Genomic DNA, 40,403 nt, shown 5'->3' on the forward strand with positions numbered 1-40,403 from the left:
CGGCGAGGCGCTCGGCGATCCGATCTGCGTCGGTGTCGAGATTCAGCGCGGGCATGGCATTCCTTGGGTTGCGTCGGCGGCCGGGCCGCCCCTATGCCGGGGAATGTAGCACGCCCCGCGCGGACGGGGTGGGCGCCGGGTCAAGCCGCGTGAAGCGTCCGCCGGCGACGCTCGCGACGCGGCCGGCCAGTTCCAGCGCGAGCAGCGCACCGTGCAGCACGTCGTCGGACAGGCCGCTGTGCTCGGCGAGCCATTCGTACGTCACGGGGCCGTATCCCAGCGCGGCGAGCACGACCTGTTCCGACGGGTTGCCCGGTGGCGGGGCTTCGATGCGGGGCGGCGCGGCGGACGCGGCGGCGCGATCCGGTTGCGCGACGCCGTCAGCTTCGGGCTCGCGAATTTCGCCCACGGTCGGGCCCGGGTTGCCGGCCCGCGCCGCGCCGCCCGTCGCGCGCGCGGCCGGCTCGCCGAGCCCGTATTCCTCTAGCACGTCGAGCGGCGCCGCGGTGAGTTTTGCGCCGTCGCGGATCAGCGCGTGGCAGCCCTGCGCGAGCGGGGCGTGGATCGAACCGGGCATCGCGAACACATCGCGCCCCAGTTCGTTCGCGAGCCGCGCGGTGATCAGCGAGCCCGAGCGCGGGGCGGCCTCGACGACGAGCACGCCGATCGCGAGCGCGGCGATCAGCCGGTTGCGCTGCGGGAAATGCGCGGCGCGGGCCGGCGTGCCGAGCGGCCATTCCGACACGATCGCGCCGTGCGCGGCGATCTTGTGGGCGAGCGCGCGGTGCCGCGCCGGATAGACGAGATCGGCGCCCGTCGCGATCACCGCGACGGTGCCCGAGCGGCCGTCGAGCCCGCCACGATGCGCGGCGCCGTCGATCCCGAGCGCCAGGCCCGAGACGATCGTGAGGCCCGCGTCGGACAACGCGTGGGCGAAATGCGTGGCGTCGGCGAGCCCCTGCGGCGTCGCATGGCGGCTGCCGACGATGGCGAGGCCGCGTGCGTGCAGCAGGTCGAGCCGCCCCTTTACATATAGCAGCGGCGGCGGATCGTGCAGGTCGCGCAGCCGCGGCGGGTAGGCCGGGTCGCTCAGCGTGACGAGCACGTTGCCCGGGCCGTCGAGCCATGCGAGCGCGGCGCGCGTGCGCGTATCGAGATCGGCGCGCCCGCTCGCGCGCACGGCCTGCGCGGCGGCGGGGCTGCTCACGGCGGCGATGGCTTCGTCGGACGCGCACAGTAACGCCTCCGGCGAGCCGAATACCTCGAGCAGCACCTGCAGCACGGCGGGCGGGAGACCGGGCACATGCGCGAGCTGCAGCCAGGCGCGCAGCGCGGCGGGCGTCAGCGCTTGCGGGGACATGAGGCTGCCCTCCAATGCGGCAGCCAGCGGAGCGCGTGGCGCCATGATAAAATTTTCATCATCCGAAATACTCGACAGGGCCGTGCGCGCAGGCGCCCGGCCGATTGCAGGAGGCGCGATCCGCGGCATTGATATGCCACGCATCCGCCTCATCTTCATTGCATCCCGGCGGCGGCGCCAGCCGGCCGGATGGCCGATGCGGCGCGCCGCTCCACCGAATACCGAACACCATGGCTTTGCTCAATATTCTTCATTACCCCGACAAGCGGCTGCACAAGGTCGCGAAGCCCGTCGACAAGGTCGACGACCGGATCCGCAAGCTCGTCGCCGACATGGCCGAGACCATGTACGCCGCGCCCGGCATCGGCCTGGCGGCCACGCAGGTCGACGTGCACGAGCGCGTGATCGTGATCGACGTCTCCGAGGAGAAGAACGAGCTGCGCGCGTTCATCAACCCGGAAATCGTGTGGTCGAGCGACGCGAAGCAGACCTATGAAGAAGGCTGCCTGTCGGTGCCCGGCATCTACGACGAAGTCGAGCGCCCCGACCGCGTGCGCGTGCGCGCGCTCAACGAGCAGGGCGAGACGTTCGAGCTCGACTGCGAAGGGCTGCTCGCGGTGTGCGTGCAGCACGAGATGGATCACCTGATGGGCCGCGTGTTCGTCGAATACCTGTCGCCGCTCAAGCAGACGCGTATCAAGACGAAGATGAAGAAACTCGAACGCGCGATGTGATGCGCGTGCGCCCAGCCCGACCCCGAACGCTGTCATGACCCATACGTTGCGCGTGATTTTTGCCGGCACGCCGGAATTCGCCGCGGCTGCCCTTGCCGCGATCCACGAGGCCGGTTTCCCGGTGCCGCTCGTGCTCACCCAGCCCGATCGCCCGGCCGGGCGCGGGATGAAACTCCAGGCGAGCGCCGTGAAGCGCTACGCCGTCGAGCACGGGATGACCGTCGCGCAGCCGCCGTCGCTGCGCCGCGCGGGCAAGTACCCGGCGGAGGCGGCCGACGCGATCGAGCTGCTGCGCACGACGCCGCACGACGTGATGGTGGTGGCCGCGTACGGCCTGCTGCTGCCGCAGGAAGTGCTCGACATCCCGCGCGCCGGCTGCATCAACATCCATGCGTCGCTGCTGCCGCGCTGGCGCGGCGCCGCGCCGATCCATCGTGCGATCGAGGCCGGCGACGCCGAGACGGGCGTCACGCTGATGCAGATGGATGCCGGCCTCGACACCGGCGCGATGATCGAGGAGGCGCGCCTCGCGATCGCGCCCGACGATACGACCGCGACGCTGCACGATCGCCTCGCCGCCGACGGCGCGCGGCTGATCGTCGACGCGCTCGTGCGGCTCGAGCGCGACGGCACGCTGCCGGCGACGCCCCAGCCGGCCGACGGCGTGACCTACGCGGAAAAGATCGGCAAGCACGAAGCGGCGCTCGACTGGCGCAAGCCGGCCGACGTGCTCGCGCGCCAGGTGCGTGCGTTCGATCCGTTCCCGGGCGGCGTCGCGACGCTCGATGGCGCGGCCATCAAGCTGTGGGCGGCGGAGCCCGTGGCGGCGCGCGGCCCGAGTGCCGACGCGGCGCCCGGCACGATCGTCGAAGCCGCGCCGGAAGGCGTGGTGGTCGCGTGCGGCAGCGGTGCGCTGCGCGTGACCCAGTTGCAGAAGCCGGGCGGCAAGCGGCTGCCCGCTCGGGAATTTCTCGCCGGTTCGCCGCTCGTCGCCGGCCAGCGTTTCGCGCTGCCAGACGCCGACTGACAGGACCTAAGCGCCATTCGACCCGATCCGCCGGCCCGGCGCAACTAGCCGGACGGCCGAGTCGCGTGGGGCGGCAGGCGCGCGTAGAATTTCCCTGCGCTCTCCGGTTTCGAGGTTTTCATGTTCGGCATCACCCATTTCGGCTTCTTCGTGTTCGCGGTTTTCCTGCTGAACATCACGCCTGGTCCCGATACGGCCTACATCGTCGGCCGCAGCGTCGCGCAGGGGCGCGGCGCGGGGCTGATGTCGGCGTTCGGCATTTCGGCCGGCTGCTGCGTGCACGCGCTCGCCTGCGCGTTCGGCCTGACCGCGCTGCTGGCCGCGTCGGCAACCGCGTTCACGGTGATCAAGCTGGTCGGCGCCGCGTACCTGATCTATCTCGGCGTGCGGATGATCGTCGCGAAGCAGGCCGCCGCGCCGTCGGGCGCCGAAGCCGCGCGGGTAGCGGCCGCCAAGCCGCTGCGCCAGTTGTTCATGCAGGGTTTCTGGACCAACGTGCTGAATCCGAAGGTCGTGCTGTTCTTCGTGTCGTTCTTTCCGCAGTTCGTGTCGGCCGACAGTCCGCACAAGGCCTGGGCGTTTCTGACCCTCGGGGCGGTGTTCGTCGCGATGAGCACGGTCTGGACGAGCGGGGTCGCGTGGGTGGCGGGCAGCGTCACGCAGCGCTTTTCCGGCAAGCCGGGCGTCAGGAAGTGGCTCGACCGCACGGTCGGCAGCGCTTTCGTCGGCCTCGGCCTTCGTCTTGCAGCTTCGCAACGCTGAGATTGAATTTTTCCGGCAAGACCTTATCTAACAAATCGCTTACAATTTTCCGCCGTGCGCTGTGAGGCACGGCGGGTCCCCTGACGGATAAGGAGTGGGTATGTTCAATTGGGTCAAAACGGCGATGCTGATGGCCGCGATCACGGCCCTGTTCATCGTGATCGGCGGGATGATCGGCGGCTCGCGCGGCATGACGATCGCGCTGCTGTTCGCGCTCGGCATGAATTTCTTCTCGTACTGGTTCTCGGACAAGATGGTGCTGCGCATGTACAACGCGCAGGAAGTCGACGAGAACACGGCGCCGCAGTTCTACCGGATGGTGCGCGAGCTGGCCACGCGCGCGAACCTGCCGATGCCGCGCGTCTATCTGATCAACGAGGACGCACCGAACGCGTTCGCGACGGGCCGCAACCCCGAGCACGCGGCAGTCGCCGCGACGACGGGCATCCTGCGCGTGCTGTCGGAGCGCGAGATGCGCGGCGTGATGGCGCACGAGCTCGCGCACGTGAAGCACCGCGACATCCTGATCTCGACGATCACCGCGACGATGGCGGGCGCGATCTCGGCGCTCGCGAACTTCGCGATGTTCTTTGGCGGGCGCGACGAGAACGGCCGGCCGGCCAACCCGATCGCGGGGATCGCGGTCGCGCTGCTCGCGCCGATCGCCGGCGCCTTGATCCAGATGGCCATTTCACGGGCGCGCGAGTTCGAGGCCGACCGCGGCGGCGCGCAGATTTCCGGCGATCCGCAGTCGCTCGCCACCGCGCTCGACAAGATCCACCGCTATGCGGCGGGCATCCCGTTCCAGGCGGCCGAGGCGCATCCGGCCACCGCGCAGATGATGATCATGAACCCGCTGCACGGCGGCGGTCTGCAGAACCTGTTCTCGACACACCCGGCCACCGAGGAGCGCATCGCGCGCCTGATGGAGATGGCGCGCACCGGCCGCTTCGAGTGACCCGTCGGCGGACCCGTGCGGCAACGGCCGCGCGGGATCGCCCCGCCACCCCGCATGCTTCGCGCTGCGGGGTGTTTCATTTGTGCGCGCCGTAAACGGGCCAAAGGGGCGGCATGGCCGCGCGCTACAATGCGCGGTTTGGGATCGCGGGCCGTCTGGCGGTTGCGATCCCGCCGTTTGCCGCATGTGTTTGCCGCACCGATTGCCGCGCCTGTTTGCCGATTCCGCACCGATGACACGACCTCGTTCTTCCGCTCCGACTACTTCCGGCCGCCCGGCGCGCCTGGCTGCGCTGCACCTGGCACCCGATTCGCTCGGCTTCGCGCTCGACGCTGCCGCGCAGGCGGTCGATGCGGTGCGACGCGGCACCGCGTTGCCGGCGGCGCTGTCGGCGGTATTCGCGCAGATGCCGTCCGGTGCGCAGGCGCTCGCGCGCGGCGCGACGCAGGACGTCGCCTACCGGACGATGCGCCGCCTCGGCAGCGCGGACTGGCTGATCGGCAAGTTCGTCAGCAAGGCGCCGCCCGCGCACGTGCACGCGGTGCTCGCCGGCGCGTTCGCGCTGCTGCTCGATCCGGCGGACGAGGCCGCGTACCCGGCGTTCACGGTGGTCGACCAGGCCGTCACCGTCATCGGGGCGCGGCGCGAATTCGCGTTCGCGAAAGGAATGGTCAACGCGGTGCTGCGCCGGTTCCTGCGCGAGCGCGACGCGCTCGTCGCGGCGATGCAGGACGACCCGGTCGCCCGCTGGAACTACCGCGCATGGTGGGTCGATGCGGTGAAGCGCGCATGGCCCGACGCGTGGCAGGCGATCCTCGCGGCCGGCGAGCATCAGGGGCCGCTGACGCTGCGCGTGAATGCGCGCCGCGCGAGTGTCGATGGGTATCTCGACACGCTGCGCGCAAACGGAATCGACGCGACCGCGATCGGCCGGCACGCGGTGCGGCTCGCGTCGGCGCTGCCGGTGGATCGCATTCCGGGATTCGCCGACGGCGTGGTGTCGGTGCAGGACGCGGGCGCGCAGCTCGCGGCCGAATGGCTCGGCGCGCGCGACGGCATGCGCGTGCTCGACGCGTGCGCGGCGCCCGGCGGCAAGACGGGCCATATTCTCGAACTCGCCGATGCGGAGGTCGTGGCGCTCGAAAGCGACGCGACGCGTGCCGCGCGGATCGGCGAGAACCTCGTGCGCCTGTCGCTCGCCGCGAACGTGTGCGTCGGCGACGCCGGCGCGCCGGAAGCGTGGTACGACGGGCGTCCGTTCGATCGCATCCTGGCCGACGTGCCGTGCTCGGCGTCCGGCATCGTGCGGCGCCACCCCGACATCCGCTGGCTGCGCCGCGAGGCCGACATTCCGGCGCTGGTCGCGGAGCAGCGGCGCATCCTGTCGGCGCTGTGGCCGCTCGTGAAACCGGGCGGCGAACTGCTTTACGTGACCTGCTCGATCTTCCCCGAGGAAGGCGAAGGGCAGGCCCGCTGGTTTGAAGCGGCCTGTGAAGATGCGGTACGATTGGACGCCCCCGGCCAACTGCTGCCGGGCGGCGTGCAGGGACGGGCGGCCGCCGGCGCACTCGACCAGAACACCGATCACGACGGATTTTTCTACGCGCGGTTTCAGAAACGGTGACGATCAAACACCTTTTTCCCTTTCGGCTCGCGGCCGTCTTGCTGGTCGCGTTGACGCTGTGTCTGGCCGTCGTCCGGCCGGCGCATGCCGAATCGATCGCCGTGCAGCGCGCATCGCTCCAGTCCGACGGAAGCGGCTGGAGCCTCGACGCACGGTTCGACTTCGAGCTGAATCCGAACCTCGAGGATGCCGTCAACAAGGGCATCCCGCTTTACTTCACGACCGACTTCGAGCTGAGCCGCGCGCGCTGGTACTGGTTCGACGAGCAGCCGGTGTCCGTCACGCAGACGATCCGCCTGTCGTTCCAGCCGCTCACGCGCGAGTACCGCGTGTCGACGGGCGGCCTGCAGCTCGGCTTCCCGTCGCTGAAGGATGCGCTCGCGGTGGTCCGGCACATCACGTCGTGGCACGTGATCGACCGCAACCAGGTGCGCGTCGGCGAAACCTACACGGCGTCGGTGCGGATGCAGCTCGACACGGCGCTGATGCCGAAGCCGTTCCAGGTCGATGCCGTGAACAACCGCGACTGGACGCTCGGGTCGGACTGGAAGCGCTTCAACTTCACGGTGACCGAACGTGCTAAATAAAGTGCGCCGCGCGGCCAGCGGGAAGAGCCTCCTCATTCGCGTGATCGTGTCGACGGTCGCGCTGACCGCGCTGCTGCTGCTCGTGCTGCTCGCGGCCGCGAGCGCGAACACCGAATTCTTCGACCGCTACTACTCGTGGCTGTACGCGACGAACATCGTCGTCGCGCTCGTGTTCCTGCTCGTGGTGCTCGGGCTGATCGGGATGATCGTCGCGCGCCTGCGGAAGGGCAAGTTCGGCACGCGGCTGCTCGCGAAGCTCGCGGTGTTCTTCGCGCTCGTCGGCGTGGTGCCGGGCGGGATCATCTACATCGTGTCGTACCAGTTCGTGTCGCGCAGTATCGAGTCGTGGTTCGACGTGAACGTCGAGACGGCGCTGACGGCCGGCCTGAATCTCGGGCGCGGGATGCTCGATGCATCGCTGTCCGATCTGCAGACGAAGGCGCGGCTGATGTCCGACCAGCTCGCGAGCGTCGATGCGAACACGAACGGCACGACGCTCACGCTGCTGCGGCTGCGCGACCAGTTCGGCGTGCAGGACGCGACGATCGTCGAGCCGAGCCGCGGCGGCTCGGGCGCGGCGCCCGACCTGCACATCGTCGCGCAGGCGTCGGGCAATTTCGCGGCGCTGATTCCGGACGACCTGCCGACGCCGCTGATGCTGAGCCAGGCGCGCGAACACGGCGCGTACGCGGCGATCGAGGGCGAGGTCGACGGCGACCCGCGCGCGCACGGCGCGAAGGGCGCGCTGCGGCTGCGCGTCGTGCGGCCGATTCCCGATGCGACCACGTCGCTGCTGCAGCCGGCGGAGCGGTTCCTGCAGCTCACGCAGCCGGTGCCGCCCGGGCTCGCGCACAACGCGGACGCCGTGCAGCGTGCGTATCGCGAATACCAGGAAAAGTCGCTCGGCCGCACGGGCCTGCGCAAGATGTACATCGGCACGCTGACGCTCGCGCTGTTCCTCGCGACCTTCATCGCGATGATGCTCGCGCTCGCGCTCGGCCAGCAGCTCGCGCGGCCGCTGTTCCTGCTCGCGCAGGGCACGAAGGAGATCACGGAAGGCGACTACACGCCGAAGCGCGAGATCAAGACGCGCGACGAGCTCGGCTTCCTCACGCAGTCGTTCAACGCGATGACGCGCCAGTTGTCCGAGGCGCGGCTCGCGGTCGAGAAGAACCGCATCGCGCTCGAGCATTCGAAGACGTATCTCGAGAGCATCCTCGCGAACCTGACGGCCGGCGTGTTCGTGCTCGATCGCCAGTTCCGGCTGACGACGGCCAATCGCGGCGCCGAGCGAATCTTCCGGCAGCCGTTCAATTCGCTGATCGGCACGACGCTCGACCGGATCGGCGTGGCCGCCGGGTTCGGCGCGATGGTCCGCAAGGCGTTCGCCGATCGCGAGGCGGCGTCCGACGGCGGCAGCGGCGATCGCGGCCACTGGCAGCAGCAGTTCGCGATCGAGGTGCCGGGCGAAACCGATCCGCTGACGCTGCTCGTGCGCGGCACGCGGCTCGTGTCGACGGTCGAGGGACAGGCCGACGACCCGCAGACGTCCGGCTACGTCGTCGTGTTCGACGACATCTCCGACGTGATTTCCGCGCAGCGTTCGGTCGCGTGGGGCGAGGTCGCGCGGCGGCTCGCGCACGAGATCAAGAATCCGCTGACGCCGATCCAGCTGTCGGCCGAGCGGCTGCAGATGAAGCTGTCCGACAAGCTCGCGCCGCCCGACGCGGACGTGCTCAAGCGCGGCGCGACGATGATCGTGAACCAGGTGGCCGCGATGAAGCGGATGGTCGACGATTTCCGCGAATACGCGCGCACGCCGCCGGCGGTGCTCGCGAACCTGCAGTTGAACGAACTGGCGAGCGAGGTGCTCGGGCTGTACGGCGTCGGCGAAGGCAAGAGCCCGATCGTCGCCGAACTCGCGCCGTCGCTGCCGGTGATTCGCGGCGACGCGACGCAATTGCGCCAGGTGATTCACAACCTGCTGCAGAATGCGCAGGATTCGGTTGCGGAGTCCGCGCATCCGCGTGTGTTGATCGAAACCAAGACAGTAGAATATGGCGACCCCGACGCCGAGGGCAAAACGCGCGTCGCGGTGCGTCTGACGGTGTCCGACAACGGGCCCGGTTTTCCGGCACGCATCCTGACCCGCGCGTTCGAGCCTTACGTGACGACGAAGGCGAAGGGCACGGGGCTCGGGCTGGCCACGGTCAAGAAAATCGTTGACGAGCACGGCGCGCGGATCGATCTGCGCAATCGCATGCACGGCGAGACCGTCGAGGGTGCGCAGGTGTCGATCCTGTTCCTGCAGATGGCGAGCGATACGCCAGGCGCCGTACCGGGTGCGCAGGACGGGGCGACTCCCGCCAAGACAAAAGCAAGTGAGCAGACAAAGGCAGCGTAAATGGCAACCATCCTGGTGGTAGATGATGAAATGGGCATCCGGGAATTGCTCTCGGAGATCCTCAGCGATGAAGGACATGTCGTCGAGGCGGCGGAGAACGCGCAGGCCGCGCGGGAATACCGGCTGAATCAGGCGCCCGATCTCGTGCTGCTCGATATCTGGATGCCCGATACCGACGGCGTCACGCTGCTCAAGGAATGGGCGGCGCAGGGGCTGCTGACGATGCCCGTGATCATGATGTCCGGGCACGCGACGATCGATACGGCCGTCGAGGCGACCAAGATCGGCGCGCTCGATTTTCTCGAGAAACCGATCGCGCTGCAGAAGCTGCTGAAGTCGGTCGAGCACGGGCTTGCGCGCGGCGCGGCGCCGGTGTCCGCGAACGCGGCGGCGAAGGCGGGTGGCGCGCAGGCCGCGGGGCCGGCGGCGGTGGCGTCCGCGGCGGCGCTGCCGACGCTCGGCGACGACATGGCGTCGGCGCTCGGCGTCGCGGGCCAGACGGCCGCGATTCCGTTCGACATCCCGTTGCGCGAGGCGCGCGATGCGTTCGAGCGCGCGTACTTCGAATATCACCTCGCGCGCGAGAACGGCAGCATGACGCGCGTCGCGGAGAAGACGGGCCTCGAGCGCACGCACCTGTATCGCAAGCTCAAGCAGCTCGGCGTCGAGCTCGGCAAGAAGCCGTCGGAAGGCGCGCTGTAAAATATTTCGCGAAAGCACTTGCTCAGGGGCGGATAGCTCGATATACTTTCATTCTTCGTTGGCCCGGTAGCTCAGTTGGTAGAGCAGCGGATTGAAAATCCGCGTGTCGATGGTTCGATTCCGTCCCAGGCCACCAGCATTTAAAACCCCAAGAATCGGAAGGTTCTTGGGGTTTTTCGTTTGTGGTGGATATTGCGGGTCGTGGGCGGCAGGCCCGGCAGCATTCGTCGGGGCATGATAAAATCCGTGCCCGCTCAATGACTTAGCGCATCGCTTCATGCGCATGGCAGGCTGCCCGCGGCTCGCCTGCCGTGGCGCGCGGCAACGATGCCGCGATGAGCGGTATAAGCGCGCCGCCGCATTCGCGGCCCACCGCGCTGCCTATACTGGTCGGGCCGGCGCAGGCCGGCCGCGTCGGCCGCCCGGCGGCAGCCGGCCTCGGGCGCAGTGCGACGCGAGCCTATACATTCACGGAGTATCACGGTGATTCGGACAGACGCTAAAGACGGCGCGCTCGTGTTGTTTTCCGGCGGGCAGGATTCCGCCACGTGCGTGGCATGGGCCCTCGAACGCTACCAGACGGTCGAGACGCTCGGCTTTGATTACGGCCAGCGTCATCGCGTCGAACTCGAGTGCCGGGAAGGCGTGCGCGAAGCGCTGAAGCGCAAGTTTCCGGCATGGTCGGACCGGCTCGGCGACGATCACATGATCGACTTGTCGGTGCTCGGCGCGATCAGCGATACCGCGATGACGCGCACGATCGAGATCGAGACGACGGCCAACGGCCTGCCGAACACGTTCGTGCCGGGCCGCAACCTGATGTTCATGACGATCGCCGCGGCGATCGCCTATCGCCGCGGGCTGCGCGTGCTGGTCGGCGGGATGTGCGAAACCGATTTCTCGGGCTATCCGGACTGCCGCGACGACACGATGAAGGCGCTGCAGGTCGCGCTGAATCTCGGGATGGATACGCGCATGGTGCTCGAGACGCCGCTGATGTGGCTCGACAAGGCGCAGACCTGGCAGCTCGCCGAACAGCTCGGCGGCGACGCGCTCGTCGAACTGATCCGCGTCGAGACGCACACGTGCTACGTGGGCGAGCGCGCGGAGCTGCACGACTGGGGCTTCGGCTGCGGCGAATGCCCGGCCTGCAAGCTGCGCAAGCGCGGCTACGAGGCCTACCTGAAGGGCGAGCGAGTGACCGAAGCGCCGCTGTAACGCGGCTGCGCGGGCAGCGCTTGGTGGACAACGGATTCTGATCGACAACGAGCGGCGCGAGCCGGACGAAGCACGATGACTTACGCGGTCAAGGAAATTTTCTACACGTTGCAGGGCGAGGGCGCGAATGCGGGCCGGCCGGCCGTGTTCTGCCGGTTCGCCGGCTGCAACCTGTGGTCGGGCCGCGAAGAGGATCGTGCGGAGGCCGTGTGCCGCTTCTGCGATACGGATTTCGTCGGCACCGACGGCGAGAACGGCGGCAAGTTCAAGGACGCCGCCGCGCTCGTCGCGACGATCGCCGGCCTGTGGCCGGACGGCGAAGCGCACCGCTTCGTCGTCTGCACGGGCGGCGAGCCGATGCTGCAGCTCGACCAGCCGCTCGTCGACGCGCTGCATGCGGCCGGCTTCGAGATCGCGATCGAGACCAACGGGTCGCTGCCGGTGCTCGAATCGATCGACTGGATCTGCGTGAGCCCGAAGGCCGATGCGCCCCTCGTCGTCACGAAGGGCAACGAACTGAAGGTCGTCGTGCCGCAGGACAACCAGCGGCTGGCCGACTACGCGAAGCTCGATTTCGAGTATTTTCTCGTGCAGCCGATGGACGGCCCGTCGCGCGACCTCAACACGAAGCTCGCGATCGACTGGTGCAAGCGTCATCCGCAGTGGCGGCTGTCGATGCAGACCCACAAATATCTGAACATTCCCTGAGCCACGGCTTTTGACATCGTGCTGATTACCCGAAAACTCGAATTCGACGCGGGCCACCGCATCCCCGATCACCGCAGCCAGTGCAGGAACCTGCACGGCCATCGCTACGTGCTCGAAATCACGCTGCGCGGCGATCTCGTCGATACCGAGGGCGCGCCCGACCGCGGCATGGTGATGGATTTCGCCGACGTGAAGGCGCTCGCGATGGAGCACCTCGTCAGCAAGTGGGACCACGCGTTCCTGGTCTATGCGCGCGACGAGGTCGTGCGCTCGTTCCTCGAGCAGATGGCCGACCACAAGACCGTCGTGATCGACCGGATCCCGACCGTCGAGAATCTCGCGGCGATCGCGTTCGACCTTCTCGCGAACGTGTACGACGCGCATTACGGCGTGAACCTGCGCCTCGAGCGCGTGCGTCTGTACGAAACGCCGAACTGCTGGGCCGACGTCGAGCGCCAGCCCGGCCGCTGAGCCTGCCTGCCCCGGCAGCCCCGCCGTCCGTCGCGGGCTGCCCGTCGCCGCGCCTGGCGGTCGCCCCTTCCGTCCCGCGCCGGGACGGCTTCCCCCGTCTGCTCCCGCATCGAGCACCCGCCGCGCTATGATCGTCGTGCGGCACCGAAAAACGCTCGCATGAGCCATCGCGCGGCCCGCGCTGTCAGATCGGCGGCCCCGGCCCGACTCACGTTCTCCGGCGCGCGATCTGTCGCCGCCGCCATGCTTCGATTGCGTGGCGGTGCGCGTTTCGCTTCGCCTGTTGCTTGTCCCGTTCGATTGCCGTTCCGTTCCGGAGGCCGTATCGATGAGCACCCTCACCAATTCCCTCAAACACCGCCTGCGCGACGGTGACGAGCCGCTGTACGGCCTGTGGCTGTCGCTCGGCAGCGACTCGGCCGCGGAAGCGCTCGCGCATGCCGGTTACGACTGGCTCTGCATCGACATGGAGCATGCGCCGAACGACAGTCGCGACGTGGCGTCGCAACTGCGCGCGATCGCCGCGGCGCACCTGCCGAGCGAGCCGGTCGTGCGCGTGCCGGCGCGCGAGCCGTGGCTGGTGAAGCGCGCGCTCGACGCCGGCGCGCGCACGCTGATGTTCCCGTGTATCGAGACGCCCGACGACGCCGCGCACGCGGTGCGGCTCACGCGCTTCCCGTCGCCGGAATCGCCCGACGGGCTGCGCGGCGTGGCGGGCATGGTGCGCGCGGCGGCGTTCGGCATGCGCCGCGACTACCTGCAGACGGCGAATGCGCAAGTCGCGGTGATCGTGCAGGTCGAATCGGCGCGCGGCATCGACGAGGTCGAGCGGATCGCGGTGACGCCCGGCGTCGATTGCCTGTTCGTCGGCCCGGCCGATCTCGCGGCGAGCCTCGGGCATCTCGGCGATATCCGCCACCCGGACGTCGAAACCGCGATGGCGCGCGTGCTCGCGGCCGGCAGGCAGGCGGGCGTCGCGGTCGGCATCTTCGCCGGCGATACGGCGGCCGCGCGCCAGTATCGCGACGCCGGTTACCGGATGATCACGGTGTCGGCCGACGTGAGCTGGCTGTTGCGGGCGACGCGGCAGGCGTTGCAGGAGGTACGGTCATGAACGACGCAGGTGCAGTGTGCCGCAGGCGCGCGCGGATCGCGGTGATGGTCGGCCTATGGGCCGTGTGTGTGGCCGCCGCCGCGCAGGGCGCGCCGCAAGTGAAGCCCGATCCGTCGCACGAGACGCAATCGGCGGTCGCCGACTACAACGCCGGCGACTATCGCGCGGCGCTCGTGCAATTCCACGATGCGGCCGAGCGCGGCGATCGCCTCGCGCAGTTCAACTACGCGATGATGTTGCTGACGGGCGAAGGCGTGACGGCGAACGTCGACGAAGGGGTGCGCTGGCTGAAGCGCGCGGCGGAAGCGAACATGTCGCACGCGCAGTACGTGTACGGCCGGATGTTCGACGACGGCGAGTTCGTCGCGCGCAATCCGGCTGAAGCGCATCGCTGGTTCCTGCGGGCCGCGAAACAGGGACACGTGCAGGCCGCGCTGTCGCTCGCGAACCAGTTCCTCGACGGGCGCGGCACGCCGCGCGACAACCGGCAGGCGTTCGTATGGTACAAGCAGGCCGCCGACGCGGGCGAGCCCACCGCGCAGTACGTGACCGCGTCGTTCTACGAGCGCGGCGGCGACGGCGTCGCGCAGAACCTGAACATCGCGCGCGCGTATTACGCGGCGGCGGCCGCGCAAGGCGACGAAACGGCCGGGCTGAAATTCAAGGAGCTGAGCGCGCGGCTGAAGGCGCCGATGCCGGCCTCGGGCGCCGGTGCGGAGCCAGGCAAGCCGCACGCGCCGCCGCAGTAAGCGGCCCTCGCCCAATGAAAAACGGCGCCGGGGCGCCGTTTTCGTGCGTCGCGGTGCAGATCGCGCGGTCAGCTCTTCATCAGCCGCCGCTGCCGCCCGACGCTCATGATCATCCCGATCGCGATGCCGAGCGTCGTGAGCGCGGTGCCGCCGTAGCTCATGAACGGCAGCGGCACGCCGACGACCGGCAGCACGCCGCTCACCATCCCGATGTTGACGAACGCGTAGACGAAGAACGCGAGCGTGAGCGAGCCCGCGAGCAGCCGGCCGAACTGCGTCGCGCCTTGCGCGGCGATGTAGAGGCCGCGCGCGATCAGCGCCATGTACAGCGTCAGTAGCACGAGCCCGCCGGCGAGCCCCCATTCCTCCGAGAACACCGCGAAGATGAAGTCGGTGTGTTTTTCCGGAATGAATTCGAGGTGCGCCTGCGTGCCTTTCAGATAGCCCTTGCCGAGCACGCCGCCCGAGCCGATCGCGATCACGGCCTGGATCGTGTGGAAGCCCTTGCCGAGCGGGTCGGACGTCGGGTCGAGCAGCGTGCATACGCGGTGCTTCTGGTAGTCGTGCATCAGCGGCCACTGCACGTCGGGCTGGCAGATGCGTTCCTCGAACACGGCGATCGAGCCGACCGCGATCACGCCCGCGACGAGCACGGGCACGATCAGCTTGAACGACAGGCCGGCGAGGTAGATCACGAAGAAGCCGGCCGCGAACACGAGCAGGCCTGTGCCGAGGTCGGGCTGCTTCGCGATCAGCCCGACCGGCACCATCAGGATCCCGAACGCGGCGACGAAGTCGTACCAGCGCAGCCCGCCTTCGCGGCGCTGGTAGTACCACGCGAGCATCAGCGGCGTCGCGATCTTGAGGATTTCCGACGGCTGGATCACGACGCCGACGTTCAGCCAGCGCTTCGCGCCCTTCTTGGTCATCCCGAACAGCGCGACGGCAATCAGCAGCGCGACCCCGAACGTGTAGAGCGGGACCGCGAAGCGCATCAGCGTGGTCGGCGGGATGTTGGCGATCACCCACATCAGCACGAACGTCAGCAGGATGTTGCGCAACTGGTCCTCGACGCGGCCCGGCATGTCGATCGACGCGCTGTACAGCGTGACGATGCCGACGCACAGCAGCAGGAACACGATGAGGGCGAGCGGGCGGTCGAAGCCCGCGAACATTTGCTTGATCTTGTCGAGCCAGGCGCGCTTGTCGAATTGCATGCCTTTCTCCGTTAATGAGCGGTGCCGGCGTCCGCCGCTTTCGCGGGGGCCATCGCACGGTGGTTGTCGTCCCGCGGCGTGCCGACGACCGGTTGCGCGTCGCTGGCGGGCCGGCGCGGCCGGTGCGGGCGCCGGATCGGCGGCAGACTCGCGGCCGTCGGCGCCGCGGCGCTCGCGTCGGTCGGCGCGGCGGCACTGGCGCTCGCCGCCCCCGAGGCGCCGGACGCGGCCGATGCCGCGTCGGCCGCGCTGGCCGCCGACGGCACGACCGGCTGCGGCAGCGCGGTGAAGCCGGCCGCGATCGTGGCCGGCTTCGACGTGTCGCCGACCACCGGCGTGCTCACCGGCTCGGTGGCCGACGCCGCGGCGGCCACGGCCGCGGCCTCGTTCTTCGGGTTCTGGCGCTCGACCAGGTAATAGTCGAGCACGCGGCGTGCGATCGGGCCGGCGGCCTGCGCGCCCCAGCCGCCATTCTCGACGACCAGCGCGATGGCGATCTGCGGATGGTCGACCGGCGCGTACGCGATGAACAGCGCGTGGTCGCGCAGGTGCTCGGCGAGCAGGTGGCCCTTGTAGTTCGAGCCCTGCAGCGAGAACACCTGCGCGGTACCGGTCTTGCCGGCCGCGAGGTACGGTGCGCCGCGGAACACCTTGTACGCGGTACCGGACGGGTTCTCGATCACGTTCTCCATCCCGCGCTTCACGACGTCGATGTCGGCCTGCTTGAGCGGGATCACGTCGCTTTCCTTCGGCACGGTCAGGTGGCGCGCGCGCGTGATCGGATCCTCGACTTCCTTCACGAGGTGCGGCTTCATCACGACGCCGTTGTTCGCGAGCGTCGCCGTGGCGTGCGCGAGCTGCAGGATCGTGAACGAGTTGTAGCCCTGGCCGATTCCGAGGCTGATCGTCTCGCCGTCGAACCATTTCTGCTGCGCGGCCTTCTTGAACGCCTTCTTCTTCCAGTCGGTCGATGGCAGGATCCCGCGTGCCTCGCCCTGGATGTCGATCCCGGTGATCTGGCCGAAGCCGAACGGCTTCATGAAGTTGGCGATCGCGTTCACGCCGAGGTCGCGCGCGAGCATGTAGAAGTAGGTGTCGTTCGACACCATGATCGCCTTGTTCATGTCGACCCAGCCCTGGCCCGAGCGCACGTCGTTGCGGAACGTGTGGCCGCCGAACGTGAAGTAACCGGGATCCTGGAAGCCCCAGCCCGGCGTGCGCTTGCCGAGCGTCAGGCCCGCGAGCGCCATGAACGGCTTGTACGTCGAGCCGGGCGGGTAGGTGCCGTGCAGCGGGCGATTCAGGAGCGGCTTGTCGGGCGAGTTGTTCAGCTCGTCCCAGGTCTGCTGGTCGATGCCATCGACGAACGAGTTCGGGTCGAAGCTCGGCGACGACACGAACGCGAGCACGTCGCCCGTCTTCGGCTCGATCGCGACGAGCGCGCCGCGCTTGCCGGCGAACGCCTGCTCGGCGACCTGCTGCAGCCCGATGTCGAGCGACAGCACGAGGTTGTTGCCGGGCGTCGCCTGCGTGCGCGACAGCGTGCGCACCGGGCGGCCGCCGGCCGTCACCTCGACTTCCTCGAAGCCCGTCAGCCCGTGCAGCTCGGTCTCGTAGCTCTGCTCGACGCCGATCTTGCCGATGTAGTCGGTGCCCTTGTAGTTGTTCGCGTCGCGGCGCGGATCGTAGTGCTCCTGGTCGCTGTCGTTGTCGTCGCTCATCGCGTCGATGCGATCCTGATCGCGCTTCGAGATCCGGCCGATATAGCCGATCACGTGCGCGGCCGTCATGCCGAGCGGGTACTGACGGAACAGCCGCGCGCGCACCTCGACGCCGGGGAAGCGGAAACGCTGCGCGGTGAAGCGCGCGACTTCGGCGTCGGTGAGCCGCGTGCGAATCGGCAGGCTCTCGAAGTTCTTCGAATCTTCCTGCAGCTTCTTGAAGCGGCGGCGGTCGCGTGCGTCGATCGGGATGATCTCGGACAGCTTGTCGATCGTGTTGTCGAGCGTGTCGTCGAGCTTCGACGGCGTGATCTCGAGCGTGTACGCCGAGTAGTTCTTCGCGAGGATCACGCCGTTGCGGTCGGTGATGATCCCGCGGTTCGGCACGATCGGCGCGACGGAGATGCGGTTTTCCTCGGCCTGCAGCGCGTATTTGCCGTGCTGCATCAATTGCAGGTAGAAGAAGCGGCTCGCGAGCAGCCCGAAGCAGACGAACACGAACACGCCCGCCGCCGCGACGCGCAGGCGGAACCTCGAGAGCTGCTGTTGGGTGTCGTTGAATTCGGTCATTTAAGGGCAATCTGCCCCGCGCGCGGGCGCGGGCGAGGTGCCGCCCCGGAGCGCGGCGCGCGGCGGGCGTGGGGGCGGCGGGTATTCAAGGTCGGTCCGGCTCAGATCGGGCGCGTATCGTCCGGGTCGACCGGGCGGCGTTGCGGCATCAGCAGCAGGTGGCTCGCGATCGGCCACAGCGCGGCTTCGACGAAACCGTCGACCAGATAGCGCCAGCCGGGGAACGCGGCGCCCATCAGCAGGCGGATCACGAACGGTACGAGCTGCGCGGCGACGAGCAGCGGCGTGACGTACAGCACCTGCACGCCGATCGGCATCCACAGCACGCGGCGGTGGATCGTGATCGCGCCGTACGACAGCAGCGTATAGGCGAGCGCGTGCTCGCCGAGCAGCCCCGCGTCATGCACGTCCATCAGGATGCCGAGCGCGAACGCGACACCCATCCCGACCTTGCGCGGCTGATGGATGTTCCAGAACAGCAGCACGAGCGCGACGAAATCGGGCACGCCGGGGAGGCGCCCCCACGGCATCAGGTTCAGCAGGAACGCGGCGGCGAGGCTGAAGACGATGAAGTACGGATTGACCGGCTGCAGGATGTATTGCGGGCGGTTCATCGCTGGGCTCCTGATTGCCCGGCGGCAGGCCTCGCGGGCGCGGCGGCGGGCTTGGCCGGCGCGGCGGGGGCCGCCGGCGCCGGTTGCGCGCCGGGCTGGGCCGCGGCGGCCGGCTTCGCGTTCGCGTCGGCCTTGTCGGCTTTCTCCGCTTTCTCGCCCTTCGCGGCGGCTTTCGCGCCCTTCTTGCCCTTCGCGATCTTCTCGGCCGCCGGATCGGGCTCGGCCGGGCGCGGCGGGATGTCGTTGCGGTAATGCAGCACGAGCATCTGGCGCGCGCCGCGCACGGCCGCGACCGGTGCGCAGGTCACGCGGGCGAACGCGGTGTCGGCGAGCTTGTCGACGCGCGCGACCTTCGCGACCGGCAGGCCGGGCGGATAGACGCCGTCGAGGCCGCTCGTGACGAGTTCGTCGCCGGCGACGAGATCCGCGCTCGTCGGCACGAAACGCAGGTCGAGCGAATCGCCCTTCGGCGTGCCGTAGATCACGCTGCGCAGGCCGGTGCGCAGCACCTGCACGGGAATCGCGAGATCGCGGTCGGTGACCAGCGTGACTTCGGATTGCAGCGGGAACACGCGCGTGACCTGACCGATCACGCCGTCCTCGCTGACGACGGGCGAACCGTCCTGGATGCCTTGCTGCGAGCCTTGCCCGATCACGATCTTCTGCGTGAACGGATCGCTCGTGTCGTACTGGATCTCGACCGGCGTCGATTGCGTCGCGATGTGCTGGCGCAGCTCGAGCACCGCGCGCAGATGGATGTTCTCCTGCGCAAGCACCGCGGCCTGGTTGGCCTGCGTGGACAGCTGCAGGTTGCGTTTGCGGAGGTCGTCGTTCTCGTGGCGCAGCGATGCGCCGGTGACGGCGATGTCGGCCGCGCCCATGAACAGGTCGCGCGGCACGAGCGCCGCGCGTTGCAGCGGATAAAGCACGGTGCCGAGCACGCCGCGCACGATTTCGAGCGTGCTGAAGCGCGCGTCCGACACGAGGAGCGCGATGGCGAGGGCGACGAAGAAGATGAGCCGCGCGAGCGCGGGCGGACCTTGCTTGAAGAGGGGCGGCGGACTGTATTCCATGGTCGGCGCCGGGCGCGTGTGATCGGTTAAATAATGCTCAGACGCGCAAACGGCGCGGCGGTTCGTTCTGAACGAGCGATCCGGCCACGCCGCGGGTGCGTCATATCAAACGGGACTGCTTAGGCGATCACTCGGCGATCACTCGTACGAGAAGATGCTGCCCAGCTTGTCCATGCGCTCGAGCGCCATGCCCGACCCGCGTACGACGCAGGTGAGCGGATCTTCGGCGACGAGCACCGGCAGGCCGGTTTCTTCCGCGAGCAGGCGATCGAGGTCGCGCAGCAGCGCGCCGCCGCCCGTCAGCATCATCCCGCGTTCGGCGATGTCGGCGCCGAGTTCCGGCGGCGTCTGTTCGAGCGCGATCTTCACCGACGACACGATCTGGTTCAGCGGATCGGTCAGCGCTTCGAGGATTTCGTTGCTGGAGATCGTGAAGCTGCGCGGGATGCCTTCCGACAGGTTGCGGCCCTTCACTTCCATTTCCTTGACTTCGGAGCCCGGGAACGCGGAGCCGATTTCCTTCTTGATCGCCTCGGCGGTCTGCTCGCCGATCAGCATCCCGTAGTTGCGGCGGATGTAGTTGACGATCGCCTCGTCGAACTTGTCGCCGCCGACGCGCACCGAGCCCTTGTAGACGATGCCGCCGAGCGAGATCACGCCGACTTCGGTCGTGCCGCCGCCGATGTCGACGACCATCGAGCCGGTGGCTTCCGACACCGGCAGGCCCGCGCCGATCGCGGCCGCCATCGGCTCCTCGATCAGGTAGACCTGCGACGCGCCGGCGCCGTGCGCCGCTTCCTTGATCGCGCGGCGCTCGACCTGGGTCGAGCCGCACGGCACGCAGATGATGATGCGCGGCGACGGCGAGAACATGCGCGACTCGTGGGCCGTCTTGATGAACTGCTTGATCATCTGCTCGGTGACGGTGAAGTCGGCGATCACGCCGTCCTTCATCGGGCGGATCGCCTCGATGTTGCCCGGCACCTTGCCGAGCATCTGCTTGGCTTCCTTGCCGACCGCCTGGATCGTCTTCTTGCCGTTGGGGCCGCCTTCCTGGCGGATCGACACGACGGACGGCTCATCGAGGACGATGCCCTTGCCGCGCATGTAGATCAGGGTGTTTGCGGTGCCGAGGTCGATCGCGAGATCGTTGGAGAAGTAGCTGCGCAAAAAACCGAACATTCAGAATCCTGTTTCGCTCTGGGCCGGCCCTGCATAGCGAGCGCTGAGGGCGGCAGCGGAAAAAATAACAGCCTCGGGAAGCGTGGCGGAAGCGGCCGCCGCGGCGCACGAAGCTGCGAGTGATGTCTACCGGGGATCGCACGAAGCACGCACGGCTTGCCGAAACAAGGCGAAACGGTGCGGGAAAAGGCTGCCGGGTTTGGGTCGAACGCGTAATGATACCTTATAATTTCACGGTATTTGAATCGAAACGGGCGGTATTTTTGCCGCTTCGGCCCCGATTTTTGAGGGTGGGATCGCACCCTCCAACCCCCCGCCGCAGTGCTGCCGTCGATGCACTGCGCAGCCTTGTTTTTCCGGTGATCGCATGGCCCTGACCCTGACCGATGTGAAACGCATCGCGCACCTGGCGCGACTCGAAATGGCCGACGCCGACGCCGAGCACATGCTCGGCCAGCTCAATGAATTCTTCGGCCTCGTCGAACAGATGCAGGCGGTCGACACCGCCGGCATCGCGCCGCTCGCCCACCCGATCGAACAGATCCAGGAAGTCGCGCAGCGCCTGCGCGACGACGCCGTGACGGAAGTCGTCGATCGCGACGACAACCAGCGTCCGGCGCCGGCCGTCCAGGACGGCCTCTATCTCGTGCCGAAGGTGATCGAGTAAGCATTCGATGACAAGCGCGCCGGCCGTCCAGCGCCGCGCGCCACCCAGAATTCCCAGGAAAACCACTCAATGCACGCAAAAAGCCTGACCGAACTACGCGCCGCGCTCGCCGCCAAGGAATGCTCGGCCGTCGAGCTCGCGCAGCACTACCTGAAACGGATCGACGCCGCGCGCGACCTGAACGCGTTCGTTCAAGTCGACGCCGATCTCACCCTCGCGCAGGCGAAAGCCGCCGACGCCGAACTCGCGCGCGGCGCGGGCGGCGCGCTGACCGGCCTGCCGATCGCGCACAAGGACGTCTTCGTCACGCGCGGCTGGCGCTCGACCGCCGGCTCGAAGATGCTCGCGAACTACGAGAGCCCGTTCGACGCGACCGTCGTCGCCCGCCTGCAGGCGGCCGGCATGGTCACGCTCGGCAAGACCAACATGGACGAGTTCGCGATGGGCTCGTCCAACGAGAATTCGGCGTTCGGCGCGGTGAAGAACCCGTGGGACACGAACGCGGTGCCGGGCGGCAGCTCGGGCGGCAGCTCGGCCGCCGTCGCCGCGCGCCTCGCGCCGGCCGCGACCGGCACCGACACCGGCGGCTCGATCCGCCAGCCCGCGTCGTTCGCGGGCGTGACGGGCATCAAGCCGACCTACGGCCGCGTGTCGCGCTACGGGATGATCGCGTTCGCGTCGTCGCTCGACCAGGGCGGCCCGATGGCGCAGAGCGCGTCCGACTGCGCGCTGCTGCTGAACGCGATGGCCGGTTTCGACGAGCGCGATTCGACGAGCCTCGAGCGCGACGATGAAGACTTCACGCGCCACCTCGGCCAGCCGTGGGCGGCCGGCAACGATGCGGGCAAGCCGCTCGCGGGCCTGCGCATCGGCTTGCCGAACGAGTATTTCGGCGCGGGCCTCGCCGACGACGTGCGCGCGTCGATCGACGCGGCGCTCGAGCAATACGAAGCGCTCGGCGCGACGCTCGTGCCGGTGTCGCTGCCGAAGACGGAATTGTCGATCCCGGTGTACTACGTGATCGCGCCGGCGGAAGCGTCGTCGAACCTGTCGCGTTTCGACGGCGTGCGCTTCGGCCACCGCGCCGCGCAGTACGGCGATCTGCTCGACATGTACAAGAAGTCGCGCGCCGAAGGCTTCGGGCCTGAAGTGAAGCGCCGGATTCTCGTCGGCACCTACGTGCTGTCGCACGGCTACTACGACGCGTACTACCTGCAGGCGCAGAAGATCCGCCGCATCATCGCGAACGATTTCCAGGAAGCGTTCAAGTCCTGCGACGTGATCATGGGCCCGGCATCGCCGACGGTCGCATGGGATCTCGGCGCGAAGGGCGACGATCCGGTGCAGATGTATCTCGCGGATATCTACACGCTGTCGGTGAGCCTCGCGGGCCTGCCCGGCATGAGCGTGCCGTGCGGCTTCGGCGCGGGCGCGAACGCGAAGCGCCCGGTCGGCCTGCAGATCATCGGCAACTATTTCAACGAAGCCCGGATGCTGCAGGTTGCCGACGCGTTCCAGCGCGCGACCGACTGGCACAAGCAAGTTCCGGCGGGGGTATAAGCATGACTCAATGGGAAGTCGTCATCGGTCTCGAGACGCACGCGCAACTGTCGACCGTCTCGAAGATTTTCTCGGGCGCGTCGACACAGTTCGGCGCGGAACCGAACACACAGGCGTGCCCGGTCGACCTGGCGCTGCCGGGCGTGCTGCCGGTGCTGAACCGCGGCGCGGTCGAGCGGGCGATCCGCTTCGGCCTCGCGATCGGCTCGACCATCGCGCCGCGCAGCATCTTCGCGCGCAAGAATTATTTCTACCCCGATCTGCCGAAGGGCTATCAGATCAGCCAGTACGAGATTCCGGTCGTGCAGGGCGGCCAGATCACGATCCAGGTGCCGGCCAACGAGAAGGCCGGCAAGGCCGCGTACGAGAAGACCGTCAACCTGACCCGCGCGCATCTCGAGGAAGACGCGGGCAAGTCGCTGCATGAAGACTTCGCCGGGATGACCGGGATCGACCTGAACCGCGCGGGCACGCCGCTGCTCGAAATCGTCACCGAGCCGGAAATGCGCAGCGCGGCCGAGGCCGTGGCCTATGCGAAGGCGCTGCACGCGCTTGTCGTGTGGCTCGGCATCTGCGACGGCAACATGCAGGAAGGCTCGTTCCGCTGCGACGCGAACGTGTCGGTGCGCCCGGTCGGCCAGGAGAAGTTCGGCACGCGCGCGGAAATCAAGAACCTGAACTCGTTCCGGTTTCTCGAGGAAGCGATCAGCTACGAAGTGCGTCGTCAGATCGAGCTGATCGAGGACGGCGGCGAGGTCGTGCAGGAAACGCGCCTGTACGACCCGGACAAGCGCGAGACGCGCTCGATGCGCAGCAAGGAAGACGCGCACGACTACCGCTACTTCCCCGATCCCGACCTGATGCCGCTCGTGATCGGCCGGGACTGGATCGAGCGCGTGCAGTCGGGCATGCCCGAGCTGCCGGCCGCGATGCAGCAGCGCTTCGTCGACGAGTACGGCGTGTCCGCGTACGACGCGGGCGTGCTGACGTCGAGCAAGGCGATGGCCGCGTACTTCGAGTCGGTGGTCGCGAAGGCCGGCGCGGCGAACGCGAAGATCGTCGCGAACTGGCTGATGGGCGACGTGTCGTCGCAACTGAACCGCGACGGCATCGAGATCGACGCGATTCCGGTGTCGGCCGCGCAGCTCGCGCTGTTGCTGCAGCGCATCGCCGACGGCACGATCTCGAACAAGATCGCGAAGGAAATCTTCGCGACGATCTGGGACGAGAAGGCGACCGACGAAGGCGCGGCCGACCGCATCATCGACGCGAAGGGCCTGAAGCAGATCTCCGACACCGGCGCGCTGGAAGCGATCATCGACGAGGTGCTCGCGGCGAACGCGAAATCGGTCGAGGAATTCCGCGCGGGCAAGGAAAAGGCGTTCAACGCGCTGATCGGCCAGGCGATGAAGGCGACCAAGGGCAAGGCCAATCCGCAGCAGGTCAACGAGCTGCTGAAGAAGAAGCTCGGCTGAGCATGCGCGCGCGCCTGAACCGCGCTTGACGACGGGCCGCTCCGAACCAGTTCGGGGCGGCCCGTCGCGTTTGGTGGATGCGTTATCGTATGCATCGCACCGTCCAACGGAGGAACGAATGGCGAAACAACCGTCGCTCGACGATTTCCGCGTGCCCTACAGCACGCGCGAGAAGGAAGCCGCCGCATTCAAGCTCGACGCGTTCGACCCGGCCGCGAAGCCGTTTTCGTCCGGCTCGAAGGAAGCCGATCGCGAACGGCTGTCGGCCGTGTCGACCGAGCTCGACGTCCAGCAGGAGCGCCTGCACACGCAGCAGAAGAAGCGCGTGCTGCTCGTGCTGCAGGGAATGGACACCAGCGGCAAGGACGGCACCGTGCGCGCGGTGTTTCGCGAGGTCGATCCGCTCGGCCTGCGCATCGTGCCGTTCAAGGCGCCGACGCCGATCGAGGCCGCGCACGACTTCCTGTGGCGCGTGCATGCGCAGGTGCCGGCGGCCGGCGAACTCGCGATCTTCAACCGCAGCCACTACGAAGACGTCCTCGTGCCGCGCGTGCTCGGCGCGATCGACGACAAGGAATGCGAACGCCGCTACCGGCAGATCCGCGATTTCGAGACGATGCTGTTCGAGAACGGCACGACCATCGTCAAGTGCTTCCTGCACATCTCGAAGGACGAGCAGCGCGCGCGGCTGCAGGCGCGTATCGACGACCCGACCAAGCACTGGAAATTCGACATCTCCGATCTCGACGCGCGCAAGCACTGGGACGCCTACCAGTCCGCGTACCGCGATGCGCTCGCCGCGACGTCGGCCGAGCATGCGCCGTGGTACGTGATCCCCGCGAATTCGAAGACGCATCGCAACGTGATGATCGCCGAGCTGCTGCTGCGCACGATGACCGACATGAAGCTGGAATTCCCGCCGCCGAAGCCCGAGCTCGAAGGCGTGAAGATCCGTTAAGCTGCGACCCTGTAAAAACATCGAACTGAACGGAACCCGACATGATGCGAGTGATTACCGCCAACCTGAACGGCATCCGCTCCGCCGCGAAGAAGGGCTTCTTCGACTGGCTCGGCGAACAGAACGCCGATTGCGTGTGCGTGCAGGAAATCAAGGTGTCGGCCGACGACCTGCCGGCCGAATTCGTCGAGCCGCACGGCTTCAAGAGCTATTTCCACCACGCCGAGAAGAAGGGCTACAGCGGTGCGGGCGTGTACAGCCGCCGCGAACCCGACGACGTGATCATCGGCTTCGGCAGCAGCGAATTCGATCCCGAAGGACGCTACGTCGAGGCGCGCTACGGCAAGCTGTCGGTCGTGTCGGTGTACGTGCCGTCCGGTTCCAGCGGCGAGGAGCGCCAGCAGGCGAAGTACCGCTTCATGGCCGAATTCATGCCGCACCTCGCCGCGCTGAAGAAGAAGCGCGAGGTGATCCTGTGCGGCGACGTGAACATCGTCCATAAGGAAATCGACATCAAGAACTGGAAGAGCAACCAGAAGAACTCGGGCTGCCTGCCGGAAGAGCGCGAATGGCTCACGAAGCTGTTCGACGACGTCGGCTACGTCGACGTGTTCCGCACGCTCGATCAGCGCCCCGAGCAGTACACGTGGTGGAGCAACCGCGGCCAGGCGTACGCGAAGAACGTCGGGTGGCGGATCGATTACCAGATCGCGACCCCGGGCGTGGCCGGCACCGCGAAAAGCACGTCGATCTTCAAGGACATCAAGTTCAGCGATCACGCACCGCTGACGATCGATTACGACTACGCGAAGTGATGGCCGGCGCTACGCGGTGCGCGTAGCCGCCGAATGCAAAACGGGCCGCATGTCCAACATGCGGCCCGTTTCGTTTGATGCCGCGCTTACTGCTTCAGCGACGCCATATCCACCACGAACCGGTACTTCACGTCGCTCTTCAGCATCCGTTCGTAAGCGGCGTTGATCTGCTGCATCGGAATCGTTTCGATATCGGACGTGATCCCGTGCTCCGCGCAGAAATCGAGCATTTCCTGCGTTTCCGCGATCCCGCCGATCAGCGAGCCCGCAAGGCGGCGGCGCTTGAAGATCAGGTTGAACACCTGCGGCGACGGGTGGTCGTGCTCCGGCGCGCCGACGAGCGTCATCGTGCCGTCGCGCTTCAGCAGGTTCAGGAACGGGTTCAGGTCGTGCTGCGCGGCGACCGTGTTCAGGATGAAGTCGAAGCTGTTCAGGTGCGCGTTCATCTGCGCTTCGTCCTTCGAGATCACGACTTCATGCGCGCCGAGCCGCTTGCCGTCCTCGATCTTCGACGGCGACGTCGTGAACAGCACGACGTGCGCGCCCATCGCGTGCGCCAGCTTCACGCCCATGTGGCCGAGGCCGCCGAGCCCGACGATGCCGACCTTCTTGCCGGGGCCGACGTTCCACTGCCGCAGCGGCGAGTAGGTCGTGATTCCCGCGCACAGGAGCGGCGCGGCGCCGGCCGGGTCGAGCGTGTCCGGCACGCGCAGCACGAACGCCTCGTCGACGACGAGCTGCGTCGAATAGCCGCCGTACGTGATGTCGCCCGTCACGCGATCCTGGCCGTTGTAGGTGCCGACGAAGCCGTTCTCGCAGTATTGCTCGAGGCCCTCGGCGCAGCTCGCGCAGGTGCGGCACGAATCGACGAGGCAGCCGACGCCGACCAGCTCGCCGACCTTGAAGCGCGACACCTGCGGGCCGGTCGCGGTCACGCGGCCGACGATTTCATGGCCCGGCACGACCGGGTAGACCGTGTTGCGCCATTCGTTGCGCGCCTGGTGAAGATCCGAGTGGCAGACGCCGCAGTAGAGGACGTCGATCTGGACGTCGAGGTCGCGCAGCGCGCGACGCTGGAATTCGAACGGGGCGAGCGGCGACTGCGAATCGGTCGCCGCGTAGGCATAGGTTGTGCTCATGCAATGGGCTCCTTGTCCGGAAAACGTCCGGTGAAACGGACTACCGCCGCACCATGTGGCGATGCGGCGAGACAGGACCTCATCGTAAGGAGCGCGGCGCCGCGGCGAAATACATGAAGGTCTTGAAGGTTTGCCTATTCCTCTCGAATTGCGCGCGAACGCCCGTAAAAACACGTTCAAGGTGCTAAATTGCCAGCCAGATTCTCTTGCCGGACAGGACCACGCAGATGAGCTTCCAGCCCCTTTTTGCCGACTCGGGCGACCACGTGCGGCGGCGCATGATCGAGCTGCACACGCGCCTCGCGCCGAACGAGGGCGACACGCTCGCGGCGCTCGACGGCGTGCGCTTTTTTCGCGTCAGCCGTCCCGCGCCGCGCATGCCCGTGCTGTACGAGCCGAGCATCATCGTCGTGTGCCAGGGGCGCAAGCTCGGCTATCTCGGCGACCGTTCGTTCGTCTACGACGCGCAGCAGTATCTGGTGCTCTCGGTGCCGCTGCCGTTCGAATGCGAGACGTTCGCGAGCATGGAGGAGCCGTTTCTCGCGATCTCGATCCGCGTCGATCTGGCGGTGATCGCCGAGCTCGCGATCCTGCTCGACGAGACGCTCGGCGCGGCGGTCAGCGAGCCGCTCGGCGTCTATTCGACGCCGCTCGATGCGCCGCTGGCCGATGCGGTCGTGCGGCTGCTCGAAGCGCTCGCGTCGCCGTACGACACGCGCGTGCTGGGGCCGGCGATCATGCGCGAGATCGCGTATCGCGTGCTGACCGGCGAGCAGGGCGACGCGATGCGCGCGGCGCTCGTGCAGCAGCATCATTTCGGCCGCATCGCGAAGGCGTTGCGGCGCATCCATGCGGAGCTGAAGGCCGATCTTGACGTCGAGACGCTCGCCCGCGAAGCCGGGATGAGCCTCGCGGTGTTCCACGCGCAGTTCAAGCACGTGACGGCGACGTCGCCGATGCAGTACGTGAAGGCCGCGCGGCTGCACCAGGCGCGGCTGATGATGGTGCGCGACGGGCTGGGGGCCGGCGCGGCGGCCGCACGGGTCGGCTATGCGAGCGCGTCGCAGTTCAGCCGCGAGTTCAAACGGCTGTTCGGCCGCAGCCCCGCCGATGAAGTGCGCTCGATGCGTGACAGCGGGCTGCGCCCGGCGATGGCCGACGCGCACGCGTAGCGTGCGGCGTTGCGCGGCGGCTCAGCGCCGCACGATCTTGCGCCGCTGCGCGCTGATGCCCGCGTAGTCCGGCAGCGATTCGACGCGCTTGCCCGTTGCCTTCGCGTACAGCGGCATCAGGTCCGGCAGCCGGTTCAGCAGATCCTGGCGGCGCGCGGTGCTGTACGGATGCGTGTAGATGAAGCCCGACGCCTTGTTCGCGCGCGTCGCGGCCGCGAGTTTGTCCCACAGCGTGATCGCCGCGCGCGGGTCGAAGCCCGCGCGGGCGGCGATGTCGCCGCCGATCACGTCGGCTTCGGTCTCGTCGGTCGGATCGTAGTGGAGCGACTGCAGGCGCTCGCCGAGGTTCAGCGCCTGCGGCAGCGGATCGCCGACGCCGAACAGCGGCGGCAGCGCGGCCGCGCGCAGCGACGTTTGCGAGGCCGTGCTGAAGTTGCTGCGCGCGTGTTCGCGCAGCGCATGCGCGATGCCGTGCGCGAGCAGCACGCCGAACTCGTCGTCGTTCAGGCGTACGCGGTCGAGCATGCCGCCGTACACGAGCACCTTGCCGCCGGGCAGGCAGGTCAGGCGGATGTCGCGCGAGCGGATCGCATTCACGTCCCACGCCCAGCTTTTCACGCGGTCGTTCCATTTCACCGAATACGGCGCGAGCTTCGCGACGATCGCGCGCAGGCGCTTCACGCGCGGCTGGTTCGCGCTCAGCAGGCGGTTGCTGTCGGCGGCCGTCTGCACGATCTGCGCGTATTCGTTCGCGGTCAGTTGTTCGAGCAGCGGCGACGGGATCAGCGTGCGGAACGCGATCGCGTTGCCGTAGCGCACTTGCTGCGGCGTCGGCGTATAGGCCTTCGCCGGCACCGCGGCGCCGGTCGGCTGCGCGCCTTCGGCGGCGGACGGCGGGACGGGCGCGGCAGAGGTTGCAGCGGCGGGCGGCGCGGCCTGCGCGGCGGCCGGGTTGGAGCCCGCCGCGGTCGTGCCGGTGTCGGCCGCGTACGTGCTCGTCGCGGCGAGCACCGCGGCGCCGACGCCCAACGCCGCCGCCGCGTGTGCGAGACGATGCGGGCGGTTACCGCGCACGGCTCGCCTCGCCGTTGCGCGTGGCGCCGTTCCACGGCGCGATCCTGAACAACAGCAGCATGCCGGGAATCGCGAGCACGGTACATACGATGAAATAGTCGTACCAGCCGATCTTCGCGACGACGAAGCCGCTCGCGGCCGACGCGAGCGTGCGCGGCACCGACGCGAGGCTCGTGAACAGCGCGAACTGCGTGGCCGTATAGCGCGGGTCGGTCGTGCTCGCGATATACGCGACGAACGCGGCCATCGTCAGGCCGGTCGTGAAGGTTTCGAAGCCGTAGACGATCGCGAGCGCGACCGTCATCGGGCTCAGTTTGGGCGTGATCTCGATACCGAACACCGACATGAACGACGCGAGCGCGTGGCTGGCCGCGACCGTGAAGTCGTAAAGCATCGCGAGCACCGGCGAGCCGGGGCCTAGCTGCGCGAGCCACGCGAAGCCGAGCGTCGACACCATCTGCAGCGCGCCGAAGATCCACAGGCCGCGGCCGATCCCAATCTTCACGAGCCAGATGCCGCCGATGATGCCGCCGGCGACGCTCGCGACGAGCGCGGTGGTTTTCGCGACGATGCCGATCTCGGTGCGCGAGAAGCCGATGTCGAGGAAGAACGACGTCGACAGCGTGGTGGCCATCGTGTCGCCGATCTTGAACAGGAAGATGAACGCGATGACGAGCAGCGCGCCGGCCCAACCGTCGCGCTGGATGAATTCGCGGAACGGCAGCACGATCGCGTCGCGCAGGTTGCGCGGCGGCGCACCGACCACTTCCGGCTCGCGCACGACGAGCGTCATCAGGATGCCCGGCAGCATGAACGCGCCGGTGATCGCGAACACGGCGTTCCACGGCAGGTGATCCGACAGGATCAGCGCGAGCGAACCGGGGATCAACGCGGCGAGCTTGTACGCGTTCACGTGCACCGCGTTGCCGAGGCCCTGCTCGGTGTCGCGCAGCAGCTCGCGGCGGTATGCGTCTATCACGATGTCGGCGCTCGCGCCGAAGAACGCGACGAGCGTCGTGAGCGCGGCGACCGTCCAGATCGAGTCGCGCGGCGACACGAAGCCGAGCGCGGCGATCGCGCCGGCGACCAGCAACTGCGTGAGCAGCAGCCAGCCGCGCCGGCGGCCCGGCCGCCAGCCGGGCAGGCGCGGGATGTAGCGGTCCATCAGCGGCGCCCACAGGAACTTCCACGTATACGGGAACTGGATCAGCGCGAACAGGCCGATTTCCTTCAGGTTCACGCCCTCGGAGCGCAGCCATGCCTGCACGAGGTAGACGAGCGTGAAGAGCGGCAGCCCCGACGTGAAGCCCAGGAACACGCAGATCAGCATGTGCGTGTTCAGATAGGCGCGCCAGCCGGGGTGATCCTCGTGAGCGTTGAGTGCGGGCGCCTCGTGTGGCGTTTTCGACATGGACTGGAACTGGGTAGCGTTGACTGATGGCGGCGGCAGCGCAGGCGGCGCGCACGGCGCTGCAGGGGCGGCGGCGCGCGCGGGCGGGCCGGATCTTCCGTCAACGGCTCCCCGGCTCAGCTGCGCTTGACGCGATAGACAGCAAGACTACCACGCCAGTTCGCTCCCCATCGAATCGGCTGGCCTTCGTGCAGCACGACGCGGTCGAGAATCGTGACGCCCACTTCGGGCGCCAGTGCCTCGAAATCCTCGATCGTCAGCACCCGCACGTTCGGCGTGTTGTGCCACTGGTAAGGCAGCGACTTCGACACCGGCATCCGGCCGTTCAGCACCGACAGCCGGTGCGGCCAGTAGCCGAAGTTCGGGAACGACACGATGCACTCGCGGCCGACGCGCGCCGTTTCGCGCAGGATCGCGGCCGTCTGGTGGATCGTTTGCAGGGTTTGCGACAGGATCGCGATGTCGAAGCTGTGATCCTCGAACAGGCGCAGGCCGTCCTCGAGGTTCTGCTGGATCACGTTGATGCCGTTCTTCGCGCTCGCGAGCACGCCCGCGTCGTTCAGTTCGATCCCGTAGCCGGTGACGTCCAGCTCCTCCATCAGCAGCGCGAGCAGCGAGCCGTCGCCGCAGCCGAGGTCGAGCACGGTCGAGCGCGGCTCGACCCAGCGCGCGATCGTACGGAAGTCCGCGCGCGCGGACAGGGAATTCAGCGCTTGCTGGTTCATGCTCCCACCTCGTTGGCGATTCGTTCGTAATACGCGCGGATCAGGTTGTGATAGCGCGCGTCGTCGAGCAGGAATGCATCGTGACCGTGCGGCGCATCGATTTCTGCATAGCTGACCGTGCGCTTGTTGTCGAGCAGCGCCTTCACGATCTCGCGCGAACGCGCCGGCGCGAAACGCCAGTCGGTCGAGAAGCTCGCGATCAGGTACTTCGCCTGCGTGTGCGCGAGCGCGGCCGTCAGGTTGCCGTCGAATGCCTTCGCCGGATCGAAGTAGTCGAGCGCGCGGGTGATCAGCAGGTAGGTGTTCGCGTCGAAGTAGTCGGCGAACTTGTCGCCCTGGTAGCGCAGGTACGACTCGACCTCGAATTCGACGTCGAAGCTGAAGTTGTACGCGTCGAGCGCGCCGTCCGCGCGGCGCAGTGCGCGGCCGAATTTCTCGGCCATGTCGTCGTCGGACAGGTACGTGATGTGGCCGATCATCCGCGCGACGCGCAGGCCGCGCTTGGGTTTCACGCCGTGCGCGTAGTAGTCGCCGCCGTGGAAATCGGGATCGGACAGGATCGCCGAGCGCGCGACCTCGTTGAACGCGATGTTCTGCGCGGACAGCTTCGGCGTCGACGCGATGTCGATACAGTGCGCGACGCGTTCCGGATACATCAGGCTCCATGCGAGCGCCTGCATGCCGCCGAGGCTGCCGCCCATCACCGCGGCGAAGCGCTCGATGCCGAACGCGTCGGCGACGCGCGCCTGCGCGTGCACCCAATCCTCGACGGTCACGACCGGGAACTTCGCGCCGTACGGCTTGCCGGTCGACGGATCGATGCTCATCGGGCCGGTCGAGCCGAAGCACGAGCCGAGGTTGTTCACGCCGATCACGAAGAAGCGGTTGGTGTCGAGCGGCTTGCCCGGGCCGACCATGTTGTCCCACCAGCCGGTGCTGCGCGGATCGTCCGCGTAGACGCCGGCGACGTGGTGCGACGCGTTCAGCGCGTGGCACACGAGCACCGCGTTCGAGCGCGCGGCGTTGAGCTCGCCGTACGTCTCGACGACGAGCTGATAGTTGCCGAGCACGCTGCCGCTTTGCAAGCGCAGCGGTTCGGCGAAGTGCATGGTCTGTGGAGCGACGATGCCGATCGATTCCATTCGTTCCGCCTTATGACTGGGCGGCTAAACGGTGTCGGCGAGGCGCGGAGGCGAAGGTGCGCGGCTGACGACCTCTTTAGCCGCATTTGTAGTGAACCGCCGGGGAACGACGCATGACGCAAAGACCCCGGCCGGTTCGCGCGCCCGCAATCGAGTCAGCAAATCGGCGCGCTTCCGACCTGCCGCCAAGCGGGCGGCAAGTCGGCAAAGTATAGCGGATTTTTCCCGGCGGGCGCGTGCGCGATCGGAGGGGCCCGATCGTGCCCGGTATCGACGCGTGCGGTCGTGCCTGATTCGCGTTCCGCAAGACCGGATGCTCCGATTTTCAATACAAAAAATATCAAATTATTCAGTCGGCAGCATGACGCGCTGAATCCTTCAAATCTTGTAAAAATTCATGGACATCAAAAATAAATAGTACGAGTTCTAGTTTCATGCGGACTGATTTAGTAACAGTCCCGTTTTCGAGATGGGTGCCCGCCCATAGAGTTCCAACCAGCTTTCACTATCCGGTTGAAACGCGTGATTCGGCGGCCTTGTCGGCATGATCCTCCACCCCCGCGCGGGGATTTCTCCGCACGCACGTTTCGCATTTCTTTCCGGAAAGCCGTAAGCGTTGAGCTTATTTGTCATCGCTCTCGCCGAGTCGTCGTATCGATATCGCTGTACAGGACCGATGCGCATCGTGGAGAGGTTTACCAAAGGAAAACGTTCGTATGAACAAGTCGTATCGTGTCGTGTGGAACGCATCGACCAGCACCTGGTGCGCGGCATCGGAAATTGCCAGAGGGCGCTCGAAATCGTCGCGCTCCGCGAAATCGAAGATCGCGGCCGCCGCCGCGCTCGTCGTTGCTTCCATGGGGTCCGCGTACGCGGACGAGGTCGACGCGGCAGATCCGTCGACCGACGATCGCGTTCCGCTGACGGAAGTGAAGCTCGAGAATCCGGAGAACCTCAAGCGGGGCGCGCCCAACACGCGGGCCGTCGTGACCGACAACAGCGCATACGTGAAGGTCGACGCGAAGGGCGACGGCTCGGACAACGCATCGGCGATGGGCCAGAATTCGATCGCGATCGGCGCCAAGGCGAGCACGCGCCCGTCGGCGACGGGCCTCGGCGGCGCGGTGGCGATCGGCAATGCGGCGACGGCGTCGGGCAACAACGTCGCGTTCGGCGCGAATGCGGCGGCACTGGGCGAAGAAGGGGCGATCGCGCTGGGGGCGGGCGCGAACGCGAGCGGCAAGTCGTCGATCGCGCTGGGCAACGACTCGCAGGCGACCGGTTGGGGCGCCTACGCACTCGGCCGGAAGGCAAAGGCGACCGGGGAGTCCGCGCTGGCGATCGGCGATTCGTCGATGGCGACGCGCCAGGGCACGATGGCGATCGGCTCGCAGGCCGCGGCTGCCGCGGAAAACGCGATCGCGATCGGTCAGAGCGCGGCGGCGCGCGGTGCCGAATCCCTCGCACTCGGCTCGTACTCGGAAGCCGACCGGGATCAGACGGTATCGGTCGGTACGGCCGGCTTCGAGCGTCAGATCGTCAACGTCGGCCGCGGCACGCAGGCGACCGACGCCGTCAACGTCGCGCAGCTCAAGGGCGTGACCGACGCGCTGGGCGGCAACGCCGGCGTCGACACCACCGGGAACATCAAGAAGCCGACCTACACGATCGACAACAAGACCTACGACAACGTCGGCGATGCGCTGCTGGCCGCCTCCAAGTCGGGTGGCGGGGCGGCGAACGCGGTCGAGTACGACACCGACGCGAAGGCTTCGGTGACCCTCGGCGATACGGGCGCGCCCGCGGTCAAGCTCACCAACGTGCGCTCGGCCACGCTGTCGGCGAACAGCACGGACGCCGTCAACGGCGCGCAACTGTTCGCGACCAACAACCGCGTGACCAAGGTCGAGCAATCGCTGAACGACAGCGGGCTGATCGATCCGTCGACCGGTGAGTCGCTCGCGGTTGTCTACAAAGATGCCACGAAGAGCGCCGTCGCACTGGGCGGCACGGGCGGCACGGTCGTGACGAACGTGAAGGCCGGCAAGGTCGAGTCGGCCAGCAAGGACGCCGTGAACGGCGGCCAACTGTACGACGTGTCGTCGAGCGTCGCGTCCGCACTCGGTGGCCAGACGACCGTCAATACGGACGGCACCCTTTCGAAGCCGACCTACAAGGTCGGCGACAAGACCTACAACAACGTCGGCGATGCGCTGCAGGCCGTAGCCTCGTCGGCCGGTGCCGGCGGCGAGGATCCGAACGCCGTGCACTATGACGGCACGAACAAGTCGAGCGTGACGCTGGGCGGCACGACTGCGACGAAGCCGGTCGCGCTGAAGAACGTCGCGACGGGCACGGCCGCGACCGATGCCGTCAACGTCGCTCAGCTTCAAAGCGGCATGAGCGACGTCAGGGACGAGATCAAGAAGGATCTCGGCGACGGCACGCTGGACATGAAGTACATCAAGGTCAATGCCACGGGCATGCAGGCCAATGCGCTGGGCAAGAACAGCGTGGCGATCGGCTCGCAGGCGATGGCGACGAACGCCGATACGCTGGCGATCGGTTCGGGTGCCCGGGCGTCGGGCAGGAACTCCGTCGCGATCGGGATCAACTCGGTCGCGTCCGGCGCCAATACCGTGTCGGTCGGTGACACCGCGGCGACGCGCCGGATCGTCAACGTCAGCGATGGTGTCGACGAAACCGATGCCGTCACGATGAAGCAGTTGACCGATGCGATGCAAACGACCAACACGCGCATGATGCGGATGACGCGTGACGTCGAATCGAAGCCGGGCACCTTCGTGGCAATCGAAGGGATGGGTGCGGACGGCACCATGCCGAACGTGGCATCGATCAACGGCGCTGATCCGACGCTGGGAACGGCTGCGGCCATCGGTGTAGGGAGCGCTGCGGGCGGGCTCGATACGGTCGCGATCGGCCTGCAGGCTGCTGCCCTTTCTGAGGGTTCGGTCGCGCTCGGCAGCATTGCGCAGACGGGCGTCGAACAACCGTTCTCGGTCGCGATCGGCAGCATGGTCACGACGAACGGCGCGGGTGCGCTGGCCATCGGTTCCCACGTGAAGGCCAACGGGGAAAACGCGGTGGCGGTCGGTAACAACGGCGCGATGGCCATCGGCAAGAGCTCGATTGCCATGGGCGACAAGGCGACGACGCTGGGCGGCAGCACGAACAGTGTGGCGCTCGGCACGTCTGCGAAGATCGCCCAAAACGTAACCAACGCCATGGCGTTGGGTGCCAACGCAAGCGTGGCGTCGGGCAATAACGGCGGCGTTGCGCTCGGCGCCAATTCCGTCGCCGATCGCGGCAATGCGCTTTCCGTCGGGTCGAACTCGATGCAGCGCCAGATCGTCAATGTCGCGAAGGGCACGAAAAACAACGACGCGGTGAACGTAAGCCAGTTGACGGGCGTGACCAACGCGCTCGGCGGCGGCGCGCTCGTCGATACGGATGGCACCATCAAGGCACCGACGTACAAGGTCGGTGACACGACGTACAACAATGTCGGCGATGCGCTGGACGCCATGGCGAAGAACAGCGGCGGCTCGGATCCGAACGCGGTCGCGTACGACACCGATACGAAGGACAAGGTGACGCTCGCGGGCAAGACTGGCACGACGCTGACGAACGTGAAGGCCGGCGAACTGTCGGCGACGAGCACGGACGCGGTGAACGGCTCGCAACTGTTCGCGACGAACGAGAGCCTGGGCAAGCTGAACGACGCGTTGAAGGACGGTGGCGTCATCGACGGCACGACGGGCGAATCGCTGGCGGTGGTGTACGACAGCACGTCGAAGGACAAGGTGACGCTGGCCGGCGGCAAGACGGGCACGATCCTGTCGAATGTTGCGGCCGGCAAGGCCGACCTGGACGCGGTGAACGTGTCGCAGTTGAAGTCGTCGGGGCTGATCGGCGAAGACGGCAAGTCGATCGCAGCGGTCACGTACGAGAAGAACGCGGACGGCACGCCGAACTACAAGTCGGTGAAGCTGGCGGGCGAAGGTGGCACGACGCTGACGAACGTGAAGGCCGGTGCGCTGTCGGCGACGAGCACGGACGCGGTGAACGGCTCGCAACTGTTCGCGACGAACGAGAACCTAGGCAAGCTGGACGACGCGTTGAAGGACGGTGGCGTCATCGACGGCACGACGGGTGAATCGCTGGCGGTGGTGTACGACAGCACGTCGAAGGACAAGGTGACGCTGGCCGGCGGCAAGACGGGCACGATCCTGTCGAACGTGAAGGCCGGTACGGCCGACATGGATGCAGTGAACGTGTCGCAGCTGAAGTCGTCGGGGCTGATCGGCGAGGACGGCAAGTCGATTGCCGCGGTGACGTACGGCAAGAACGCGGACGGCACGCCGAACTACAAGTCGGTGAAGCTGGCGGGCGAAGGCGGCACGGTGCTGTCGAACGTTGCCGCGGGTACGGCCGGCACGGATGCGGTGAACGTCGATCAGCTGACGAAGGCGATCAGCGACGTGGAAGGCGGCATGAACCCGCTGTCGGTGTCGTACGACACCGTGGCGAAGGACAAGGTGACGCTGGCCGGCAAGACGGGCACGACCCTGTCGAACGTTGCGGCGGGCAAGGCCGATCTGGATGCAGTGAACGTGTCGCAGCTGAAGTCGTCGGGCCTGATCGGCGAGGACGGCAAGTCGATTGCCGCGATTACGTACGACAAGAACACGGACGGCACGCCGAACTACAAGTCGGCGACGCTGGCAGGCGAAGGTGGCACGACGCTGACGAACGTGAAGGCCGGTGCGCTGTCGGCGACGAGCACGGACGCAGTGAACGGCTCGCAACTGTTCGCGACGAACGAGAGCCTGGGCGGCCTGAAGGACGCGCTGAAGGATGGTGGCGTCATCGACGGCACGACGGGTGAATCGCTGGCGGTGGTGTACGACAGCACGTCGAAGGACAAGGTGACGCTGGCCGGCGGCAAGACGGGCACGATCCTGTCGAACGTTGCGGCCGGCAAGGCCGACCTGGACGCGGTGAACGTGTCGCAACTGAAGTCGTCGGGTCTGATCGGTGACGATGGCAAGTCGATTGCCGCGGTGACGTACGACAAGAACGCGGACGGCACGCCGAACTACAAGTCGGTGAAGCTGGCCGGTGCAGGCGGCACGGTTCTGTCGAACGTGGCGGATGGCAAGGCCGACAAGGATGCGGTGAACGTGTCGCAACTGAAGTCGTCGGGCCTGATCGGCGAGGACGGAAAGTCGCTGGCCGCGATCACGTACGACAAGAACACGGACGGCGCGACAAACTACAAGTCGGCGACGCTGGCCGGCGAAGGCGGCACGACGCTGACGAACGTGAAGGCTGGCGAACTGTCGGCGACGAGCACGGACGCGGTGAACGGCTCGCAACTGTTCGCGACGAACGAAAGCCTGGGCAAGCTGAACGACGCGTTGAAGGACGGCGGTGTCATCGACGGTACGACCGGTGAATCGCTGGCGGTGGTGTACGACAGCACGTCGAAGGACAAGGTGACGCTGGCCGGCGGTAAGACGGGCACGATCCTGTCGAACGTGAAGGCCGGTACGGCCGACCTGGACGCGGTGAACGTGTCGCAGCTGAAGTCGTCGGGGCTGATTGGCGAAGACGGCAAGTCGATCGCCGCGGTGACGTACGGCAAGAACGCGGACGGCACGCCGAACTACAAGTCGGTGACGCTGGCGGGCGAAGGCGGCACGGTGCTGTCGAACGTTGCCGCGGGTACGGCCGGCACGGACGCGGTGAACGTCGATCAGCTGACGAAGGCGATCAGCGATGTGGAAGGCGGCATGAACCCGCTGTCGGTGTCGTACGACACCGTGGCGAAGGACAAGGTGACGCTGGCCGGTGAGAAGGGCACGACGCTGACGAACGTGAATGCGGGCAAGGTGAGCGTGGACAGCAAGGACGCGGTCAACGGTTCGCAACTGTACGGCACGGCGAAGAGCGTGGCGGACGCGTTGGGCGGTGGCTCGACGGTGGACGAGAGCGGCAAGGTGAAGGCGCCGACGTACAGCCTGACCGATCCTTCGGATAGCTCGAAGAAGGTCGAGCATCACACGGTCGGTGATGCACTGGAGAATCTCGACAACCGTGTGGCGAACAACACGGCAGACATCACGAACATCAACAACCAGTTCACGAACACCGGCCTGGTGGATGGTGATGGCGACACGCGTGCCGCGGTGACGTACGACAAGAACGCGGACGGCACGCCGAACTACAAGTCGGTGAAGCTGGCGGGCGCGGGAGGCACGACGCTGTCGAACGTTGCGGCCGGCAAGGCCGACACGGACGCGGTGAACGTGTCGCAACTGAAGTCGTCGGGCCTGATCGGTGACGACGGCAAGTCGATTGCCGCGATCACGTACGACAAGAACACGGACGGCACGCCGAACTACAAGTCGGCGACGCTGGCAGGCGAAGGCGGCACGACGCTGACGAACGTGAAGGCCGGTGCGCTGTCGGCGACGAGCACGGACGCGGTGAACGGCTCGCAACTGTTCGCGACGAACGAGAGCCTGGGCAAGCTGAACGACGCGTTGAAGGACGGTGGCGTCATCGACGGCACGACGGGCGAATCGCTGGCGGTGGTGTACGACAGCACGTCGAAGGACAAGGTGACGCTGGCCGGCGGCAAGACGGGCACGATCCTGTCGAACGTTGCGGCAGGCAAGGCCGACAAGGACGCGGTGAACGTGTCGCAGTTGAAGTCGTCGGGGCTGATCGGCGAGGACGGCAAGTCGATTGCAGCGGTGACGTACGGCAAGAACGCGGACGGCACGCCGAACTACAAGTCGGTGACGCTTGCAGGTGAAGGCGGCACGGTGCTGTCGAACGTGGCAAAGGGTAAGGTCGGCACGGACGCGGTGAACGTCGATCAGCTGACGGACGCCATTCGCGACGTGGAAGGCGGCCTGAATCCGCTGTCGGTAGCCTACGACAGTGCGTCGAAGGACAAGGTGACACTGGCCGGCGAAGGTGGTACGACGCTCTCGAACGTGAAGGCGGGCAAGGCCGACCTGGACGCAGTGAATGTGTCGCAGTTGAAGTCGTCGGGTCTGATCGGCGAAGACGGCAAGACGCTGGCTGCGATGACGTACGACAAGAATGCGGACGGCACGCCGAACTACAAGTCGGCCACGCTGGCGGGCGAAGGCGGTACGAAGCTGTCGAACGTGAAGGCCGGTACGGCCGACATGGATGCAGTGAATGTGTCGCAACTGAAGTCGTCGGGGCTGATCGGCGAAGACGGCAAGACGCGTGCTGCGGTGACGTACGACAAGAACGCGGACGGCACGCCGAACTACAAGTCTGCCACGCTGGCGGGCGAAGGCGGCACGAAGCTGTCGAACGTGAAGGCCGGTACGGCAGACATGGACGCAGTGAACGTGTCGCAACTGAAGTCGTCCGGCTTGATCGGCGAGGATGGCAAGACGCTGG

General features: G+C 67.3%; 32 protein-coding genes and 1 tRNA gene (1 of these 33 only partly in view). 21 read left to right on the top strand and 12 right to left on the bottom strand.

Going from position 1 to position 40,403, the window contains the following annotated elements; all coding sequences use genetic code 11:
• Both QZM72_RS32755 and dprA read right to left on the bottom strand, forming a co-directional pair.
• Positions 1 to 55 carry the beginning of a thioredoxin family protein gene (locus QZM72_RS32755; RefSeq protein ID WP_050011119.1) on the bottom strand. Its footprint begins 326 nt before the window's first position, so only the first 55 of its 381 coding nucleotides appear in the window; its start codon is at positions 53 to 55; its stop codon lies off the left edge, out of view.
• A 36-nt stretch (positions 56 to 91) separates the two neighbouring features.
• Positions 92 to 1,405, bottom strand: coding sequence for a DNA-processing protein DprA (gene dprA, locus QZM72_RS32760; protein ID WP_301740179.1), 1,314 nt, complete (start codon positions 1,403 to 1,405; stop codon positions 92 to 94).
• Positions 1,406 to 1,590: 185 nt separating this feature from the next.
• On the opposite strand from dprA, the gene def reads away from it, so the two are divergent.
• The 14 genes from def (at position 1,591) to QZM72_RS32830 (ending at position 14,418) form a co-directional block, all read left to right on the top strand.
• The gene (gene def / locus QZM72_RS32765) at positions 1,591 to 2,094 is read left to right on the top strand and encodes a peptide deformylase (protein WP_301740180.1); all 504 of its coding nucleotides are present in this window, start codon (positions 1,591 to 1,593) and stop codon (positions 2,092 to 2,094) included.
• Between the two features lie 34 nt (positions 2,095 to 2,128).
• Positions 2,129 to 3,121 (top strand): methionyl-tRNA formyltransferase, encoded by a 993-nt coding sequence (gene fmt, locus QZM72_RS32770; RefSeq protein ID WP_089468751.1) that lies wholly within the window; start codon positions 2,129 to 2,131, stop codon positions 3,119 to 3,121.
• Between the two features lie 120 nt (positions 3,122 to 3,241).
• Positions 3,242 to 3,883, top strand: coding sequence for a LysE family translocator (locus QZM72_RS32775; RefSeq protein ID WP_089468750.1), 642 nt, complete (start codon positions 3,242 to 3,244; stop codon positions 3,881 to 3,883).
• Between the two features lie 100 nt (positions 3,884 to 3,983).
• Complete coding sequence (gene htpX / locus QZM72_RS32780; RefSeq protein WP_011546484.1) at positions 3,984 to 4,841, top strand: zinc metalloprotease HtpX; 858 nt, start codon at positions 3,984 to 3,986, stop codon at positions 4,839 to 4,841.
• A 232-nt stretch (positions 4,842 to 5,073) separates the two neighbouring features.
• Positions 5,074 to 6,465 (top strand): 16S rRNA (cytosine(967)-C(5))-methyltransferase RsmB, encoded by a 1,392-nt coding sequence (rsmB, locus tag QZM72_RS32785; protein WP_089468811.1) that lies wholly within the window; start codon positions 5,074 to 5,076, stop codon positions 6,463 to 6,465.
• A complete protein-coding gene (locus QZM72_RS32790) occupies positions 6,462 to 7,052 on the top strand; it encodes a DUF4390 domain-containing protein (protein ID WP_089468749.1) in 591 nt (196 codons plus the stop codon). Before rsmB ends, QZM72_RS32790 begins: the two co-directional genes overlap by 4 nt.
• Positions 7,042 to 9,456, top strand: a complete 2,415-nt coding sequence (gene esaS / locus QZM72_RS32795; protein ID WP_301740181.1) for a sensor histidine kinase EsaS — start codon at positions 7,042 to 7,044, stop codon at positions 9,454 to 9,456. The genes QZM72_RS32790 and esaS overlap by 11 nt, the downstream gene beginning before the upstream one ends.
• Entirely contained in the window at positions 9,457 to 10,158 is a 702-nt protein-coding gene (esaR, locus tag QZM72_RS32800; RefSeq protein WP_089468747.1) for a response regulator transcription factor EsaR, read from the top strand.
• Between the two features lie 60 nt (positions 10,159 to 10,218).
• Positions 10,219 to 10,294: transfer RNA gene (locus QZM72_RS32805), tRNA-Phe, on the top strand.
• A 347-nt stretch (positions 10,295 to 10,641) separates the two neighbouring features.
• Positions 10,642 to 11,376 carry a 7-cyano-7-deazaguanine synthase QueC gene (gene queC, locus QZM72_RS32810; RefSeq protein ID WP_006495384.1) on the top strand — a complete coding sequence of 245 codons (735 nt, stop codon included), beginning with the start codon at positions 10,642 to 10,644 and terminating at the stop codon, positions 11,374 to 11,376.
• 75 nt (positions 11,377 to 11,451) lie between these two features.
• On the top strand, positions 11,452 to 12,084 hold the full coding sequence (gene queE / locus QZM72_RS32815) for a 7-carboxy-7-deazaguanine synthase (protein WP_175928142.1): 633 nt from the start codon (positions 11,452 to 11,454) through the stop codon (positions 12,082 to 12,084).
• Between the two features lie 18 nt (positions 12,085 to 12,102).
• Positions 12,103 to 12,555: a 6-carboxytetrahydropterin synthase QueD gene (queD, locus tag QZM72_RS32820; RefSeq protein ID WP_006482561.1), complete on the top strand. Its 453-nt coding sequence runs from the start codon at positions 12,103 to 12,105 to the stop codon at positions 12,553 to 12,555.
• A gap of 328 nt (positions 12,556 to 12,883) precedes the next feature.
• Positions 12,884 to 13,669, top strand: coding sequence for an HpcH/HpaI aldolase/citrate lyase family protein (locus QZM72_RS32825; protein WP_301740182.1), 786 nt, complete (start codon positions 12,884 to 12,886; stop codon positions 13,667 to 13,669).
• Complete coding sequence (locus QZM72_RS32830; protein ID WP_301740183.1) at positions 13,666 to 14,418, top strand: tetratricopeptide repeat protein; 753 nt, start codon at positions 13,666 to 13,668, stop codon at positions 14,416 to 14,418. The genes QZM72_RS32825 and QZM72_RS32830 overlap by 4 nt, the downstream gene beginning before the upstream one ends.
• A 68-nt stretch (positions 14,419 to 14,486) precedes the next feature.
• Here QZM72_RS32830 and rodA read toward each other — a convergent pair whose 3' ends face one another.
• The 5 genes from rodA to QZM72_RS32855 all read right to left on the bottom strand — a co-directional run bounded on the left by rodA (position 14,487) and on the right by QZM72_RS32855 (position 20,795).
• Positions 14,487 to 15,635: a rod shape-determining protein RodA gene (gene rodA, locus QZM72_RS32835; RefSeq protein WP_089468744.1), complete on the bottom strand. Its 1,149-nt coding sequence runs from the start codon at positions 15,633 to 15,635 to the stop codon at positions 14,487 to 14,489.
• A gap of 11 nt (positions 15,636 to 15,646) precedes the next feature.
• Complete coding sequence (gene mrdA / locus QZM72_RS32840; protein WP_301740184.1) at positions 15,647 to 17,926, bottom strand: penicillin-binding protein 2; 2,280 nt, start codon at positions 17,924 to 17,926, stop codon at positions 15,647 to 15,649.
• A 101-nt stretch (positions 17,927 to 18,027) separates the two neighbouring features.
• On the bottom strand, positions 18,028 to 18,540 hold the full coding sequence (gene mreD / locus QZM72_RS32845) for a rod shape-determining protein MreD (protein WP_006477476.1): 513 nt from the start codon (positions 18,538 to 18,540) through the stop codon (positions 18,028 to 18,030).
• Positions 18,537 to 19,613, bottom strand: coding sequence for a rod shape-determining protein MreC (gene mreC / locus QZM72_RS32850; RefSeq protein ID WP_301740185.1), 1,077 nt, complete (start codon positions 19,611 to 19,613; stop codon positions 18,537 to 18,539). Before mreC ends, mreD begins: the two co-directional genes overlap by 4 nt.
• A 138-nt stretch (positions 19,614 to 19,751) precedes the next feature.
• Entirely contained in the window at positions 19,752 to 20,795 is a 1,044-nt protein-coding gene (locus QZM72_RS32855; protein WP_004189550.1) for a rod shape-determining protein, read from the bottom strand.
• A 367-nt stretch (positions 20,796 to 21,162) separates the two neighbouring features.
• Here QZM72_RS32855 and gatC point away from each other — a divergent pair, with 367 nt between their 5' ends.
• The 5 genes from gatC to QZM72_RS32880 all read left to right on the top strand — a co-directional run bounded on the left by gatC (position 21,163) and on the right by QZM72_RS32880 (position 26,270).
• Complete coding sequence (gatC, locus tag QZM72_RS32860) at positions 21,163 to 21,462, top strand: Asp-tRNA(Asn)/Glu-tRNA(Gln) amidotransferase subunit GatC (RefSeq protein ID WP_006485929.1); 300 nt, start codon at positions 21,163 to 21,165, stop codon at positions 21,460 to 21,462.
• A 69-nt stretch (positions 21,463 to 21,531) separates the two neighbouring features.
• Positions 21,532 to 23,022, top strand: a complete 1,491-nt coding sequence (gene gatA / locus QZM72_RS32865) for an Asp-tRNA(Asn)/Glu-tRNA(Gln) amidotransferase subunit GatA (RefSeq protein ID WP_301740186.1) — start codon at positions 21,532 to 21,534, stop codon at positions 23,020 to 23,022.
• Between the two features lie 2 nt (positions 23,023 to 23,024).
• Positions 23,025 to 24,497, top strand: a complete 1,473-nt coding sequence (gatB, locus tag QZM72_RS32870) for an Asp-tRNA(Asn)/Glu-tRNA(Gln) amidotransferase subunit GatB (RefSeq protein WP_301740187.1) — start codon at positions 23,025 to 23,027, stop codon at positions 24,495 to 24,497.
• A 118-nt stretch (positions 24,498 to 24,615) separates the two neighbouring features.
• The gene (locus QZM72_RS32875; protein WP_301740189.1) at positions 24,616 to 25,455 is read left to right on the top strand and encodes a polyphosphate kinase 2 family protein; all 840 of its coding nucleotides are present in this window, start codon (positions 24,616 to 24,618) and stop codon (positions 25,453 to 25,455) included.
• Positions 25,456 to 25,496: 41 nt separating this feature from the next.
• On the top strand, positions 25,497 to 26,270 hold the full coding sequence (locus QZM72_RS32880) for an exodeoxyribonuclease III (RefSeq protein WP_089468737.1): 774 nt from the start codon (positions 25,497 to 25,499) through the stop codon (positions 26,268 to 26,270).
• A gap of 86 nt (positions 26,271 to 26,356) precedes the next feature.
• On the opposite strand, the gene QZM72_RS32885 is transcribed toward QZM72_RS32880, so the two are convergent.
• Positions 26,357 to 27,409 carry an NAD(P)-dependent alcohol dehydrogenase gene (locus QZM72_RS32885; protein WP_089468736.1) on the bottom strand — a complete coding sequence of 351 codons (1,053 nt, stop codon included), beginning with the start codon at positions 27,407 to 27,409 and terminating at the stop codon, positions 26,357 to 26,359.
• A gap of 227 nt (positions 27,410 to 27,636) precedes the next feature.
• Here QZM72_RS32885 and QZM72_RS32890 point away from each other — a divergent pair, with 227 nt between their 5' ends.
• Positions 27,637 to 28,581 (top strand): AraC family transcriptional regulator, encoded by a 945-nt coding sequence (locus QZM72_RS32890; protein WP_089468735.1) that lies wholly within the window; start codon positions 27,637 to 27,639, stop codon positions 28,579 to 28,581.
• Between the two features lie 21 nt (positions 28,582 to 28,602).
• Here the strand turns inward: QZM72_RS32890 and QZM72_RS32895 are convergent, their stop codons facing one another.
• The 4 genes from QZM72_RS32895 to QZM72_RS32910 all read right to left on the bottom strand — a co-directional run bounded on the left by QZM72_RS32895 (position 28,603) and on the right by QZM72_RS32910 (position 32,933).
• On the bottom strand, positions 28,603 to 29,655 hold the full coding sequence (locus tag QZM72_RS32895) for a M48 family metallopeptidase (RefSeq protein WP_089468734.1): 1,053 nt from the start codon (positions 29,653 to 29,655) through the stop codon (positions 28,603 to 28,605).
• Positions 29,645 to 31,066, bottom strand: coding sequence for an AmpG family muropeptide MFS transporter (locus tag QZM72_RS32900; RefSeq protein WP_089468733.1), 1,422 nt, complete (start codon positions 31,064 to 31,066; stop codon positions 29,645 to 29,647). Before QZM72_RS32900 ends, QZM72_RS32895 begins: the two co-directional genes overlap by 11 nt.
• A 116-nt stretch (positions 31,067 to 31,182) precedes the next feature.
• Positions 31,183 to 31,791: a methionine biosynthesis protein MetW gene (metW, locus tag QZM72_RS32905; RefSeq protein ID WP_006755281.1), complete on the bottom strand. Its 609-nt coding sequence runs from the start codon at positions 31,789 to 31,791 to the stop codon at positions 31,183 to 31,185.
• Positions 31,788 to 32,933, bottom strand: a complete 1,146-nt coding sequence (locus QZM72_RS32910; protein WP_089468732.1) for a homoserine O-acetyltransferase — start codon at positions 32,931 to 32,933, stop codon at positions 31,788 to 31,790. The genes metW and QZM72_RS32910 overlap by 4 nt, the downstream gene beginning before the upstream one ends.
• Before the next feature lie 716 nt (positions 32,934 to 33,649).
• On the opposite strand from QZM72_RS32910, the gene QZM72_RS32915 reads away from it, so the two are divergent.
• A partial coding sequence (locus QZM72_RS32915) for an ESPR-type extended signal peptide-containing protein (protein WP_301740190.1) occupies positions 33,650 to 40,403 on the top strand: 6,754 nt, incomplete at its 3' end.

The organism is Burkholderia sp. AU45388, from assembly GCF_030481585.1.
GTDB classification, from domain to species: domain Bacteria; phylum Pseudomonadota; class Gammaproteobacteria; order Burkholderiales; family Burkholderiaceae; genus Burkholderia; species Burkholderia sola.

What these genes read in the sequence shown, in the direction of transcription:
- dprA (WP_301740179.1), bottom strand. Translation starts at nt 1,405, where the DNA reads ATGGCGCCACGCGCTCCGCTGGCTGCCGCATTGGAGGGCAGCCTCATG.
- def (WP_301740180.1), top strand. Translation starts at nt 1,591, where the DNA reads ATGGCTTTGCTCAATATTCTTCATTACCCCGACAAGCGGCTGCACAAG.
- fmt (WP_089468751.1), top strand. Translation starts at nt 2,129, where the DNA reads ATGACCCATACGTTGCGCGTGATTTTTGCCGGCACGCCGGAATTCGCC.
- QZM72_RS32775 (WP_089468750.1), top strand. Translation starts at nt 3,242, where the DNA reads ATGTTCGGCATCACCCATTTCGGCTTCTTCGTGTTCGCGGTTTTCCTG.
- htpX (WP_011546484.1), top strand. Translation starts at nt 3,984, where the DNA reads ATGTTCAATTGGGTCAAAACGGCGATGCTGATGGCCGCGATCACGGCC.
- rsmB (WP_089468811.1), top strand. Translation starts at nt 5,074, where the DNA reads ATGACACGACCTCGTTCTTCCGCTCCGACTACTTCCGGCCGCCCGGCG.
- esaR (WP_089468747.1), top strand. Translation starts at nt 9,457, where the DNA reads ATGGCAACCATCCTGGTGGTAGATGATGAAATGGGCATCCGGGAATTG.
- queE (WP_175928142.1), top strand. Translation starts at nt 11,452, where the DNA reads ATGACTTACGCGGTCAAGGAAATTTTCTACACGTTGCAGGGCGAGGGC.
- QZM72_RS32825 (WP_301740182.1), top strand. Translation starts at nt 12,884, where the DNA reads ATGAGCACCCTCACCAATTCCCTCAAACACCGCCTGCGCGACGGTGAC.
- QZM72_RS32830 (WP_301740183.1), top strand. Translation starts at nt 13,666, where the DNA reads ATGAACGACGCAGGTGCAGTGTGCCGCAGGCGCGCGCGGATCGCGGTG.
- rodA (WP_089468744.1), bottom strand. Translation starts at nt 15,635, where the DNA reads ATGCAATTCGACAAGCGCGCCTGGCTCGACAAGATCAAGCAAATGTTC.
- mrdA (WP_301740184.1), bottom strand. Translation starts at nt 17,926, where the DNA reads ATGACCGAATTCAACGACACCCAACAGCAGCTCTCGAGGTTCCGCCTG.
- mreD (WP_006477476.1), bottom strand. Translation starts at nt 18,540, where the DNA reads ATGAACCGCCCGCAATACATCCTGCAGCCGGTCAATCCGTACTTCATC.
- mreC (WP_301740185.1), bottom strand. Translation starts at nt 19,613, where the DNA reads ATGGAATACAGTCCGCCGCCCCTCTTCAAGCAAGGTCCGCCCGCGCTC.
- QZM72_RS32855 (WP_004189550.1), bottom strand. Translation starts at nt 20,795, where the DNA reads ATGTTCGGTTTTTTGCGCAGCTACTTCTCCAACGATCTCGCGATCGAC.
- gatC (WP_006485929.1), top strand. Translation starts at nt 21,163, where the DNA reads ATGGCCCTGACCCTGACCGATGTGAAACGCATCGCGCACCTGGCGCGA.
- gatA (WP_301740186.1), top strand. Translation starts at nt 21,532, where the DNA reads ATGCACGCAAAAAGCCTGACCGAACTACGCGCCGCGCTCGCCGCCAAG.
- gatB (WP_301740187.1), top strand. Translation starts at nt 23,025, where the DNA reads ATGACTCAATGGGAAGTCGTCATCGGTCTCGAGACGCACGCGCAACTG.
- QZM72_RS32875 (WP_301740189.1), top strand. Translation starts at nt 24,616, where the DNA reads ATGGCGAAACAACCGTCGCTCGACGATTTCCGCGTGCCCTACAGCACG.
- QZM72_RS32880 (WP_089468737.1), top strand. Translation starts at nt 25,497, where the DNA reads ATGATGCGAGTGATTACCGCCAACCTGAACGGCATCCGCTCCGCCGCG.
- QZM72_RS32885 (WP_089468736.1), bottom strand. Translation starts at nt 27,409, where the DNA reads ATGAGCACAACCTATGCCTACGCGGCGACCGATTCGCAGTCGCCGCTC.
- QZM72_RS32890 (WP_089468735.1), top strand. Translation starts at nt 27,637, where the DNA reads ATGAGCTTCCAGCCCCTTTTTGCCGACTCGGGCGACCACGTGCGGCGG.
- QZM72_RS32900 (WP_089468733.1), bottom strand. Translation starts at nt 31,066, where the DNA reads ATGTCGAAAACGCCACACGAGGCGCCCGCACTCAACGCTCACGAGGAT.
- metW (WP_006755281.1), bottom strand. Translation starts at nt 31,791, where the DNA reads ATGAACCAGCAAGCGCTGAATTCCCTGTCCGCGCGCGCGGACTTCCGT.
- QZM72_RS32910 (WP_089468732.1), bottom strand. Translation starts at nt 32,933, where the DNA reads ATGGAATCGATCGGCATCGTCGCTCCACAGACCATGCACTTCGCCGAA.